The 57,671-nt window shown below is 63.4% G+C and carries 27 protein-coding genes and 2 pseudogenes (2 of these 29 cut by a window edge); 11 read left to right on the forward strand and 18 right to left on the reverse strand.

The window, feature by feature from the left end; translation table 11 throughout:
* Together MYCSP_RS22035 and MYCSP_RS22040 are read right to left on the reverse strand one after the other, a co-directional pair.
* Positions 1 to 348 carry the 5' portion of an iron-sulfur cluster assembly scaffold protein gene (locus tag MYCSP_RS22035; RefSeq protein ID WP_088415151.1) on the reverse strand. Its footprint begins 54 nt before the window's first position, so the window shows 348 of its 402 coding nt (coding positions 1-348); the start codon lies at positions 346 to 348; the stop codon falls past the left edge of the window.
* Positions 348 to 1,493 (reverse strand): LuxE/PaaK family acyltransferase, encoded by a 1,146-nt coding sequence (locus tag MYCSP_RS22040; protein ID WP_083019562.1) that lies wholly within the window; start codon positions 1,491 to 1,493, stop codon positions 348 to 350. Before MYCSP_RS22040 ends, MYCSP_RS22035 begins: the two co-directional genes overlap by 1 nt.
* 120 nt (positions 1,494 to 1,613) lie before the next feature.
* On the opposite strand from MYCSP_RS22040, the gene MYCSP_RS22045 reads away from it, so the two are divergent.
* On the forward strand, positions 1,614 to 3,179 hold the full coding sequence (locus tag MYCSP_RS22045) for an acyl-CoA carboxylase subunit beta (RefSeq protein ID WP_088415153.1): 1,566 nt from the start codon (positions 1,614 to 1,616) through the stop codon (positions 3,177 to 3,179).
* A 4-nt stretch (positions 3,180 to 3,183) separates the two neighbouring features.
* Here the strand turns inward: MYCSP_RS22045 and MYCSP_RS22050 are convergent, their stop codons facing one another.
* Entirely contained in the window at positions 3,184 to 3,855 is a 672-nt protein-coding gene (locus MYCSP_RS22050; RefSeq protein ID WP_407661718.1) for a hypothetical protein, read from the reverse strand.
* A 142-nt stretch (positions 3,856 to 3,997) separates the two neighbouring features.
* Between MYCSP_RS22050 and MYCSP_RS22055 the strand changes: the two genes are divergently transcribed.
* Both MYCSP_RS22055 and MYCSP_RS22060 read left to right on the forward strand, forming a co-directional pair.
* A complete protein-coding gene (locus tag MYCSP_RS22055; RefSeq protein ID WP_088415157.1) occupies positions 3,998 to 4,417 on the forward strand; it encodes a TIGR03618 family F420-dependent PPOX class oxidoreductase in 420 nt (139 codons plus the stop codon).
* Positions 4,418 to 4,429: 12 nt separating this feature from the next.
* Positions 4,430 to 5,242 (forward strand): alpha/beta fold hydrolase, encoded by an 813-nt coding sequence (locus tag MYCSP_RS22060; protein ID WP_088415159.1) that lies wholly within the window; start codon positions 4,430 to 4,432, stop codon positions 5,240 to 5,242.
* Here the strand turns inward: MYCSP_RS22060 and MYCSP_RS23190 are convergent.
* The 4 genes and pseudogenes from MYCSP_RS23190 to MYCSP_RS22075 form a co-directional block, all read right to left on the reverse strand.
* A pseudogene (locus MYCSP_RS23190) lies at positions 5,239 to 5,319 on the reverse strand (3-alpha-hydroxysteroid dehydrogenase); the annotation flags it as partial. The gene MYCSP_RS22060 and the pseudogene MYCSP_RS23190 overlap by 4 nt on opposite strands.
* Before the next feature lie 227 nt (positions 5,320 to 5,546).
* Positions 5,547 to 5,976: pseudogene (locus tag MYCSP_RS22065) on the reverse strand (hypothetical protein); the annotation flags it as partial.
* A 686-nt stretch (positions 5,977 to 6,662) separates the two neighbouring features.
* The gene (locus tag MYCSP_RS22070; RefSeq protein WP_070911677.1) at positions 6,663 to 6,968 is read right to left on the reverse strand and encodes a hypothetical protein; all 306 of its coding nucleotides are present in this window, start codon (positions 6,966 to 6,968) and stop codon (positions 6,663 to 6,665) included.
* Positions 6,969 to 7,019: 51 nt separating this feature from the next.
* On the reverse strand, positions 7,020 to 7,298 hold the full coding sequence (locus tag MYCSP_RS22075) for a hypothetical protein (RefSeq protein ID WP_070911676.1): 279 nt from the start codon (positions 7,296 to 7,298) through the stop codon (positions 7,020 to 7,022).
* Positions 7,299 to 7,551: 253 nt separating this feature from the next.
* On the opposite strand from MYCSP_RS22075, the gene MYCSP_RS22080 reads away from it, so the two are divergent.
* The 4 genes from MYCSP_RS22080 to MYCSP_RS22100 all read left to right on the forward strand — a co-directional run bounded on the left by MYCSP_RS22080 (position 7,552) and on the right by MYCSP_RS22100 (position 11,058).
* Positions 7,552 to 8,196, forward strand: coding sequence for a TetR/AcrR family transcriptional regulator (locus MYCSP_RS22080; protein WP_088415161.1), 645 nt, complete (start codon positions 7,552 to 7,554; stop codon positions 8,194 to 8,196).
* The gene (locus MYCSP_RS23240; RefSeq protein WP_162266279.1) at positions 8,196 to 9,428 is read left to right on the forward strand and encodes a glycosyltransferase; all 1,233 of its coding nucleotides are present in this window, start codon (positions 8,196 to 8,198) and stop codon (positions 9,426 to 9,428) included. The genes MYCSP_RS22080 and MYCSP_RS23240 overlap by 1 nt, the downstream gene beginning before the upstream one ends.
* Before the next feature lie 216 nt (positions 9,429 to 9,644).
* Positions 9,645 to 10,265, forward strand: a complete 621-nt coding sequence (locus MYCSP_RS22090) for a TetR/AcrR family transcriptional regulator (protein WP_083019578.1) — start codon at positions 9,645 to 9,647, stop codon at positions 10,263 to 10,265.
* 349 nt (positions 10,266 to 10,614) lie between these two features.
* Positions 10,615 to 11,058: a hypothetical protein gene (locus MYCSP_RS22100; protein ID WP_088415163.1), complete on the forward strand. Its 444-nt coding sequence runs from the start codon at positions 10,615 to 10,617 to the stop codon at positions 11,056 to 11,058.
* 17 nt (positions 11,059 to 11,075) lie between these two features.
* Here the strand turns inward: MYCSP_RS22100 and MYCSP_RS22105 are convergent, their stop codons facing one another.
* From MYCSP_RS22105 to MYCSP_RS22120, 4 genes are read right to left on the reverse strand one after another with little or no spacing between them, the layout of a single operon-like run.
* Positions 11,076 to 11,750, reverse strand: a complete 675-nt coding sequence (locus MYCSP_RS22105) for a methyltransferase family protein (RefSeq protein WP_162266280.1) — start codon at positions 11,748 to 11,750, stop codon at positions 11,076 to 11,078.
* 14 nt (positions 11,751 to 11,764) lie between these two features.
* Entirely contained in the window at positions 11,765 to 19,906 is an 8,142-nt protein-coding gene (locus MYCSP_RS22110; RefSeq protein WP_088415167.1) for a non-ribosomal peptide synthetase, read from the reverse strand.
* The gene (locus MYCSP_RS22115; protein WP_088415169.1) at positions 19,903 to 44,226 is read right to left on the reverse strand and encodes a non-ribosomal peptide synthetase; all 24,324 of its coding nucleotides are present in this window, start codon (positions 44,224 to 44,226) and stop codon (positions 19,903 to 19,905) included. The genes MYCSP_RS22110 and MYCSP_RS22115 overlap by 4 nt, the downstream gene beginning before the upstream one ends.
* Positions 44,227 to 44,243: 17 nt before the next feature.
* Positions 44,244 to 44,474: an MbtH family protein gene (locus MYCSP_RS22120; protein WP_083019220.1), complete on the reverse strand. Its 231-nt coding sequence runs from the start codon at positions 44,472 to 44,474 to the stop codon at positions 44,244 to 44,246.
* 537 nt (positions 44,475 to 45,011) lie between these two features.
* Between MYCSP_RS22120 and MYCSP_RS22125 the strand changes: the two genes are divergently transcribed.
* Positions 45,012 to 46,415, forward strand: a complete 1,404-nt coding sequence (locus tag MYCSP_RS22125) for a cytochrome P450 (protein WP_083019198.1) — start codon at positions 45,012 to 45,014, stop codon at positions 46,413 to 46,415.
* Between the two features lie 17 nt (positions 46,416 to 46,432).
* Here the strand turns inward: MYCSP_RS22125 and MYCSP_RS22130 are convergent, their stop codons facing one another.
* The 3 genes from MYCSP_RS22130 to MYCSP_RS22140 all read right to left on the reverse strand — a co-directional run bounded on the left by MYCSP_RS22130 (position 46,433) and on the right by MYCSP_RS22140 (position 50,117).
* Positions 46,433 to 47,698: a glycosyltransferase gene (locus MYCSP_RS22130; RefSeq protein WP_088415173.1), complete on the reverse strand. Its 1,266-nt coding sequence runs from the start codon at positions 47,696 to 47,698 to the stop codon at positions 46,433 to 46,435.
* A 14-nt stretch (positions 47,699 to 47,712) separates the two neighbouring features.
* Positions 47,713 to 48,993, reverse strand: coding sequence for a glycosyltransferase (locus tag MYCSP_RS22135; RefSeq protein ID WP_083019194.1), 1,281 nt, complete (start codon positions 48,991 to 48,993; stop codon positions 47,713 to 47,715).
* Between the two features lie 143 nt (positions 48,994 to 49,136).
* Entirely contained in the window at positions 49,137 to 50,117 is a 981-nt protein-coding gene (locus tag MYCSP_RS22140; RefSeq protein WP_083019193.1) for a class I SAM-dependent methyltransferase, read from the reverse strand.
* Between the two features lie 89 nt (positions 50,118 to 50,206).
* Here MYCSP_RS22140 and MYCSP_RS22145 point away from each other — a divergent pair, with 89 nt between their 5' ends.
* Together MYCSP_RS22145 and MYCSP_RS22150 are read left to right on the forward strand one after the other, a co-directional pair.
* Positions 50,207 to 50,998 (forward strand): GAP family protein, encoded by a 792-nt coding sequence (locus tag MYCSP_RS22145; RefSeq protein ID WP_083019191.1) that lies wholly within the window; start codon positions 50,207 to 50,209, stop codon positions 50,996 to 50,998.
* A gap of 135 nt (positions 50,999 to 51,133) precedes the next feature.
* Positions 51,134 to 51,919, forward strand: a complete 786-nt coding sequence (locus MYCSP_RS22150) for a GAP family protein (protein ID WP_083019218.1) — start codon at positions 51,134 to 51,136, stop codon at positions 51,917 to 51,919.
* Positions 51,920 to 51,939: 20 nt separating this feature from the next.
* Here MYCSP_RS22150 and MYCSP_RS22155 read toward each other — a convergent pair whose 3' ends face one another.
* On the reverse strand, positions 51,940 to 52,902 hold the full coding sequence (locus tag MYCSP_RS22155) for a sulfotransferase family protein (RefSeq protein ID WP_083019216.1): 963 nt from the start codon (positions 52,900 to 52,902) through the stop codon (positions 51,940 to 51,942).
* A 179-nt stretch (positions 52,903 to 53,081) separates the two neighbouring features.
* On the reverse strand, positions 53,082 to 53,852 hold the full coding sequence (locus MYCSP_RS22160; protein WP_088415708.1) for a methyltransferase domain-containing protein: 771 nt from the start codon (positions 53,850 to 53,852) through the stop codon (positions 53,082 to 53,084).
* A gap of 287 nt (positions 53,853 to 54,139) precedes the next feature.
* Here MYCSP_RS22160 and MYCSP_RS22165 point away from each other — a divergent pair, with 287 nt between their 5' ends.
* On the forward strand, positions 54,140 to 55,555 hold the full coding sequence (locus MYCSP_RS22165) for a hypothetical protein (protein ID WP_083019189.1): 1,416 nt from the start codon (positions 54,140 to 54,142) through the stop codon (positions 55,553 to 55,555).
* Between the two features lie 4 nt (positions 55,556 to 55,559).
* Here MYCSP_RS22165 and MYCSP_RS22170 read toward each other — a convergent pair whose 3' ends face one another.
* Together MYCSP_RS22170 and MYCSP_RS22175 are read right to left on the reverse strand one after the other, a co-directional pair.
* Positions 55,560 to 55,898, reverse strand: a complete 339-nt coding sequence (locus MYCSP_RS22170; protein ID WP_083019187.1) for a hemophore-related protein — start codon at positions 55,896 to 55,898, stop codon at positions 55,560 to 55,562.
* Positions 55,899 to 55,953: 55 nt separating this feature from the next.
* On the reverse strand, positions 55,954 to 57,671 hold the 3' portion of the coding sequence (locus MYCSP_RS22175; RefSeq protein WP_162266281.1) for an MMPL/RND family transporter. The gene runs 1,144 nt beyond the window's last position; only the last 1,718 of its 2,862 coding nucleotides appear in the window; its start codon lies off the right edge, out of view; it ends in the stop codon at positions 55,954 to 55,956.

The raw sequence follows: 57,671 nt of genomic DNA on the forward strand, positions 1-57,671 counted from the left end.
GGCTAGGCGTTGCGCGACGTCGGCGCCAAGTGCGGCGACATGTTGCTGTTCCGGCGAAAGGCCTCCCGACCACTCCGCGACCTGGGTCGCCTCGATCGTCGCGATCGTTTCCACCGGCATTCCGCCGAGCCGCTCGGTCAGGATGGACGCGACCGCCAGTGAGGCCGAACATCCGTAGGCCTCGAATCCGATCAGGCTCACAGCGTCGTCACGAATCTGCGCGCTCAACAGGATCTGATCACCACACACCGGATTTCCGATGAATGCGCAGACATCGGCCTGCTCGACGCGGCCCGAATTGCGCGGATTGGTGAAATGGTCCACCACCGTCGGGCTGAACCGGGGCACTAGGCGCCCACCCCGGAATCCACAAGCTCGCACTCGACGACGACTTCCCTTGAGTCGATGTATTTTTCGATGCTGACAGCGCAGCAGCCCAGCTCGGCGCCTTGACGGCGCCGCCGGAACTTCACAGTCTGACCCGTGCGGCCGCAGGGGCAGTCGGACTCGTCTACCTCACCGATATCGTCGGAAAGCAGAAAGCCTGGGTACGCGGTGTTCAGCGCATCCAGAATTGCTATCCCGCCGGTCTTTCCGGGCTCCAGCTCGACCGAAGCGTCGGTGACGTCACGAATAGAGATGTAGCACCACGGCGGCACATGCTTGCGCTGATGTTCGCACTCGATGGCAAGCATGTTCGACTCGATCATCCCGTACATGTCGCGGATGCGGGTCCGCTCGATCCCCAGCACACGCTGCGCCTTGTCGTTGAATTCGTCGCGGCTGATCGAGTTGCCGGTGTATTGCTTCCAGCCGCCGAGCATGATGATCAGCGAGTCCGGATCGAGGGTGAGCGGAATATCTTCCAACTCCAGGTATTTGAGGAACCGCGCGATGATGAAGGGCGGACCGATGAGGTGCCGGGTCATCCGCCCCTCCCAATTGCGCAGGTGGGTCAGAGCCTCCTCCGGGTCGAAGGAGTACTCCCGTACCACGTAGCGATGGTCGTCGAGCATCCCGGTGAGCAGGTTGAAGATCTTCACCATGCCCATCTCAGGCACCTCTGCGGTGGACGGGCACAGGAACAGCCCCGCACCCTGCGAGACGCCGAAGAAGTCGCGGTATCCGCCGAAGATTCCCACCGATGCCCGGGTCACCGTGCTCGAGTCGCGCCGCGCCACCGACGGCACGCCGCTGGTCCCGGTGGACCGGATCTCGATCTCGACATCCTCGAGCCCACAGGTCATGAGCACGTGCGCCCCGGCCTGCTTGAACATGCTGACCGGCAGCAGCGGAATGCGGTGCAGATCGGCCCCCACGCGGATATCGGCAGGCGTGAGGCCCGCCGCGTCGCACTGGGCACGGTAGAAGCCGTTGCGTTCGAAGTGCAACGCGAAGGATTCACGCATCACACCGGTGAGCGACTCACGCCAGTCCTCCCGCGTCGCTCGGAGGGCTTCCCCCGGCATCCCGAGCATGGTGACCAAATCCACTGCGCATCTCCTTTGACTGCCTAGCCCACACAGGGCATCGGTGGAGTGGTCGAATCATCGTGAGGAAAAGTTCCCGCAGATCTTCGAGTGTTCTGACGGCGGTATGGAAGAGTCCGCACCATGGCCGATGAACCGTTGCGTCCCGACCACGCGGAGCTACTAGCCAGGCGTGCGCTCACCGAGGACGCCGCGCGCCCCGACGCGGTTGCGCGCCGCCACGCAGCCGGCGGGCGCACTGCCCGCGAAAACATCGCCGATCTGGTCGACGCCGGATCCTTCGTGGAATACGGGCGATTCGCCATTGCCGCGCAACGCGGCCGCCGAGAGCTCGCCGACTTGATCGCCCGCACACCTGCGGACGGGCTCGTGGCGGGAACGGCGCGCATCAACAGCGACACGTTCGGCCCCGACCGCAGCGCGTGCGCCGTGCTGTCCTACGACTACACCGTCTTGGCCGGCACCCAAGGTGCGCTCGGGCACCATAAGAAGGACAGGCTCTTCGATCTGATCGAACGTATGAAGCTGCCCACGGTGTTCTTCGCCGAGGGTGGCGGTGGTCGGCCCGGCGATACCGATTACCCGGTGGTCTCGATGCTCGACGTGCGCGCGTTCAAATTGTGGGCGGCGCTGTCGGGGGTAGTACCGCGGATTTCGGTGGTCAAGGGCCGATGCTTCGCGGGCAATGCCGTGATCGCGGGCTGCTCGGATCTGATCGTGGCGACCAGGGATACGTCGATCGGCATGGGCGGTCCCGCCATGATCGCCGGCGGAGGGCTCGGCGAGGTGCACCCCGACGAAGTCGGACCCCTGGCGGTCCAGTCCCCCAACGGTGTCGTCGATGTGGTGGTGGACGATGAGGAGCAGGCCGTCGCCGTCGCCAAGCGGCTCATCGGGTATTTCCAGGGGGCAACGGATTCCGGCGAAGGTGCGGACCAAACCGCTTTGCGGACCATGATTCCCGAGCGTGCACGGCGCGCCTACCCCGTGGCACCGATCATCGAAACGCTGGCCGATGTCGGCTCGGTGACCTTCCTACGCGAGAAGTTCGCTCCTGAGATGGTGACGGCGCTCGCCCGCATCGAAGGCCGCGCCGTCGGCGTCCTCGCCAACAATTCGATGGTGATGGCGGGGGCGATCACCGCCGCCGCTTCGGATAAGGCCGCACGGTTCCTGCAACTCTGCGACGCATTCGGGCTGCCGGTGCTCTCGCTGGTCGATTGCCCGGGATACATGGTCGGTCCAGCCGCGGAAGCTGACGCACTGGTCCGGCGCGCCTCGCGCATGCTCGTCGCCGGAGCCGCGCTACGCGTGCCCCTGGTCTCGGTCATTCTGCGCCGCGGGTATGGGCTTGGCGCACAAGCCATGACGGGCGGAAGTCTGCAGGAGCCCCTGCTCACGGTTGCCTGGCCGGGTGCGCACCTGGGGCCGATGGGCCTGGAAGGGGCGGTACGTCTGGGGCTACGTAAGGAACTGGAGGCGATACCCGACGAGGAGGCCCGCGAGGAGGCCGTGCGCCAAGCCACCGCTGCGGCACAAGAGAACGCCAAGGCGCTCAACGCCGCTCAGATCTTTGAGATCGACGACGTGATCGACCCGGCAGAGACGCGCTCACTCGTCGCCTCGACGTTCGCCGCGGCCATGCGGGAACCGTTGCCGCCCAGACGATCTGTCGTCGATACCTGGTAGACGATCAGCTGGCAGTCTCCACGAACTCACGCTTTCCATAGCGCAGGGTGGCGTCCTGCCAACGGCCACCGGCGGCACCGACCAGGCGTTTCGCGACGTTCACGTCGGCGGCGTCCGCGATCAGGATCAACCACCCGTCTTCGGTGATCGAACCTCCGGCCAGGGCCTCGCGCGCGGCCTTGTCCGCGGCCAGTGCGTCGTGGAACCGAACCCTGTCGACACCCGGAACCTCCACTGCCACCGCGTTGATCCCGGCGTCTCCGGCGGGCAGGTACTCGAAGGTGAGCACCGATTCCTGATTGAACTGCTGGCCTACCTGCTCACCGATGCGGTGCAGATCGTCACGATCCACGCAGGCGAGTTCGAAGGCACGCGAACGCTCATAGGTCATGCGGTTGGTGTCCTGCGACCAATAGACACCGTCGACCGGCGTCGACCGCACGGGGAGGACAAAATTCTGAACGGTCATCGCGCTCACCTGCAGCGAGAAATCGTCAAGTGGGTCTCGCAGCCGCCCGTCCGCAGGATCGGCGATGATCGCGGTGTTGTTCGTGGCGAAGAGCTCTGCCTGAGGCTGGGCCGGGTCTCCCGGAACACAGGCCTGCGGATCGGCGTGGGCGTATCCCGCTGGCTGCCCAGACACGATGAATGCCAGCACAGCCAGGCCTGCCGCGATCTTGTGCGTCACGCCGTCATTATCCCGACACGCCGCCTTATGGCGGAAGTATGCGATACAAATCCGCCACGACAACGCGTGTCGGCACAGCGGGGCTATGGATTTGACCTCAAGTGCACATGAGATTCTAGGTTGAGGAACCATGACCTCGATCCACGATCCGGCCGTCCGAAAGTTCCTCGACTCCACGCCCGCCCTGATAGGGCAATTGGGATATCTCGGCGTCGACGGCCGGCCACTGATTCTGCCCGTCTGGTACCGGCTCGCCGAGGATCACCTACAGTTCGTCACGCACCTGAGTTCTCGTAAAGTCAAGGCCTTGCAACGTGATCCGCGCGCGGTCATCACGGTGGCGACTCAAACCGAGCCCTACCTATACGTCCAGCTCCAGGGTGAGGCCAAGGTGGAATCCGACGAATCCGAGGTTCGAGCGACACTGATCGACATCACCTCCCGGTACCTGGGAGCCGACCGCGCCGAGCTCTACGTGGACGAGCACCACAGCGCCCCCGGCGAAGCGATCGTGCACGTGCACCCCGTACGCGTTCACACGGGACTCTAGGGCGGACCGCTGATGTACACCATCACCATCGATGACACGCAGATCACCTTTGACGATCAAGGCCTGGACAACGGGCCCACGTTGCTGCTGCTCACCGGGTGGGGACACGACCACCGCGCATACGACGAACTCATGCCCTATCTGGTCCCCCACCATCGCGTGATCCGCATGGATTGGCGGGGCCATGGCGTCGATCGCACACCCGCTGCCGACTTCGGTCTTGCAGAACAGGTTTCCGATGTCATCGGGTTACTCGATGCCCTGAGCGTGGAGTCGTTTGTACCCGTCGCGCATGCCCATGCCGGGTGGACCGCACTGGAGCTCGCCGAGCGGCTGGGCGCAGAGCGGGTACCGGGTGTCATGATCGTGGACCTCATCATGTCGCAGGCCCCCGCCGAATTCCTCGACGGCATAAGGGCGTTCCGTGACCCGGCGAACTGGCGGTCGAGCCGCTTGGAGTTCCTCGACGCCTGGCTGGCCGGCAGCGGCAACGAGGCAGTCAACAGACACATCCGTTCGGAGATGGGCGGATTCGGATTCGATGTGTGGGCCCGCGCCGGTCGGGTTATCGAAGATGCGTATGCGACCTGGGGTTCACCCATGGCGCGGATGGAGAAATTGTCCGAACCGCGACGCGTGCACCATGTTTTCTGCAAGCCGGAGCGCACCGCCTACGACGATCTGCACGAGGAGTTCCGGGCGCGCAATCCCTGGTTCAGCTATGCACGACTGGACGGCACCACGCATTTCCCACAGCTGGAATTGCCGAAACGGTGCGCAGAGGAACTACTGGCGCTGCTGAGGACCGGCGATCGGGCCCACTGACCCATGATCGTCCGCAGAGTAGATCCGGCGGTCCAGCCACCGTCCACGGCAAGCTCGGCCCTGGTGACATAGCTGGCGGGCATCTCCCGCCCATCGGGACGAGTGAGCGACGACACGAGCGCAACCCAATTGTGGGATGGCGTCAAAGCTTGAGAGGCCGGTCAGATCTCTACAGAATCCGCTTCCGCGGGTGCTTCTTCGGCGGGTGCGGGCTCGGGCTGGGGTGCGAGCACCGTCGCGGGAATCACCTCGGGTCCCGCCGCATGCTCGGGCACGTCCAGCGGCGCGGGCTCTGCCGCTCCCTCGTTGTCCATGGGCAAGTACATGTGGCGCCCGAACTGAGGCTGGTAGGCGCCGCCGCCACCGATCTTCACGCCACCCCCCTCACCGCTGGAGACGGCAGTGCCGTCAGGCAGGGTGACAGCGGTGTGACCGCCGTTCCAGCCGATCACCAACGCACCGGGTGCGGTGCCGTACTTGAAACCACGTGCAAGAAGCGCGCGCTCCTGGTTCCCCGTGTTGAACCGAGAACCGAAGGCGGGGCGGTCGGTGGCGACGTTGGCCACCCAGGAAGCCAGGCCGGAGCAGTCGGTGCCCCGTGCGCTGTCTCCGCCCGAGATGTATGGCGTACCCGAGACCTGATGGATAAACGCCAGCAAAGCAGCGAGATCAGACATGGGACGCGACGCTAACAACCAGCTTGATGACCTGCCAAAATATGTGGCTTCCGTCATATTTGCTGGGAATTATGGCGAGAATTACTGTCCGCCAACGTGTTACTGATTACGGTAGTACATGTCTCGCCGTTCGTCCAACCCGACAAACCTGCAGGAAATGGTCGGTTTGTGGAATGTTCAGCGCCTTTGATTCGAAATTTGCTGTGCACTACCCACTTTGGTCACTTTTCTTGCACATCAGCGCAACTGTTGTATTAACGCAGGAAAATTTCTGTTACCTATCCCACCTTTTGGGCTATACGGGTCTCACTGGGTGGGATGGCTTGCGCGCTACCTCATTCGAGTTCACCGGCACCGCAGAAGGGCACGAAATAGACACCACGATCAGTTCCGCGGAGAGTGTCGAGAAACCTGACAGCTTGTACCGACTGGCGATCACCAGTCGGACTTCAGCCGTCCCGAATTCGGTTCCTGTCCGTATGTTTGCGCCGACAGATCTGTCGGATGCGCCGAAGTCGCTGTGGCCAGAATGATTTGGGCCAAGAAAGTTGAGCACACAGTAGGGTGAAGGATCGGCTGGCCCATCGCTTCATACGTGCGGGCGAATGCGTATCTTGCTGCGCGGCAATGAGTCCCGATATGACCACGCGCCAGGCATTCTCATCGGGCCAGTGGCGACACGGCGTGAGAGGTCATCGACGGACACTCATCTACCGGTGTCGCCACCGCCCGGCGGGGGGCAGCTAGCAGGCCAGCGTGACGTATGCGACCTTTTGTCCAGCGGTCGGGACCGTCGTGGGCTGGTTGCGCATGTTGCGCCCCGGCTGCACGTTCTGGACTCCGGACTGCTGTGACACTCCCTGAACCGTGCATTGCGACGGATGCTCCGAGCCCACCTTGGTGACGATCACCCGGTATCCGTTGGACTTCAGGTCATTGATGACCGCGTCCGGATCTGAGGTGGGGCCGGCGAGGGCGGCGGCCGCTGTTGCCAGGGAAAGTCCCGTGGCAGCGACCACCGCGGCCGCTGCTGTGACGATCTTCTTCATGACTGATGCTCCTTCTGCGTCTACGAAGATGAAGCCGGTTATGCGTAATAACTAGGCGTTGTTCTTGTTGGTGCCATAGGGGACGTGCGGGTTGGTGCCCAGCGGAACCAACGGGTTGGCGCCCTCGTAGGTCGGCTGGTGGACACCCTGCTCATAGATGACATCGCCCGGGGCCACGCAAGGACGCAGCTCAGTGGCGTTGACACTGGTCTCGCCGGCGTAACAGACCGGAGGAGGGGTGGGACCCGCCAAGGCAACGGGCGCGCCCATCAGAGCGACCGCGACGGTGACGCCCGCGCCGCCCACTATTGCAACGAGTGACTTTTTCATGTGGTGTTTCCTTTCCGCTCGGTCATCTTGCTAATGGCCTAGGAAGTGAACATCACTTGCCAGAGACATCAACGTTGATGCATTCACCCAGTTCAACGGCTTCAAGGTTCACCCGGTTCCCAATTTATGAGACATTCGACTGATTCTCAGCTAAATCTCAGAGTACCCCATGGGGGTTGGGGTCTGGAAAAAATGATATATAGCCGTTAACCAACCGTTAACCAGGCTTAATGGGCCCTCAACACTAGATCAACTGATCTATACTTCGATCATGCGATCTAAATCTGACCGGGAACGCACCTTTACCGAGGTCGCTCGCCGCGAGCAGATCATCACGTGTGCCATCGAGGTCATTGCCGAGGTGGGCTATCCGCAGACCTCCGTCCGCAAGGTCGCCGAGCGCGCCGGCATCGCGATGAGCGTGGTGCTCTACCACTTCGGCACCAAGGACGGGCTCATCGAAGCGGTGATCGCCTCGATGTACAGATCCGGCATCGAGGCTGTCGCTCCTGCCCTTGAGCAGGCTCGAACGCAGACCGACAAGCTTGCGGTCTACATCCGTTCCAGCATCAAATACTTCGATACCCACCGGATACAGCTGGCCGCCTTGGCGCAGCTTGGTACCAGCTACAAGCCGCGTGCCGAAAAACCCTTGCGCGAGTTGGGATTAACACCCGAACTGGCCGAACAACTGACCAGGATCGACCCGACAGCAATTCTTCGCGCCGGGCGCAAGACGGGTGAATTCTCTTCTTTTCCCATCGATTCCACCGCAATAGCATTGCGCGGGGCGGTCAACGCGGTGGTAGAGAAGATCCTGCAGGATCCCGATTTTGACGCCAACCGGTATGCGGAAGACGTGGTGAAGATCTTCCAGCGAGTAGTACGGGGTGGGTGATGGCACGTGTGGTCATCGCCGCCGTCGGCAGCCACGGCGACGTCGCGCCGTTGACAGGTGTCGGTGTGCGCCTGCTTCAAGCCGGACACCACGTGACATTCGCCGCGTATGACCGCTTCGCGTCTCTATTTTCGAACTGCGGATTGGACTTTCGTGGCATATCGGAGCCGGGCGCGCCATCCGACGACGCGGATGTCAACGTCACGAGGGGCCTTGCCGAATTTCTTGCCCCGCGCGGCATGCGGTCGCTGGGCAACGCACTGCTGACGGCGATACACGACCTACCCGCTGACATACTGCTGCTGTCACCGTTCTCCGAACTGGCCGGGCATCCACTGGCTGAGGCCAAAGGCATTCCCTCCATAGGTATTCGGATGCAGCCGTTCTCCGCAACCCGCGATTTTCCACCGGCAGCACTCGGGCCTTGGTCGGCGGGGTCGACGTGTAACCGTCTGGCATCCGACGCCGGCGCGTGGCTGGTCGATCACCTCTACGGCGGGGTGGTGGCAGGCCTTCGGCGCGATCTCGACCTACCGAAGATGTCGGGCGGCAAGCTACGCAGAATCCGATCCGATGCGCAATGGACTGTCTTGCATGGCTTCTCACCTCATATCGTGCCCCGACCTACCGATTGGCGCCCTGGTCTGGAAGTAGCCGGGTACTGGTGGCCGGCGATTGACCCGCAGTGGCGTCCTGACGTGGAACTCGGCAATTTTCTCGCGGCCGGCGCACCCCCTGTGTTCGTCGGTTTCGGAAGCACGATGACCTCGGCCGTACAGGCGCGGCGCATATCGGAGCTCGTGCGAGATGCATTACGCCTGGCCGGTGTGCGGGGCGTTGTGCAATCCGGCTGGGCGGGAATCGACGTCGGGGGCGACGGAATCCTGATGGTGGACGAGGTTCCGCACAGCTGGCTGTTCCCTCGGCTGGCCGCCGTCGTACATCATTGTGGTGCGGGGACAACCGCTGCGGGGTTACGTGCCGGAGTACCCACTGTCGCCGCACCCGGCCTGGGCGATCAGCCTTTCTGGGCTCGACGATTGAGGGACCTCGGACTCAGCGCCGACACCATCGGGCAACGGACCATGACGGCCGAGCAGCTGGCCAATGCCATCCGCATCGCCGTCACCGATCAGGAACTCAGAAATCGAAACCGTCGGTTCGCCGACATCCTGGCCGCCGAAGACGGAGCCGCTCACGTTGTGTCGACTGTCGACCGATTGCTTGTTTGAGCCTGCTCCCAGGCAGGAGGCCAAGGAAGTCCGCGACACCCCTCGTGAGTCAGTCCACCGCATCTGCGCTGTGTGAACTCGGTCGCGGTCTCCTGGGCCGTACCCGCCAACAGAATTACGGCAACAGTGTTGCCGTAATTGCCCCGCGCTGTCAAGACGGACATACTGGCGGGCGTGACGGACGAGCGACGAACGCGTGGCCGCCCGCCCCTGCCCATGGATTCGATCGTCGAGGCGGCGTTACGGATCGTGGACGAGGAAGGGGGCGAGGCGCTGTCCATGCGCGCCCTGGCACGCCGGCTCGATACCGGTACGGCAACCATCTACCGGCGGTTCGAGAACCGCACCGAACTCGTCGCACACGTCGTGGATCGGGTATTCGGCGAGATCGACTTCGATGACGAGGAGCTCGCCGCCATGGACTGGCAACGCGCGTGCGCGCTGTCTGCCCGCGCGTTGTTCGATGCCATGCGGCGCCACCCGAATGTCGCGATACTGCTGGCCGATCAGCTGCCCGTGGGGCCGAAGGTTTTCACGCTGCGCGAACGCACGCTCAAGCTGTTCGTCAATGCAGGATTCACCCCGGCGGACGCCGCCCGCATATACACAACCGTGGGCCGATACGTCTTGGGTTTCGCGACACAGCTGGGTGTGGAACACAAAAGCCGCGGCACCGATCCCGCGCTGCTCATGCGGCTTGTGCAAGGCCTCGACATGGCCGACTTCCCCATGACGCTCGCCATCGGGCAGTCTCTGGCCGTGTCGATCGAGGATGACTTCGAGTTTGGCCTAGGGCTCCTGATCGTGGGCCTGGAACGGCTGCACGACAGCGTGTAGCCGTTCCACACGTGCTTCTTGAAGAAGGGGATCACCCCGGCCAATGCCAGCGCCACCGGCTCCGGCTTGTCATAGAGGTCGTAGTGCGACCAGCCCTGCGCGACGACGAGTTGCTTATCCTTGGACGCTGCCCGGCGGATGATCTCCAGTCCGTCTCGATACGAGCCGAAGGCACCCGGGTCTCAACCTGTATGTCATGACCGCCGAGCCGAATTCCACCACAGCCGAGCGGCTCACACTTCTCGGAAGTTGGGCCGTCACCGACCGACAAGCCGAGTCGGCGGAGAGCGCTCCCACCGACCTTTCCCCTTCCTGAGGTACGGCGGGAGCACCGCAGTAGGGTCGAGTGATGATCAGCACCGGCCCCGCACTCAGCACCGCCACGGCGGTAACACTGCTCGCGGCCGGACTCATCTTCCTTCTCGCACTGGTACTCGGTATCTGGAAATACCGCCAGATGCTCACCAGCCCAGATCATCTCGCACACCCCTACGTCGATATCGCCCATCGCGCCGCACTGCTCTACTCGTTCGCCACCTTGCTCACCGCGGTATTCGTCGAGTTGAGCGCGTGGCCCGCCTGGGTGAACATCACCGCCGCGATGGTCCTGGTGTTCTTCTTCGTGGCCGCTATCGCCAGCTACATCCTCCACGGGGCACTGCGCGACACCACCAATCAGCTCGAAAATCCCGGCGCGGGAATCTACCTGTCCATGGCCCTGTTGATCGGCGGCGAGATCGGCGGATTCGCAGTGCTACTCACCGGATTCATACGTGCCCAATGGTTCTCGTAATCGCGCCGACCAATCCATCACCAGACGTATGGCATCAGGCGATAACGGGCCCGCTGCGTGTACTCGCGGTAGCCGTCCAACCGCTCGATGAGTAGCTCTTCCTCGTCACGGATGCGCACGACGAGCATGAGCAGGCCCGGCGCCGCGCAGACCAGCCCCCAGTACGAGCCGAGTGCCAGCGGAAATCCCACGATGGTAATCACGTTGCCCGTGTACATCGGATGCCGCACGAGCTCATACAGTCCGGTGGTGACCAGCGGCTGGTCGGCTTCCACCTGAACAGTGGATGCCGCAAAGCTGTTCTGAATGACCACCAAACTCGTCACCCCCAGCCCAAGGGCAACCAGCACATCACCGACCACACAGATCGCCGCGGGCACCGGGGACCAGCCGAAGCGATGGTCAAGGGCACTGACCATCACCATGGCCACCAACGACAAGTACCAGCCACCGATGAGTACCTTTTGCAATGTCCTGGTTTCTGCCGCAGGGCCCGCGCGCTTACGGCGCTGATGCGCTGCCGGATCCGCCCTCTGCAGGTAGATACTCGGGATCCAGGTCGACAACGCGAACACCACCAGAAACGCCCATGCCTGCCAGTAGGTGAATGTTCCGGCAAGCAGGAACAGCACCAATCCCAACACCGCGAGCTCGACAATCCCGAATGCCACCACTCTGGCAACGGCTTTCACGCGTCCTCCTGTCGTCACCGTGCGTGGGTGTTTTCCAACTGCTGGGCCAGGCTTCTGACCGACGGGGCATCGAACAGCGCGAGCATCGTCAGATTGGCATCCAGGGCGGTGTTGATCGCTGCGACCACACGCATCGACCCAAGCGAGTCGCCGCCCAAGTCGAAGAACGAATCGTCGACCCCAACACGGTCCACCCCCAACACGTGGGCGAAGATGCTGGACAGGATCTGTTCGTTCAAGGTGGACGGAGGGCAGTATGTCCCGCTGGTCTCCCTAGCTTCGACAGACGGCGCCACAGCTCGCTCAGTCCAGCCACGCCACCGTTCTCCCCAGGTTGTGTTCAACAGACCCAGAGCCGACAGCCGGCGACTCGGGTGCGCGGTCATCGCCACCAGAACCTGTGTGAACCGCCCGATCAGCTCTTCGATGCTCTCGGCATCGAAGACATCCGTGTCGTACTGGACGCGAAGCTCCAACTCGCGACCCGGCCCGGCCTGCACTGCGATGGGATAGTGGTAGTAATCGCGACTGCTGAACCCGGTAATCGCCAACCCGTTGATATCCGAGGCCGTCCCGGTGTCGGTCGGGTAGTTCTCGTACACGAAGACCGTGTCGAACAGCCTGTCCTGGCCGGTGATGCGGTGGATGTCGCTGAGCGCCAGGTGTTGATGCTCGAGGGTGTCGTTGTGCGTATTTTGCAACTGCCGCAACAGGTCCGCGGTGGTGGTGGTCGGTGTGAGAGTCGCGCGCACCGGGATGGTGTTGATCAGCAGGCCCACCATCGATTCCGCGCCGAGCACCTCGGCCGGTCGCCCCGAGACCGTGGTACCGAATGCGATATCGGACTGGCCGGTCAGTGAGCTCAGCAGCAGCGCCCAGGCCCCCTGCAGCACGATGCTGACCGTGGTCTGATGCGAGCGCGCCAATTTCGTAAGGGCCCGAGTAGTTTTCGATGGCACCCGGAAGGAGTCGACACTGCGCCTGCCAAACTGCAATTTCTGGGGTGGGCCAACGAGCACTGGGGTATCGAAACCTGCGAGCGCCTCACGCCATGCCGCGTGGGCGGTGCTGTGGTCGCGTTCGGCCAGCCAGGTGACAAAGCTTCGATACGACGCCGCCGCAGGCAGCCGCATACCGTGATACCCGGCAAAAATCTCCTGCATCAGAATCGGCATCGACCAGCCGTCGAGCACGATGTGATGGTTCGTGAGCACAAACCGGTATCGGTCTTCTCCGACGCGGATGAGCACGGCCCGGAATGCCGGCTGCTCCGCGAGATCGCAGACGGCGGCGCGCTCGGCGACACAGATCTGCTCGATCTGCTCGTCTACGCCGAAACCTGGTCCATCGTCGGTCAGCTCGACGTATCGCCAGGGCGCGGCGGGATCAGCCGGGATGATCTGCAACGGTTGTTCGAACTGGTCGCAGAAGCGGGCCGCCAGGTGCGGGTGCCGGGCAACCACCGCCTGCACGGCATCGCCGAGTTTGGCCGGATCGAGCGGGCCGCTCAACGCGATATCGAACTGCACCGCGTACACATCGTCCCCGGAGCAATTCGCGAGGCCCGCATGAAACAGCAGTCCCTGCTGCAAGGGGGTCAGCGGCAGCACATCAGCGATCGGGAATTGGCGCTGCAACCCGTCGATCTGCTGCTGGCCGAGCCTGGCAGGAAGGATATCCGAGGGAGTCAATCCCCCTCCGCCCCTTCGCACATGGGCGCAGATTCCGGCCAGGGCATCGAACCACAATCGATTGATCCGAGTGACCGCCATGCGATCTAGCGCCGTCGGCGCCCATGTCCAGGTGGCATTCAAGTGTGGGCCGGTGTCGGTATCGATGGTGACCGCGTTGAGCTCGACGGTGTGCGGCAAGGCGATGGGCATCGCACCGGCCGCGCTGCTCAGCGACACTCCTTCTTGACTGAAACGCCATACATCTCCGGACGCGTAGGCCGCCGGAGCGCCGAGTCGTCCGAGGTAGTTGAATCCGATGGCGGGGTCGGTTTCGGGAAGATCCACCTCGGGATTCAGATAACGCAACAACCCATAGGTCAGGCCATCAGGCAGAGCCCGCAGCTGCTCCTTGGCATCCTTGATCACCGCACCCAAGGCCGCATCCCCGGCCACCACCTGCGTCCAACGCAACCCACCCACAGCCAACGACACCGGATACTTCGTGGTGAACCACCCCACCGTGCGCGACAAATCCACACCGCCATCGCCGGCCCCACCCAGCTGCGCCAACTCCTCCTGACGACCATGGCCTTCCACATCAATCGCAATCGGGGCCGCGCCAGTTCCCAGGTGTTGTGCCCACGCCAAAGCAAAGGCAATCAAAAGAATCTCGTGTACGCCTGCGTGGAACGCCGCGGGCACCTCACCGAGCAGCATGTGCGTGGTCTCGGCATCCAGAAACTCCGTCAAGTACCCCGCCGTGGCGAACGTATCCTCGTCAGGCTTGGGCGCCGCCAAAGCCGACGGGATCGCACCCACCTGCCGCCAGGCCTCAGCCTGACTGGTCACGTCCGGAAGAAGAGCATATTCGGCCAACCGATCGGCCCACCGCCGAAACGATGTGCCCGGTGGCGGTAGCAGCACCTGCTGCCCACCGCGCAGCTGCGTCGAGGCGATGGTCAAGTCTTCCAGGAGGATTCGCCAGGAGACGCCGTCGACGGCCAGGTGGTGCACAATCAGCACCAGCTGACTCGTCGATGCCACCCACAGCGCACTGAGCATCACCCCGGCCGCCGGATCCAACCGCGACCGCGCCGCCACCACAGCCTCATCACCCAGCACATCCACCGTCTGCACACACCCAGCGGCATCCACCGACCCCGGCTCAGGAACCGTCAACAACCAGCCACCAACACCGTCATCCTCAGCACGCAACCGCAACATCGCATGCCGATCAAGCAACGCCTGCAACAAGATGACCACCGCAGCCTCAGTCACCCCACCAGGAGCCTGCAACACCACCGTCTGATTGAACTCACCAATCGGCCCCTCAATCCCCCTGAGCCACCGCATAATCGGCGTCGCAACCACCGAACCAACACCCTCATCAGCCACAGCGTCGGTGCTATCGGCCATCCTGACCACCCGCGCCAACCGGGCCACCGTCTGCTGCACGAAAATGTCGCGGGGGCGCCCGACCAGACCCGCGCCGTGGGCGCGCCAGACAACCTGGATGGCCGAGATGCTGTCGCCGCCCAGGTCGAAGAACGAGTCGTCGACACCAACACGTTCTAGGCCCAACACCTGCGCATAGATGCCTGCCAGGATCTCCTCAATGAGTGTCCCCGGAGCGCGGTAATGATCGATATCGGCGTATTCCGGTGCGGGTAGGGCCTTCTTGTCGAGTTTTCCGTTGACCGTCAGCGGCAACACCGTCAGCGAAACCACTGCGGCAGGCACCATGTAGCTCGGAAGACGCTCGGCCAATTGTGTACGGATCTTGTTCGGATCGGCGCCACCGGTGATGTACCCGACCAATCGCTTGTCGCCGGGTCGATCCTCTCGGGCGATCACCGCCGCCTGCTCGACCCCGTCCAGAGCCATCAACGCCGACTGGATCTCACCGAGCTCGATGCGATGGCCCCGGATCTTGACCTGCTCATCGGCACGACCGGCATACTGCAGTTGTCCGTTGGCACCCCAGCACGCCATGTCACCGGTGCGGTACATCCGGGTGCCCGGTTCCCCGAACACACAGGCCACGAATCGGGAGGCGGTCAGACCGGTCCGGCCCACATAGCCATAACCCAAACCCGCACCGGCCACATACAACTCGCCGACCACACCGGCTGGGACCGGACGCAACCACCCATCGAGCACGAAGAAGCCCAGGTGAGCCAGTGGTACCCCAATCGGGCTGACGGTACCCTCCAGGTCGGCGGCAACGACCTCACGGAACGAGGCATGCACCGTCGTCTCGGTGATCCCATACATATTGATCAAGCGCGGCATCAGCGGATGCCGCTCCAGCCACGGCTTCAAGCGCTGGGGCTCCAACGCCTCGCCGCCGAACACCACCACCTCCAGACCCAGCTGTCCGAGCGGCTCAACAGCCAGCGCGTCCACGGTCTGCAGCGCATAGAACGCCGACGGCGTCTGACTCAGCACACTGACCTGCTCATCGATCAGTAGTTCATGAAATTCTTCCGGCGACCGCACCACCGACTCGGACACAATCACCAGCCGCCCACCATGCAGCAGCGCGCCGAAGATCTCCCACACCGAGAAATCGAACGCCAACGAATGGCTTTGCGCCCACACCTGCCCTGCCGACAACTCCAGATCGCCGTCTACCGCGTGCAGGAGTCGGGTGACGTTCCCATGCGGAACAGCAACACCTTTCGGCACACCGGTAGTACCGGAGGTGTAAATTACATACGCGACGTCATCGGCGCGCAGTTCGGCCATCGGGGCACTCGCCGGTTGGACGGTCACCTCCGGATCATGGACATCGACAACAGCCACCCCACACTTGTCCAATCGTCCCGCCAGCTCGGCGGTGGTCACCGCGACAACCGGCTCGGCGTCGGACAGCACGAACTCCAGCCGCGCATCGGGCACCGAGGGATCGATCGGCACATACGCCGCACCGGTCTTCAGCACACCCATGATGGCCACGACAGCCTCGATCGACCGGGAGAAAAGCAACGCCACCCGCTCCCCCGGACCCGCTCCGCACCCGATAAGCAAGTGTGCCAGCCGATTCGACGCCTCATCCAACTCCAGATACGAGAGATGGGCGCCCTCGAAACAGACTGCGACCGCTCCGGGCACACGAGACACCTGTTGCGCGAACAAAGCCGGAATCGACACCGAAGCTATGGGTTTCGCCAACGCCGCCCGGTTACTCCACTCATCCAGCTGCGCGAGCTCTGCGGCGTCCAAGACCTCGATCGCCGACAACGTCCGGGCCGGGTCCGTGGCCATGGTCTCGAGTACACGTTGTAATCGATCGACCAGGGTCTCGACACTGCTGCGGTCGAACACATCGGTGCGGTACTCGACCGTCCCCGAAATACCTTTGGCCTCAACGGCTTCGGTCCATGATTCCGCCAATGAGAACGAGAGGTCCATACGTGCCGAGTGCGTGTCCAGCGGGAGCTGAGTCAGACGAAGATCCGCCAAAGCCAATCCACCGTCGGTATCGCCGACCTGCCCGGGCATATTCTGCCAAGCCAGCATCACCTGCACGAGAGGATGATGGGTCAGCGACCGCGCCGGGTTGAGTCGCTCGACGATCACTTCGAACGGCACGTCCTGGTTCTCAAAAGCCCCCAGGCTTCGGGCTCGTACCTGAGCCAGTACCTGGGCGACGGTGGGGTCGCCGGCAAGATCGACCCGCAGCACCAGGGTATTGACGAAGAAGCCGATCAGTTCATCCAACGCCGGATCTCGACGCCCTGCGATCGGGAATCCCACCGCCACATCAGAACTCGCACTGAGCTTGGAGAACAACACTGCCAGGGCTGCCTGGACGACCATGAAGCTGGTCGCATTGTGCTCCCGCGCCAGCCGATTGACCTGCTGCTGCAGCTCCGCCGGCCACTCCACATTCACCCGTGTGCCTCTTTGATCGGCCACCAACGGATAGGGACGGTCGGTCGGCAACGCCAACCTCTCCGGCATCCCGGCCAACACGTCTTCCCAGAATGCCAGCTGCCGAGATATGCGGCTGTCGCTGTCATCCAGGTCGCCTAGCTGTGCGCGCTGCCATAGCGTGTAATCCGCGTACTGGACAGCCAGCGGCTTCCGGTCAGGGACTTGTCCCGCGCATCGACTCGCGTAGGCCACCCCCAGATCGGACACCAACGGGCCGATCGACCAGCCATCGGCAGCGATATGGTGCACCACCGCTACCAACACATGATCGTCCTCCGCGATACGTAATAGCTTTGCATTCAGCGGTATCTCGGTCGAAAGGTCGAAGCTGCGCTGAGCTGCTTCGGCGATCGATTCCTCCAACCGGCCTTCCGGCGATCCGGAGACGTCGACAACGTCCCACCCGAATTCGGCCTGCCCGGTGGGAACGATCAGCTGCTGCGGCACCCCGTCGATCGCTGGGAATAACGTGCGCAGACTCTCGTGGCGATCCAGCACGTCTACAAACGCCGCCCTCAGCGCGTCGACATCGAGGCGCCCTTCGAGTCGCAAGGCCACCGCCAGGTTGTAAACCGGTGAGGGGCCGTGCAACTGATCGATGAACCACAGCCGGCTTTGCGCAAACGACAGCGGCATCACGTCGGGCCGCCCGCGGGCGATCAGCGGCTCCAGCCGAGCCTCGTCTCCACCGAGTCGGCGCATCAACTGGGCAACCGTGGGTGCGTCGAACACGGCGCGTTCTTCCAAACCCGCATCCATTGATCGGTTCAGCGCCGCGACCAGACGCATGGCCAGCAGGGAGTCGCCTCCCAGGTCGAAGAACGAGTCGTCGACACCGACGCGATCCAGACCCAGAACTTGGGCGTAGATTCCGGCCAGGATTTCCTCGGTGGGATTGGCCGGTGCACGGTAACGATCGACGGATTGATACTCCGGAGTCGGTAGTGCCTTCTTGTCGAGCTTGCCGTTGACGGTCAGCGGAAAGTTGGGCAACAGCACCACCGCGACAGGCACCATGTAAGACGGCAGCCTGTCCGCCAACGCAGCTCGCAATCGCGCGGGATCAGCGGTGCCCGTGACGTAGCCGACCAGCCGCCTATCACCGGGACGGTCTTCACGGGCGATAACCGCCGCCTGCGTGACACCGTCCAAACCCTGTAGCACCGACTGGATCTCGCCAAGCTCGATGCGATGACCACGAATCTTGACCTGCTCGTCGGCGCGCCCAAGGTACCTCAGCTGGCCGTCTGGCCCCCAACTGACCAAGTCGCCGGTGCGATACATCCGGGTACCCGGTTCCCCGAACGGGCAGGCCACAAATCGCGTGGCACTCAGAGGCGCTCGCCCCATATAGCCATAGCCCAAACCTGCTCCGGCGACATATAACTCGCCCGTCACATCGACCGACACCGGCTGCAACCACTCGTCCAGCACCGAAAACGCCAGGTGTTCTAACGGCGACCCGATCGGGCTACCTCCACCGCCGACATCGGCCGCGACGATCTCACGGAGCGAGGCGTGCACTGTCGTCTCGGTGATTCCGTACATGTTGATCAACCGCGGCGATTGCGGATGATCGGAAAGCCAACTCTCCAATAGCGCCGGATCCAGTGCCTCCCCACCGAACACCACTGCCTCAAGCCCGAGCTGGCGGCCACGCGATTGGGTCGCATCCACGGCTTGCAACGCATGAAAGGCCGACGGCGTCTGGCTCAGCACCCCGACCTGCTCGTCGACGAGTAGTGCATGGAACCGATCGGGTGAGCGAACCACCACATCCGAAACCACCACCAGTCGCCCGCCATGCAACAGTGCGCCGAATATCTCCCACACCGAAAAATCGAACGCCAACGAATGACTGTGTGACCACACTTGCCCCGGCGTGCACACCAGTGCCGAGTCAATAGCCGACAACAAACGTGTGACGTTGTGATGCGCAATGGCAACACCTTTCGGCACACCGGTGGTGCCCGAGGTGTAGATCAGGTACGCAATGTCATCGCCTCGCGGCGCCGTCGGAAGCGGCAGGCAGTCGGCGGCCCCGCTGTCTACCGAGACATCGTCGACATTCACGACCGCCAACCCATGACCGGTCAGCCGACTGGCGTGATCGGGGGTGGTCACGGCAACGGCCGGAGTGGCGTCGGTAAGAACGAATTCCAGCCGTGCATCGGGCACCGAGGGATCGATCGGCACGTACGCCGCACCGGTCTTCAGCACTGCCATGATCGTGACGACAGCCTCGATCGATCGGGACAACAGTATTGCCACCCGTTGTCCAGGCCCCACACCGTGCGTAACCAGCAAGTGCGCCAGACGATTCGATGCCTCATCCAGACCGCGATACGAGATATGGCTACTGCCTGCACTTGCCGCCACCGCTCCCGGATGACGTGACACCTGCTCGGCGAACAGCTCCGGAATCGACACCGAGGTCGCGGGCCTGCTCAAAGCCGCCCGGTTACCCCACTCATCCCATTCTGCGCGTTCGTCGACATCACCCAGATCCATAGACAACAAGCGCCTGGTTGCGTCGGCTTTCACTGTGACCGCACCTCCCCCGTCATGGCCTCCAGCACCCGCCGGAACCTCTCGACGACCTTTCTCACTCGATCCGCACCGAACAGGCCGGTGTCGAATTCGACGCGCAGAACCAGCTCACTCCCGGGCATGGCTTGCAGCGTCAGCGGATAGTGGTTGTACTCGCGACCGTTGACCTCGGTGATGGCAAGTCCATCGGCCATCGAGGACGCCACTGCTTCCACCGGATAGTTCTGATAGACGAACAAGGTGTCGAACAGCTGGTCGTGACCGGCCGCATGCTGAATCTCGCTGAGTGCCAAATGCTGATGCTCAAGAGTGTCGCTGTGCTGGCGCTGCAGGTTCTCGAGCAGGTCGGCGATGGTGCTCTCCGGGGTCACGGCGACTCGCACCGGCACGGTGTTGATCAACAGACCGACCATCGAATCCGCGCCCGCAACCTCCGCCGATCTACCGGAGACAGCGATACCGAAAGCGACGTCGTGTCGTCCCGTCAACCACATCAGTACCTGAGCCCATGCAGCCTGCAACACGGTATTGACGGTGGTGTGCTGCGCGCGTGCCAGTTCATGAACAGCGCTGAAGGTTTCGGCGGACACCTGGAATGTTTCGGTAGTTCGTCGTCCCGGAGGCCGCCCCTTGGGGGCAACCAGCGCCGGGGTGCCGAATCCCGCCAGGACTTCGCGCCAAACCTTGCGTGCGCCATCGATATCGCGATCGGCCAGCCATGTCACGAACCTGCGGTAAGACCCCGCGGCAGGAAGTCGATGTCCGTAGTAGCTGCCGAATATCTCCTGCAACAGAATCGGCAGCGACCAGCCGTCGAGCACGATGTGGTGATAGGTCATGACGAACCGATGTTCATTCTCGGCGGTGCGGATCAACGCAGCACGGAACGCAGGTTCCCGCGCCAGATCGCAGACCAAAGCGCGCTCAGTGGCGCACAGCTCGCGCAGTCTCGGATCGACATCGTCTGCTTCCGAGAATGTTTCGAGGAACTGCCAGGGCACTTCGGGGCTGGCAGGGATGATTTGCACCGGCTCGTCAAATCGTTTGTCGAACCGTGCCGCAAGGTTGGGATGGCGGTCGACCACGGTGACCACGGCCTCACGCAACCGATGAACGTCCAGCGGGCCGGTGACCGTGACCTCCAATTGCATGGCGTACACGTCGTCACCGTTTCCACGACTTGCATTGGTCTGGAACAACAGCCCGCGTTGTAACGGCGTCAGCGGCAACACATCGCCGATCAGGTGATCCCGGCTGAGCTCGTCGATATCCCGCTGCGCGAGCCGGGCCGGAAGGATGTCGGACGGGGTCAGTCCGCCGCCGCCGCCGCGCACATGCGCGCAGATCCCGGTGAGGGCGTCGAACCACAGCTGGCCGAGTCTGCCGACCTGCACTTCGTCCAGCACAGACGGCGCCCAGGTCCACGCGGCGTGAAGGCTTGGCCCCTCGGCTGTTTCGGCAGTGCTCGCGTTGAGTTCGACGGTGTGGCCCAGCGGCATGGGTATGGCCGCGGCGGCTGCCGCCACAGCGGCCCCGTCGTGGCTGACCTGCCACAGTTCCGCGAAGGCCTCCGCTTGAGCGGCGCCGATGGCCCCCAGCCTGCCAAGGTAGTTGAATCCAATGGTCGGGTCGGCGCCGCACAGGTCGATATCGGCGTTGAGATACCGGAGCAGTCCGTAGGTGATGCCCTCGGGCAGCGCGCGCAGTTGTTCCTTGGCGTCCTTGACGATCCGGCCGAGTGCCGGATCACCGGCCACCACCTGATCCCAGGACAATCTGTTGCCGGCTGGTCCCGCATGATCCGAGACTTTAAGCGACACCGGGTATTTCGTCGTGAACCAGCCCACCGTACGCGACAGGTCGATACCCGCGGGCAACCCTTCCAAATCCTCGATGCGACCGTGACCCTCGACGTCGATACCGACCGGCAATGTGACGCCCAGGAGCTCGGTCAACGCCAACGCGTAGGCGATCAACAGAACATCCTGGACCCCGGCGTGGAAGGCGGCCGGGACTTCACCCAGCAGCGCACGGGTCGTCTCGACATCCAGTGACATCGTGAGGTGGCCGGCGCTGGCATATGTGTCCAGCTCCGGCCGTGCCGCTGGCAACGTGGGCGGGGTCGCCACCACCCGCCGCCAGCGATCGGCCTCACTCACGACGGTTGCGGTATGAGCGTGGTTACCGAGCAGCGCCGCCCAGCGGGCGAATGATGTTCCGGTCGTCGGCAATTCCACCGGTTTCCCTTGGCGATGCTGCGCCCAGGCGATGTTGAGATCCTCCAGCAGGATCCGCCACGACACCGCGTCCACCGACAGATGGTGAATGGCCAACACCAGATGATTGGTCGATGTCACCCACAGCGCACTGACCATCTGACCGATCGCCGGATTCAGCCGCGCTCGTGCCGCCACCAGCTCCTCATCGGACAGCGTCTCGATCGATGTCAAATAGGCTGCTGCCGAGCCCTTCTCGGCAGCAGTCAGCGCGCAATCTTGCGACCGCAGCCGCAACATCGCGTGGCGGTCGAGCAGCGCACTCAAGACCATCTCCACATCGGACTCGGTAACATCCGGTGGGGCCTGGATGACCACCGTCTGGTTGAACTGCTCGATCGGGCCCCCCGTGTTTTCGACCTCATACAGCCACCGCATGATTGGGGTCGCCGCTACCGGTCCGACGCCCTCGTCCGCCGGACCTGCGTCATCACCGGCCATCCCGACGACCCGCGCAAGTCGGGCCACACTCTGTTCCACGAAGATGTCCCGTGGCCGACATGTCACACCACACGCCCGTGCCCGGGCAACCACCTGCATCGACAGGATGCTGTCCCCGCCAAGGTCAAAGAACGATTCGTCGACTCCGACCCGGTCAAGCCCGAGAACTTGGGCGTAGATGCCGGCCAGCGTTTCCTCGATGGCATCGGCTGGAGCACGGTAGCGATCTGTGTCCTGATACTCGGGCGCAGGCAAGGCTCGGCTGTCCAGCTTGCCGTTCACCGTCAACGGCAATGCTTCCAGGACAACAACGGCACTCGGGACCATGTATCCGGGCACACGTTCGGCCAAGACATTTCGCGCGCCGGCCGGATCCACCACCCCGGCCACCGATTCCGTGACATACCCGACCAGGCGCGTGATACCCGGGTGGTCCTCCCGCGCCACCACCACGGCCTGTGCGACACCATCCAGTACCGCCAACGCCGCTTGCACCTCGCCGAGCTCGATGCGATAGCCCCGGATCTTGACCTGATCGTCGGCCCGCCCGCGATAGTCGAGCTGTCCGTCGGCACGCCAGCGCACCAGGTCACCGGTGCGGTACATACGCGTACCGGGCTCCCCGAAAGGACATGGCACGAAGCACGACGCCGTCAGAGCAGGACGCCCCAAATATCCGCAGGCCACACCCTCACCGGCAACGTACAGCTCGCCAACGACGCCAACCGGTACCGGCCGCATCCACTCGTCGAGAACGAATAGCGCGGAGGTCGGCACGGGCGCACCGATGGGCGCCGCACCCGAGCCGGGCGTCAGCGGCGCACTCATCGATGCGTACACCGTGATTTCGGTTGGCCCGTAGGCGTTGATGACCGTCCGACCGGGCGCCCAACGATCCACCACCTCGCCCGGGCAAGCCTCGCCGCCGAGAAGCAATGACACCGACTCCAGACCATGAGGCGACAACGCCCCTGCCGCCGAGGGAGTTTGGGTGAGCACGTTCACCCGCTCATCGACCAGCAGAGCGTGAAAGTCCTCGGGCGACGTCACGATCGACTCGGGTACCACCACCAGGCGGGCGCCTCTCAGCAGCGCGGCCCAGATCTCCCACACGGAGAAGTCGAAGGCGTAGGAATGGCACTGCGTCCACACCTGATCGACCGGCAGGTGATCGGGAGTCGACCGCGCCAAGTGCGCCAGATTGTGGTGAGTGACGGCCACACCCTTGGGCACACCCGTGGTGCCCGACGTGTAGATGAGATAGGCGATGTTCTCCGGGGCCGGATCCGGGACCACCCGGCACCGTTGACGGCCCGCCATGCAGTCATCCGCCCCGTCCGCGTCATCGATATCGATGATCACCAACCCGCGGCCGGCGAAGCGGTCGGCGAGGCCACCGGTTGTCACCGCGGCAATCGGTGCCGCGTCGGACAACATGAAATCGATACGAGCCGAAGGCATCACCGGGTCGATCGCCAGATATGCCGCCCCGGTCTTCAGCACCGCCAGCATCGCGATGATCGCTCCCGCGGATCGCTCCAGTAGCAGGGCTACGCATTCGCCGGGGCCCACTCCCGCGCTTATCAGCTTGTATGCCAGCTTGTTCGACGCATCGTCCAGTTCCTTGTACGTCACCGAACGCGCGCCAGATGTGATCGCCACCGCGTCGGGTGCGCGCAGCAGCTGTTCGGCGAAGAGGGCGGGCACCGACACCGGGATGTCCGCCGTCCGCTGTAGTGCCGCGCGATTGCCCACCGCGTCGAGGAGCGCGTGTTCATCGGCATCGGACAGATCGATCGATGAAAGACGTGTGCCCGCATCGGCGGTCATCGCCACTAGCACCCGCTCAAGCCGGTCGATCAGCACTTCGATGCTGGATCGGTCGAATACGTCGGTACGGAACTCCACTGTGCCGCCGATCCCTGCCGGATCGCCCGCCTGCGTATGACGTTCAGCCAGCGAGAAACTCAGGTCCATGCGCGCGGTCTGGGTGTCCGCAGCCAGCGGAGCGACCTCCAGATCACCGAGGGCCAGCCCGGAGCCGGAGGTGCTGTCCTGTCCGGGGACGTTCTGCCAACCCAGCGCGACTTGGATCAGGGGGTGGTGCGTCAGGGAGCGGGTGGGGTTGAGGCGCTCCACCAGAACCTCGAACGGCACATCCTGATTCTCGTAAGCCGCCAGGCTGCGTCCCCGCACCTGGGCGAGCAACTCGGAGACCGTCGGATCGCCGACCAGATCCAGGCGCAGCACCAAGGTGTTGACAAAGAAGCCGATCAACTCATCAAGAGCGGGATCGCGGCGCCCCGCGATCGGGAATCCCACAGCCACATCCGTATTGCCGCCGAGCTTGCCCAACAGCACGCCGAGGGCGGCCTGCAGCACCATGAAGCTGGTCGCATTGTGTTCCCGGGCCAATCGGGCAATCTGCTCCTGAAGTGCAGCAGGCCACTCCAGGGATACGGTGGCGCCGCGCTGGTCCGCGGTCGGCGGATAGGGCCGGTCGGTCGGCAACTCCACCCGTTCGGGCATCCCCGCCAACGCTTCCTGCCAATACGCCACCTGCTTCGCGATGCGGCTGTCGCCGTCCTCAAGATCTCCGAATTCGGCGCGCTGCCACAGGGTGTAGTCGATGTACTGCACCGCCAGCGGTGTCCACCCCGGGGCCTGGCCCGCGCAACGGCTGGAATAGGCCACGCCAAGGTCGGTCATCAACGGGGTGATCGACCAGGCATCGGCCGCGATGTGGTGCACCACTGCCGCCAGCACGTGCTCGTCACCGGTTATCCGGAAGAGTTTGGCCCACAAGGGTATTTCACTGGACAGGTCGAACACGTGCCGCGCTGCCGTACCGATGGCCTCGTGCAACTGTCCCGCCGTCCAACCAGTGGCGTCGACAACTTCCCAGCCAAAGCCAGCCCTCTCGAATGGCACCACCAACTGATACGGCACCCCATCCGTGACCTGGAACAGGGTGCGCAGACTTTCGTGACGGGCTACGACATCTGCCAGTGCCGCACCCAACGCATCGACATCCAGGGCACCGCTGATGCGCAGGGCCGTAGCCATGTTGTAAACCGGCGACGGGCCCTGCAATTGGTCGAGGAACCACAATCGCGATTGAGCGAACGACAGCGGAACCTGTACGGGGCGCTCGACGGCGGCCAACGAACCGAGCCGGTCGGATTCCGCACCGATGCGAGGTGCCAACTGGGCCACCGTCGGTGCCTCAAACACGGTACGCACCGACACGGCGGAGTTCAGGTCGGCATTGATCGCAGCGATCAGCCGCATCGCGGACAAGGAATCCCCACCCAGATCGAAGAAGGAGTCATCCACTCCGACACGTTCCACGCCCAGCACTCGCGCGTAGATTCCTGCCAGGATCTCCTCCGTGAGAGTTCCCGGGGCGCGATAGCGATCGATGTCGCGGTACTCCGGCGCCGGCAAGACGCGTGTGTTGAGCTTGCCGTTGACGGTGATCGGCAATGCCTCCACTACCACCACTGCGGCGGGAACCATATAGCTCGGCAACTGTTCGGCCAGCTGCGTGCGCAACTTGGCCGGATTCGCCGTCCCGGTCACGTAACCCACCAGACGTCTATCGCCGGGCCGGTCTTCGCGCGCAATCACGGCCGCCTGCTCAACCCCGTCCAGCCCGGCCAACACCGTCTGGACTTCACCGAGCTCGATGCGATATCCACGGATCTTCACCTGCTCATCGGAGCGGCCCAGGTACCGCAGCTGACCATCGGTGTCCCAGCGCACCAGATCACCCGTGCGGTACATCCGCTGCCCGGCCGTTCCTGCGCCGACAAACGGACAGGCCACGAAGCGCGCAGCTGTCAGACCGGTCCGGCCCACGTACCCGACGCCCACGCCACCGCCTGCAATATAGAGTTCCCCGACAACACCGGGTGGCACCGGACGCAACAACCCATCCAGCACGAACATCGCCGCGCCCGGGACCGGTGCGCCGATCGACGGCGGCCCCGATCCTGCCGCCAAAGGCGCTGTCCTGGAGGCACAAATTGTGGTCTCGGTCGGCCCGTACGCATTGACCATCAGCCGTCCGGGCGCCCAACGGTCCGCCACTTCCGCGGAACAGGGCTCACCGGCGACCAACAGTGACACCGATGCCAAGGACTCCGGCGCCAACGTGGCCACCGCAGAAGGCGTCTGGCTCAATGCGCCGACCTTTTCCGCGACGAGCAGTGCGGTGAGATCCTCCGGTGAGCGCGCCACCGACTCCGGCACCACCACCAACCGTCCACCGTGCAGTAGCGCTCCCCAGATTTCTTCTACCGAGGCGTCGAATGCGTACGAATGCCACTGCGCCCACGCCTGTCCCGCCAAGAACGTGTCCCGGGTACCCATCAACTGGGTCACGTTGCTGTGTGTGATCGCCACACCCTTGGGGACGCCGGTGGTGCCCGATGTGTAAATGACGTAGGCGATATCGTTCGGACACGGCGGTGGCAACGCAGACACGGCGGGAGACACCATCCCCGCGATATCGCCCACCTCGACGACCAACAGGTCATACCCGGTCATGCGATCGGTCAGACCCGCCGTCGTGATCGCAACGGCCGATGCGGCGTCGGCGATCATGAATTCGATTCGCGCATCGGGTAGCGCGGCGTCGATCGGCAGATACGCCGCCCCGGTCTTGAGCACCGCCAGCATGGCCACGATGGCCTCCGGCGAGCGTTCCGCCAAAAGCGCGACGCAGGAACCCCTACCCACGCCGTGTGCCACAAGGTTGTGCGCCAGGCGATCCGCTGCCTGGTCAAGTTCCCGATACGTCGTCTGGCGGCCGCCGAAACTGATCGCGACCGCATCGGGAACCCTGGCGACCTGATCGGCGAACAATGCGGGAATTGATCCGTGGGAGGCCGTAGGCCGCATGAGAGATGCCCGGTTACCCCATACGCCAATGCGGGCATGTTCGGCCGCGTCGAGTAGATCGATGGACGAGATCCTTTGGGCGGGATCCTCTGTCATCGCCGCCACCACCCGCCGCCATCGCGTGAGGAGCGTCTCGACAGTACGTGCGTCGAACACGTCGGTCCGGAATTCCACCGCACCACCGATCCCGGCGGGCTCGCCCGCCACCGTCCAGCGTTCCCCCAGCGAGAAGGTCAGATCCATGCGGGCGGTCTGCGTGTCCACCGGCAGAGGCGTCACCCGCAGATCACCCAGACGCAGACCGTCGACGGGACCGCCGGGGTTTCCGGGTAGGTTCTGCCAGGCCAATGCCACCTGCACAAGCGGGTGGTGGGTCAGGTTACGCGTTGGATTGAGCCGTTCCACCAAGACCTCGAAGGGCACGTCCTGATGCTCGTAGGCGGCCAGACTGCGCTGGCGAACCTGAGCCAGCAGCTCAGCCACCGTGGGATCACCGGCCAGGTCGATACGCAGCACCAAGTTGTTGACGAAGAAGCCGACCAAATCGTCCAATGCGGGGTCGCGGCGCCCTGCAATCGGAAAGCCCACGGCCACATCGGATGTGCCGCTGAGATTGGCCAAGAGCACGGCTAGCGCGGCCTGCAGCACCATGAAGCTGGTCGCACCATGTTCACCGGCCACCGTGCGCACCTGCTGTTGCAATTCGGCCGACCACTGAACTTCTACGGTGGAGCCGCACTGATCGGCAACCGGCGGGTAAGGCCGATCGGTGGGCAGTGTCACACGCTCGGGCAGACCGGCAAGCGCATCCTCCCAGTAGGCCAGCTGTGCCGCGATCGGGCTTTTGCTGTCATCCAGGTCGCCCAGCTGTGCACGTTGCCACAGCGTGTAATCGACGTACTGCACCGGTAGTGGCTCCCAGTCCGGTACCCGGCCCGTACACCGGCTGGCGTACGCGACGCTCAGGTCGCGCACCAGGGGGGTCAGCGACCAACCGTCCGCCGCGATGTGGTGCACCACGGCCACCAGCACATGTTCTTCCTCGCCTACACGGAAAAGTCTTGCGCGCATTGGTATCTCGGACGCCAAATCGAAACTGTGACAAACGGTGGCGGCCACTGCCTCATCCAATCGGCTTGCCGGCCAGCCCGTGGCATCGATGACCGTCCAACCGAAGTCCACCGGGCCGACCGAAACCACCTGTCGTGGGGACCCGCCGACGGCCTCGAAGCGCGTGCGCAGGCTTTCATGACGATCGACCACGTCGCCCAGAGCCGCGCCCAGTGACTCGGCATCGAGCGGTCCGTGCAGCCGCAAACCCACGGGCATGTTGTAAACCGGCGAGGGTCCTTGCAATTGGTCGACGAACCACAACCTGTTCTGGGCGAAGGACAGCGGGATCACGGTGGGGCGATCTCCCGCCACCAGCGGATCCAGGCGCCCCGTTCCCTCACCGATACGCGGAGCCAACTGTGCGACAGTGGGTGCCTCGAACACGGTGCGTGCGGAGAGATCGGCATTCAGAGCCGCGTTGACGGCCGCGACCAGGCGCATGGTCGATACGGAGTCACCGCCCAGATCGAAGAACGAGTCGTCGACGCCCACCCGTGCGACATCCAGCACGCGCGCGTAGATTCCGACGAGAATCTCCTCCACCGCGCCAACCGGTGCACGGTAGTGATCGACATCCTGATAGTCCGGGGCCGGTAGCGCACGAACGTCGAGCTTGCCGTTGACCGTCATCGGCAACGCGGCCAAGGTCATCACCGCGGCGGGAACCATATAGCTCGGCAGCCGTTCGGCCAAGGCCGCCCGCGCCGCGATCGGATCGGTGCTTCCGGTGATGTATCCGACCAGACGCTTCTCGCCAGGACGGTCCTCGCGGGCGATCACCGCCGCGTTCCCCACCCCGTCCACAGCGGCCAGCGCTGATTGGATTTCACCGAGCTCAATACGATATCCGCGTATCTTGACCTGCTCGTCGGCACGGCCAAGGTAGTCGAGCTGTCCGTCCGCACGCCAGCGCACCAGGTCGCCGGTGCGATACATCCGCGTACCCGGAGCGCCGAACGGGCAGGCCACGAACCGAGACGCGGTCAGACCCGCGCGACGCCAGTACCCGACGCCCACACCCGCACCGGCCAGGTACAACTCGCCGACCACACCCGCGGGCACCGGACGCAACCATTCGTCCAGCACAAAGAACGCAGCCCATGCCGTCGGCACGCCGATCGGTGGCGCCCCCAATCCGGCCGCCAAGGGCGCGCTGGCACACAACCACATCGTGGTCTCGGTAGGGCCGTAGACGTTGACCATCATCCGCCCAGGAGCCCAGCGGTCCACCAAGTCGGGCGGGCAGGCCTCCGCTCCGATCACCAGCGCCGTCGTTTCCAGGCCGTCCACTGGCAGCATCAAGACCGCCGACGGGGTCTGCGTCAACACCGAGACCTGTTCGCGCACCAGCAGATCGTGGAACTCCTGCGGTGAGCGGGCAACGGTGTCGGGCACCACGACCAGTCGTCCGCCGTGCAACAGGGCTCCCCAGATCTCCCACACCGAGAAGTCGAACGCGTACGAGTGGAATTGGGTCCACACCTGGCCCGGTTCCAACGGCACCCCGATATGTAGCGAGTCGAAAAGCTGGGTGACGTTGCGCTGGGTGACCGCCACTCCCTTCGGCAAGCCGGTGGTTCCCGAGGTATAGATGATGTGCGCCAAGTCATCTGGTGCTGGCGGCGCCAAATGCGTGCGGGGCTGGGCGGCGATGTTGGAGTCCGCGGCATCGATGATCGTCAGGTCATGCCCACAGAACCGGTCCACCAATGCGGTGGTGGTGATTGCGGCCATCGGTGCGGCATCGGCCAGCATGAACTCGACACGGGTCGCCGGTAACGCCGGATCGATCGGCAGATACGCCGCACCAGTCTTGAGCACAGCCAGGATCGCGACGACAGCCTCTGCCGAGCGGGGGAACATCAGGGCCACCCGGGCACCCGGACCCACGCCGCATCCGACGAGCAGGTGCGCCAACCTGTTGGCTTCCTCGTCCAACCCCTGATACGTCAACGACCTTTCTCCACACACCAGCGCTACGGACTCCGGGGCGCATGCCACCTGCGCGGCGAACAGTTCGGGTATCGACCGTGTCGCCGGCAACCGGGTCAACACACCCCGATTCCCCCACCGCTGCAGACGGTCGCGCTCGGTCTCGTCGAGCATCTCCACCGTCGATAGCGGCCGCCGGGGATCAGCGGTCATCGCCATCAGCACGGCCTCGATCCGCTTCACCAAAGTCTCGATGCCACAGGCGTCGAATACCGCGGTGTCGTACTCGATGCGCAGACGCAACTCGTCACCGGGGATGGCTTGCATCGTCAGCGGGTAATCGGTGGATTCGTGACTGATGATCTCGCTGACGGTGAACCCGTCGATACCCGACAGCGCCTCGGTGTCCACCGGATAGTTCTCGAACACGAACAAGGTGTCGAAGAGCCGATCCTGGTCCATCATCCGATGGATATCGCTCAACGAAACATGTTGATGTTCAAGAGTCTTGGCCTGGGCATCCTTCAGTTGGCCGAGCAGATCCACCGTGGTGGTCGCCGCCGTGATGTCCGCACGCACGGGGACCGTATTGATCAGCAGACCGACCATGGACTCCGCGCCCACCACGTCGGCAGGGCGCCCGGACACCACCGCGCCGAAGACGACGTCCTGCTGGCCGGTCAGCGAGGTCAGCAGGAGCGCCCACGCGCCCTGTAGGACGGTGTTGACGGTGGTGCGTTGCGCGCGCGCCAAATCGCCCAACGCTCGTGTGGTCTGTGCCGAAATCCGATGCGCACGTGTACCTCTGCGTCCCAGTTCAGATTTCTGCGGCGGGCCGAGCAGGGTAGGGCTGGTGAGGCCGGCCAACACCTCCCCCCACGCCGCGTGTGCGGCCGCAAGATCGCGCTCTGCGAGCCACGTGACGAAGCTCCGATACGGCGTTGCGGCCGGAAGCCACTGCCCCCGATAGCTGGCGAAGATCTCCTGCAGCAGAATCGGCAGCGACCAACCATCGAGGACGATGTGGTGGTTGGTGAGCACAAAGCGATAGCGGTCCGGCGCGGTACGGATCAATGCGACCCGGAACGCCGGCGGACTGGCCAGATCGCGTACCGCGGCACGTTCGGCACCACACAGCCATTGGATCTGATCCTCTGATTCGCCGCCGTCCAGTTCGATGTACTGCCACCCCGCGGCCGGGTCGGCGGGAATGACCTGTACCGGTTGCTCGAAATGACCGTAGAATCGGGCCGCGAGATGAGGATGACGATCGGCCACCGTCTGAACCGCATCGCGGAGGCGATCCGGCTCGAGCGCGCCATCGATCGTGATGTCGAGCTGCACCACGTACAGGTCCTCGTCGGCACCATCATCGGCACCGCTGTGGAAGATAAGGCCTTGCTGTAATGCGGTAAGCGGCAACACATCCGCAATCTGGTACTGCCGCTGCAGCTCGTCGATCTGTGACTGGCTCAGGCGCGCGGGCGCAATATCCGAGGGAGTCAATCCGCCCCCGCCGTGTCGCACATGCGCACAGATCCCCGTCAGCGCGTCGAACCACAACTGGCTCAGTCGACCGGCCTGCTCGTGATCGAGTACCGAAGCGGCCCAGGTCCAGTTGGCTTGTAGCTGAAGGCCTGAATCGGTCTCGACGGCGCCGGTGTTGAGCGTCACGGTGTGGGTCAACGGCATCGCAATCACCGATGCCGTTGCGATGGCCTCCAGACCATCCCCAGGGATCCGCCACAGGTCCCCGGGTGATTCGGCCGCCATGCCACCCAATCGGCCAAGATAGTTGAACGCCACTGTCGGGTCGGCCATCTCGAGATCAACCTCGGAGTTCAGGTACTTCAACAGGCCGTAGGTCAAGCCTTCCGGTTGTGCCCGAAGCTGTTCCTTGGCGTTCTTGATCACCGGGCCCAATGCGCCGTCACCGGCGATCACCTGCGACCAGGGCATTCCCTCCAGAGTCAGCGACACCGGATACTTGGTGGTGAACCATCCCACCGTGCGGGAGAGGTCGACCTCGGCGGCAAGATCCTCGTGTCTGCCATGTCCCTCGACATCGATACCGATCGGGGTTCCACGGCGGCCCGAGAACTCGGCCATCGCCAACCCCAGTGCGATCAGCAAAATGTCTTGTGGTCCAGCATGAAATGCCGCCGAGGCCTCGCCGAGCAACATCGCCGTGGTTTCCGCGTCCAGTGACACCGACAGCCGCCCCGCGGAATGGTAGGTGTCCACGTCCGGCCGTGCCGAGGGCAGGACGGCGTCGGCCTCAGTCACCTCTCGCCACCGCTGGGCCTGCCCCACAACCTCCGGTCGGTACGCGTGCTCGGCCAGGAGCGCTGCCCACCGCTGCAGCGACGTTCCCACCGCAGGCAGGGCTATGGCCTGACCGCGGCGATGCTGTGCCCAAGCAAAATTGATGTCTTCCAAAAGGATTCGCCAGGAGACCCCATCGATCGCCAGGTGGTGAACAATCAGCGCCAGCCGATTCGTCGATGTCTCCCACAGCGCGCTCAGCATGGCCCCGTGCGCCGGGTCCAGCCGAGACCGAGCCGCCGTCAACGTCTCCTCGGTGAGAACGTCTACCGTCTGCAGACACTCGGCAGCGTTGACCTCACCCGATTCGGGGACCGTCAACAACCACCCCCCGGCGCCGTCATCCTCCGCGCGCAGCCGAAGCACCACATGCCGATCCAGCAGGGCCTGCACCATGACGATGGCGTCGCGCACGACGGCACCCGTAGGGGCCTGAACCAGCACCGCCTGGTTGAACTCACCGATAGGTCCGTCAATACCCCTGAGCCACTCCATGATCGGTGTGGCCTGCACGGGCCCTAGACCTTCGTCGGCCGGGCCTCTGCGCGCCTCGGCCACGTCGACGACCCGGGCCAGCCGAGCAACACTCTGCTCAACGAAGATGTCACGGGGACGGCACACCAGGCCCGCAACCCTGGCCCTGGCCACCACCTGCATGGACAGAATGCTGTCGCCCCCCAGGTCGAAGAACGAATCGTCGACGCCAACCCGGTCCAGGCCCAGAACCTGGGCATAGATATCGGCCAGGACCTCTTCCACGGCATCCGCCGGAGCGCGATAGCGGCCATCGTCCCGGTAGTCCGGGGCAGGAAGTGCGCGTGTGTCGAGCTTTCCGTTCACGGTCAACGGCAACGCGTTCAATCGCACCACCGCAGCCGGCACCATGTATGCGGGCAGACGCTCCGACATGGCGGCACGCAGCTCACCGCAATCGGCTGCCCCGGTGACGTACCCGACCAAACGCCTGTCACCCGGGCGGTCCTCGCGAGCGATCACCACCGCCTGCCCGACTCCGTCCAGACCGGCCAGAGCCCCCTGCACTTCGGCAAGTTCGATGCGATGGCCGCGGATCTTGACCTGCTCATCGGCGCGGCCCAAATATTGAAGCTGTCCGTCGGGTCCCCAGCACGCCAGATCCCCGGTGCGATACATCCGGTCGCCCGGGTTCCCGAACGGACAGGCAACAAACCGCGCTGACGTCAAAGAGGTACGGCCCACGTAGCCGTAACCGACACCAGCACCGGCGACATACAACTCGCCGATCACACCGGCGGGAACCGGGCGCAACCACTCGTCGAGCACGAACAGCGCCGCCCCGGAGACCGGCGCACCGATAGGCACACCCTGTCCCGCGGTGAGAGGCGCACTGATCGCCACGCACATCGTCGTTTCGGTGGGACCGTAGGCGTTGATCATCACCCGTCCGGGAGCCCATTGGTCGACCACCTCAGTCGGGCAGGCCTCACCGACCACCACCAACGCGGCCGACTCCAGGCCTTCTTGTGGCAACACTCTTACCGCGGAAGGTGTTTGGGTGATCACGCTGACGCGTTCACGCGCAAGCAGGGCATGGAACTCATCGGGAGCACTCGTCACCTCCTCCGGGACAACTACGACACGCCCGCCACACAGCAAGGCGCCGAAGATCTCCCAGACCGAGACGTCGAAGGCCAGGGAATGGCTCTGTGACCACACCCCGGGACGTGGTAGCCCGGCATCGAGGGATGCCAACAGTTGGGTCACGTTGTGATGGCTCAGTGCAACGCCTTTGGGGGCTCCTGTGGTACCCGAGGTGTAGATCAGATAGGCGATATCGTCCGCGCCTGGCATCGGCAACACGGTATCCGGACGCGGTTCGGTCCAGGGCGCCTCGATGTCGCCGACATCGACGACTGCCACCCCACACCCGACCAGTCGGTCCCCGAGCTCCGCGGTGGTGACGACGGCAACCGGTCCGGCATCGGCGAGTGTGAAGTTCAATCGCGTCTCGGGCACCGCTGGGTCGATCGGTAGATACGCCGCCCCGGTCTTGAGTACCGCCAGGATCGCGACGATTGCCTCGGCGGATCGGTTGAACAACAGTGCGACGCATTGTCCGGGACCCGATCCCTGCTCTACCAATAAGTACGCCAACCGATTCGCGGCGTGGTCCAGCTCTCTATAAGTCCAGACACGCTCACCGCAAGTCACCGCGATCGCATCGGGAACGCGGGCAACCTGCTCGGCGAAAAGCGCCGGGACCGAGACGCGCCGGGCCGGCGGTTGGCGCAACATCCCGTGGTTACCCAGCATGGCCAGGCGGGCTAGTTCACCGTCGTCGAGCAGATCCACCGCGGACAGCCGCACCTCCGGATCCGCAGTCATCGCCGTCAACACACGTTGCAACCGAGCGATCAGCATGTCGATGGTGCCGGCGTCGAACACGTCGGTGCGGTATTCCACGGTGCCGCCGATTCCCGCCGGCGCGCCGTTTTGAGCGCGACGTTCTGCCAGTGAGAAGTTCACATCCATTCGGGCCGTCTGGGTCTTCACCGGCATCTGGGTGACGCGCAGGTCGCCCAGACGCACCCCGGCAGCCGCATCATTGACGTCGTGTCCGGCGAAGTTCTGCCATGCCAGCGCCACCTGAACCAGCGGGTGGTGGACCAGGGACCGAGTCGGGTTCACGCGCTCGACAAGCACCTCGAAAGGCACGTCTTGGTTGTCGAAGGCCGCGAGGCTACGTGCGCGCACCTGGGTCATGACCTCGGCGACGGTCGGGTCCCCGGACAGATCGATTCGTAGCACCAGGGTGTTGACGAAGAACCCGACCAGGTCGTCAAGGCCAGGATCGCGTCGACCCGCAATCGGGAAGCCCACCGCCACATCGGAACTCGTACTGAGCTTGGACAGCAGAATCGCCAGCGCCGCCTGCACCACCATGAAGCTGGTCGCGTGGTACTCACCCGCAAAACGGGCCACCTGTTGCTGCAGTTCCACCGGCCAGTCCACCGCGATCGTTGCACCGTGCTGGTCTGCCGTCAGCGGGTAGGGCCGATCGGTGGGCAGCGCGATGCGCTCGGGCATGTCGGCCAACGCCTCCTCCCAGAAGGCCAGCTGCCGCGCAATCCTGCTCTCGTCGTCGCGCAGGTCACCGAACTGCGCACGCTGCCACAGCGCGTAGTCGGCATACTGCACCTTCAGGTCGGCCCAGCCCGGAGCACGCCCCGCGCACCGGCTGGCGTAAGCCACACCCAAATCGGTCACCAGCGGGGTGATGGACCAACCGTCAGCGGCGATGTGATGCACCACCGCCACCAACGCGTGCTCGACCTCGGACACACGGAACAGTGCCGCTCTCAAAGGTATCTCGCTGGACAGGTCGAATGCCTTACGCGAGAAGATGTCCATCGCCTGTTGTAGTTGTCGCACCGTCCATTCGGTGGCGTCGATGACATCCCAGCCCATTTCGACACTGCCCGGATCGAGCACCACTTGGTGGGGGATTCCCTCAGGAGCGGCGAACACGGTGCGCAGGCTCTCGTGGCGAGCCACCACATCACCGAATGCCGCGGCCAACGCCGCGGCATCGAGTGCTCCATCGATCCGGAATGCCGCCGTCATGTTGTAGATCGGTGACGGCCCCTGCAATTGGTCCAGGAACCACAACCGCGATTGCGCGAACGACAGCGGAACCATGTCCGGCCGTTCGGCAGCCGCCAACGGCTCCAGCCGAGCATCTTCCCCACCGGCACGGTCGGCCAGCTGTGCGACCGTCGGTGCGTCGAACAGAGAACGCACCGTAATGCCGGTGTTCAGGGAGGTGTTGATCGCGGCGATCAGGCGCATCGCGGACAGCGAGTCCCCACCTAGATCGAAGAACGAGTCATCGACTCCGACACGTTCACGCCCGAGGACGCGCGCATAGACATCGGCCAGGATCTGCTCTACCGGATTACCCGGAGCCCGGTAATGACCGGCATCGACGTAGTCCGGTGCGGGCAGCGCACGTCTGTCGAGCTTGCCGTTGACGGTAAGCGGCACCGCGTCGATCACCATCACCGTGGCAGGCACCATATAGCCGGGAAGCCGCTCGGCCAGCTGTGTACGAATCCAGCCGGGATCTACTGTGCCAGTGACGTAGCCGACCAGACGTGGTGTGCCGGGCCCGTCCTCGCGGGCGATCACGACGGCTTGAGTTACTCCGTCGAGTGCGGCCAGCGCCGCCTGGATCTCGCCCAGTTCAACGCGGTACCCACGGATCTTGACTTGTTCGTCGGCCCGTCCCAGATACTGCAGTTGCCCATCGGCATCCCACCGCACCAGATCACCCGTGCGATACATGCGCGCGCCGGGACCACCGAACGGGCACGCCACAAACCTCGAGGACGTCAGCCCGCCTCTACGCCAATAGCCGATACCCACACCACGGCCGGCCACATACAACTCACCGACAACGCCCGGCTGTACCGGCCGCAGCCAGCCATCCAGGACGAACAACGCCGATCCCGGTGACGGAACTCCAATCGACACCGGCGACCCTGCGGCCAGCGGTGTACTCATCGTCGCGTATACCGTGGCCTCGGTAGGACCGTAGGCGTTGATCATCATGCGCCCACGCGCCCAGCGGTCCACCAGCTCGGGCGGACAGGCTTCCCCCGCCACCACCAACGCCATTGATTCCAATCCCTCCGGCGCGATCATTCCTGCTGCCGAGGGTGTTTGGCTCAACACACTGACGCGCCGCGCCATGAGCAATTCATGGAATTCATCGGGCGACGCCGCGATGGTCTCGGGTACTACCAGCAGCTCCGCTCCATGCAGCAGCGCACCGAAGATCTCCCACACCGAGACATCGAAGCTGTACGAGTGCCACTGCGTCCACACCTGCCCGGGTCCAGAAGGCACACTCTTGCCCAGCACACCAAACAACCCGGGAACGTTGCGATGCGCAATGGCAACGCCTTTCGGCACACCTGTGGTTCCCGAGGTGTAAATGATGTAAGCGATGTCATCAGGCGCCGGGCCCGGCAGGGTCGCGCTGGGCTGTGCCTCGATGGTCGGGGCATTGATATCGACGACGGTGAGACCGGGCCGGTCCAGGCGCGATCGGCGATCGGCCGTGGTAACCGCAAGGATCGGATTCGCATCGGCCACCATGAACTCGATGCGGGCCGCCGGCAGCGCCGGGTCCACCGGTAGGTACGCCGCACCGGTTTTCAGCACCGCCAGAATGGCCACTATGGCCTCTGCCGACCTGGAAAACAGCAACGCCACAACCTCGCCCGGGCCTGCTCCCGCCGCGGACAACACGTGCGCGAACCGGGTAGCGGCCTCATCGAGTTCCCGATAGGTCATCGACGATCCGTCGACGGTCACCGCCGGAGCATCGGGCGTGCGTATCACCTGCTCGGCGAACAAGACCGGAATCGACCTCGCCACATCGGGTTCGGCCAGACTCGTTCGATTGCTCCACGCGTCCAGATGTGAACGTGCGGCCTCGTCCAGCAGGTCGATCGACGCCACCGGATTCTCCGGCGTGGCGATCATCGCCGACAGCACTGCCGTCATTCGTTCGAAGAGCGCCGCGACAGCTCCAGGGCCGAAGACCTCGGAGTCGTACTCGACGCGCAGGCCCAATTCGGGGCCCGGCAGGGCCTGCACCGCCAGTGGATAATGGTTGGATTCACGGAAATCGAACTCCGTGACGGTCAGACCGTCGACTTCCAACCGTGTGGTTGCATCGATCGGATAGTTCTCGAACACCATGAGGGTGTCGAACAGCCTGTCCTGGCCGGTGATGCGGTGGATGTCGCTGAGCGCCAGGTGCTGATGCTCGAGGGTGTCGTTGTGCGTATTTTGCAACTGCCGCAACAGGTCCGCGGTGGTGGTGGTCGGTGTGAGAGTCGCGCGCACCGGGATGGTGTTGATCAGCAGGCCCACCATCGATTCCGCGCCGAGCACCTCGGCCGGTCGCCCCGAGACCGTGGTACCGAATGCGATATCGGACTGGCCGGTCAGCGAGCTCAGCAGCAGCGCCCAGGCCCCCTGCAGCACGATGCTGACCGTGGTCTGATGCGAGCGCGCCAGATCGCCAAGCGCCGCGGTGATCTCACTGGGCAGCTGGAATAGCTCAATTCCCCTGCACCCCGGCTTTTCTCGACCGATCGGAGCCACCAGGGTCGGGGTGTCCAAACCCGCCAACGCCGCGCGCCACACGCCATGAGCCGCATCGACATCTCGTTCGGCCAGCCAGCCGACAAAGCTTCGATACGACGGGGCCACGGGCAGCCGCTGCCCTGTCAGGCCGGCGAAGATCTCCTGCAGCAAGATCGGCATCGACCAGCCGTCGAGCACGATGTGATGGGTCGTCAGCACAAACCGATACCGCTGGTCCGCAACACGAATGAGCATGGCCCGAATCGCGGATTGATTCGCCAGGTCACACACGGCGGCGCGTTCGTCGGCATGGAACTGCTCGATCTGCTTGTCGACATCCGGGCTGTCCACGTCCACTTCGATGTACTGCCACGGCACCGCGGGATCGGCGAGGATGACCTGTACCGGTACTTGGAACTGCTCGCAGAAACGGGCCGCCAAGTGAGGGTGCCGGGCAACTACCGCCTGCACGGCGGCGCACAGTCGGTCCGGGTCCAGCGCTCCGCCCAACGCGATGCTCAGTTGCATCGCGTAGACGTCATCGGCACCCTGGGGCGCGCCCGCGTGATAGAGGAGTCCCTGCTGCAGAGGGGTCAGCGGCAGGATACCGGCAATGCGGTGCTGCTGGCTCAGCTCATCGATCTGCCCCTGACTGAGTATCGCTGGGGCCACATCCGAGGGAGTCAATCCGCCTCCGCCCCTTCGCACATGGGCGCAGATTCCGGCCAGGGCATCGAACCACAGCTGGTTCAATCGGCTGACCTGATCCCGATCGAGCACCGATGACGCCCACGTCCAGTCGGCCTCCAGCCGTATGCCGGCATCGGTATCGAGGGCGGCGGCATTGAGCTCCAGGGTGTGTCCGAGAGGAGTAGGAACCATGCGGGCCGTGTGGGTCGCCGATGAGTCCTCGGGGTGCATCCGCCAGACATCACCGAAGATCCCACCGAGTCGTCCGAGGTAGTTGAATCCGATGGCGGGGTCGGTTTCGGGAAGATCCACCTCGGGATTCAGATAACGCAACAACCCATAGGTCAGGCCATCAGGCAGAGCCCGCAGCTGCTCCTTGGCATCCTTGATCACCGCACCCAAGGCCGCATCCCCGGCCACCACCTGCGTCCAACGCAACCCACCCACAGCCAACGACACCGGATACTTCGTGGTGAACCACCCCACCGTGCGCGACAAATCCACACCGCCATCGCCGGCCCCACCCAGCCGCGCCAACTCCTCCTGACGACCATGGCCTTCCACATCAATCGCAATCGGGGCCGCGCCAGTTCCCAGGTGTTGTGCCCACGCCAAAGCAAAGGCAATCAAAAGAATCTCGTGTACGCCTGCGTGGAACGCCGCGGGCACCTCACCGAGCAGCATCTGCGTGGTCTCGGTATCCAGCGACACCGACAGTCGCCCAGCGGTCTCATAGGTATCGAGCTCAACGTGCGCTGTCGGCAACACCGCCGGGGTCGCCGACACCTGCCGCCACCGCTGGGCCTGCTCCACGATGCGAGCGGTTCGAGCCGCGTGAGACAGCAGTTCGGCCCACCTCTGGAACGACGTACCCGCCGGTGCGAGAGCGACTGGTTGCCCGTCGCGGTGTTGTGCCCAAGAAACATTGATGTCTTCCAGGAGGATTCGCCAGGAGACGCCGTCGACGGCCAGGTGGTGCACAACCAGCACCAGCTGACTCGTCGATGCCACCCACAGCGCACTGAGCATCACCCCGGCCGCCGGATCCAACCGCGACCGCGCCGCCACCACAGCCTCATCACCCAGCACATCCACCGTCTGCACACACCCAGCGGCATCCACCGACCCCGGCTCAGGAACCGTCAACAACCAGCCACCAACACCGTCATCCTCAGCACGCAACCGCAACATCGCATGCCGATCAAGCAACGCCTGCAACAAGATGACCACCGCAGCCTCAGTCACCCCACCAGGAGCCTGCAACACCACCGTCTGATTGAACTCACCAATCGGCCCCTCAATCCCCCTGAGCCACCGCATAATCGGCGTCGCAACCACCGAACCAACACCCTCATCAGCCGGCTCATCTACGCCACGGGACGCCGCGACCACGTGTGCCAGTCTCGCCACTGTCTGCTGCACGAAGATGTCGCGGGGGCGGCACACCAATCCCGCCATACGCATTGCCGAAGAGACCTGCATCGCAAGGATGCTGTCCCCGCCCAGCTCGAAGAACGAGTCGTCGACACCAACACGTTCTAGGCCCAACACCTGCGCATAGATGCCTGCCAGGATCTCCTCGATGCCGCTCGACGGGGCGCGGTAATGATCCAGGCTCTGGTATTCCGGCGCCGGCAGCGCCTTCCTGTCGAGTTTTCCATTGACGGTCAACGGCATCGCCGCCAGGACCACAATCGCCGCCGGCACCATGTACGACGGCAGAGCACCGGCGAGAACGGCGCGCAGCTCCACCGGGTCGGCCGCCCCGGTGACATAGCCGACCAATCGCTTGTCGCCGGCACGATCCTCTCGGGCGATCACCGCCGCCTGCTCGACCCCGTCCAGAGCCATCAACGCCGACTGGATCTCACCGAGCTCGATGCGATGGCCCCGGATCTTGACCTGCTCATCTCCGCGGCCCACATACCGCAGCTGACCGTCGGGCCCCCAGCACACGAGGTCGCCCGTGCGATACATCCGCGTTCCACGTCCGCCGAAGGGACAGGCCACAAATCTCGTCGAGGTCAGCGGTGCTCGGCCCACATAGCCATAACCCAAACCCGCACCGGCCACATACAACTCGCCGACCACACCGGCAGACACCGGGCGTAACCAGTCATCGAGCACGAAGAAGCCCAGATCTGCCAACGGCACCCCGATCGGACTGGCGGAGCTATCCAGATCGGCGGCGACGATCTCACGGAACGAGGCATGCACCGTCGTCTCGGTAATCCCATACATATTGATCAAACGTGGAGATCCCGGATGATCGGTCAACCATGGCCGGAGTCGCGCCGGCTCCAAGGCCTCCCCGCCGAACACCACCACCTCCAGACCCAGCTGTCCGAGCGGCTCAACAGCCAGCGCGTCCACGGTCTGCAGCGCATAGAACGCCGACGGCGTCTGACTCAGCACACTGACGCGTTCGCGCCTGAGTAGAGCGTGGAGCTCTTCGGGGGCTCGCGTGACGGCCTCGGGAACCACGACCAGACGTCCACCGTGGAGCAGGGCGCCGAAGATCTCCCATACCGAATAGTCAAATGCCAGTGAGTGACACTGCGACCACGCCTGACCCGCCGAAAGCTCCACATCGGCGTCGATTGCCTCCAGCAGATGCGTGACGTTATGGTGCGCAATGGCCACGCCTTTCGGTGCACCGGTGGTGCCCGAGGTGTAAATCATGTAAGCGACGTCATCGGGGTCTGGCGTCGTCGGCAAGGCCGAACTCGGGCTGCCGTACACGGCACGATCGGCAATGTCGATCACCGTCAATCCACATCCAGACAGTCGATCTGCCAGCTCGTCGGTGGTCACCGCGACAACCGGCTCGGCGTCGGACAGCACGAACTCCAGCCGCGCATCGGGCACCGAGGGATCGATCGGCACATACGCCGCACCGGTCTTCAGCACACCCATGATGGCCACGACAGCCTCGATCGACCGGGAGAAAAGCAACGCCACCCGCTCCCCCGGACCCGCTCCGCATCCGATAAGCAAGTGTGCCAGCCGATTCGACGCCTCATCCAGCCCGCGATACGTGATCGCACTGTCACCGAAACTGACCGCGACGGCATCTGGTGCCGAGACCGCCCATTCACCGAAAGCCTCCGGAATCGAACGTGCCCGGGGCATGGGCCGAATCAATGCATCCTGATTACTCCAGGCGTCCAACTGTGGGCATTCGGCCTCATCGCGAACGGGAACCGCCCCCAGCGGTCGGCCCGGATCCGCGGTCATCGCCGACAACAGCCGCTCGAACCGGTCCGCCAGCGCCCTGGCGTCGCAGTCGACGAACAACTCCCCGACACCCGATGTGCTCAGGAAGAGCTCCTCGCCGTTCTTGATGAAGACCACACCAAACTGATCCACGAGGCCCGTGTGCGTCACGGTCCCCGAACCCGCAGCGCCGGCGAAATCCGCCAGGCGGGTCGTGGGGATGAAGTTGATGGCTGCACGATGCGACACCCGTCCGCCGCGCTGGAAGCCGATCACGCTCTCAATGGCACGCAATGGAAAGCGCTGGTGCCGCAGTGCTTCCCGTATTCGCATATCAACATGTCCACAAAAGTCGGCCACCGTGGTAGCCGAAGACATTGCAAACCTCAACGGCACAACACCGGAACTCATGCCGGGAACCAACAGTGCCTCGGGGCGTACCCGCCGGCTCACCGGGAAATCGAGCACAACGTCCCGTCCGCCAACCTCACCGTGCACCAGTAGCGCGCATGCCGCGGTGATCACCGCGGCACGGCGCACCCCCAGAGCCTGGGAGAGCTCGCGAGTCCTGGCGACAATGCAAGGATCCAACTGGATTGGCGCGGAAGGCTCGTATGTGCCCACCCGGCCTGTGGCGATGGGCCCCGAGCTGTGTCGCGATTCAGACTCTACGGGACCATAATTGGCCCAGTAGGACTCGTCCTCGGTGTAGTCATCGGACACCTCATACTCAGCCTCGCAGTCGATGAGGTCTCGCAACGATCCGAAGATGGGCGGCGGCACCGGCGCATCCGTGGCAAGTGCCGAGTAGACGGCCGCAATCCGATGACACAGAAGTCCCATGCCTATTCCGTCTGTCGCGATGTGGTGACAGCACACGAAAAAGTAGAAATCGTCGGGCCGCACCTGCATCAACGCAAACTTGAACAATGGGCCGTCCAGGGGCATGGGCGCCCGTTGGATCGAAGCCGCTATCCGATAGGCATCACCCATCGGATCCGAGGAACCCGACAAGTCATGGCGTGCGAGTTCGACATCCGGGTGATCGACCACCGTCTGGAAAATTTGGCCGTCGAGTTCAGAAAAAGCAGCTCGCAGCGGTTCGGCTTCGTGCACCACCTGACGCACCGCCCGCTCGAGTACGCCGTGCTCGATGGCGCCGTCGATTCGGCCCAGCATGCCCAGATGCCACTTGGCGTCCGAACCACCAGCTTCCTCGGCGAGCCAGATGTCCAGCTGGCCCCGCGTAAGCGGAAGCGCCCCATGATCACATTCCATTGGTCCCCACCCGCTGCCTATTGGCCAACAGTCCGACCCTGTGCCACCCTCTCGCGCAGACTCTTTGGCCGAATGTCGACCCAATGCTGCTCAATGTTTTCGAGGCACGCGGCGCGGTCTGCTGCGCCGAAAGCCACTCGCCAACCGGCCGGAACATCGACAAACGCAGGCCACAAGCTGTGCTGCTCTTCATCGTTGACCAAAACGAAAAAGCTGCCATTGTCGTCGTCAAATGGATTGATGCTCAACAGTTCTCCCGAAACCATCCACACAAGATAGGTGGAACCTGTTCTAAAACTAACCGAGAAAACGTCGCCGGTGCGCGTTTTTAGAGAAATCGCTAATACTTGCTACCGGTCAGTCACAACGTCGCGGCGACAGCTGGGATTGCCCGGAGCGACCGCCTCGATGAGGCGAAATTGGCTGCTAGTCGTAACCAAACCAGGCGTGAACAGCTCTACGCTGTGGTCGCGACACAGGCGGGTCCGGTTGTCTCATAGTTTGCTGTAAGGTTCGTGGCACGCATCCTTCTGCAGTCGACGAGGTACCGGACGTGACCAGATTCCGCCGGTGGCGACAACGCACCATGCGACCAACCGGGGAAGCATCGGCCATACGCCCAACCACCGAAAGTGCCTGCGCGCACGGTTGAACAGCCGTACGGTTGACGGGCACCGTAACGCCTCGGGACGAGTTATCTTTCGCGACAGGCAAACTCGTCTCCGCCGCCGCCGGGGCCATCTATATGTGAGCTGTAACATCATCTAGCCTTAGGATCACGCATAGTGAGCAAAACAGCGAAACTCGCACTGCCTCCCGGACCTCCACTCCCTTTGGCGGTGCAGTCCGTATTGATGGCAAGCTACGGCCTACGCTTTCTGGCCGGCTGCCAGCGCCGCTACGGCAACGTGTTCACGCTACGTATTCCCCTGTCGGGCAAGGTTGTCTACCTTGCAGACCCCGCCGATATCAAGACCGTGTATGCCGGCGATCCGAAAGTCTTCCATTCCGGAGAGGCACACTGGTTCTTTCGTGGCCTGCTCGGCGACAGCTCGCTATTCGTGCTCGACGAGGAAGAGCACCATGACCAGCGCCGCCTACTCATGCCCGCCTTTCATCGCGATGCCGTCGCACACCAGGCCGCCCAGATGGCGGCGATCGCGGCCGCAAACATAGCCGAATGGCCGGTAGGCGAAAACTTTTCCGTTGCTCCCAGGACGACTGACATCACGCTCGAGGTAATCCTGCGAACTGTCATCGGTGCTTCCGATCCGACGCGGCTGGCCGCGCTCCGCAAGGTGGTGCCACGCCTGCTCTACATGAAGCCGTGGGAAACGCCGGCGATCACCAATCCCGGCCTGCGACGCTATCTGCCGTGGCAGGGCGTCGGTCGGCGCATGGCAGAGACCGACGCCCTGCTCTACGCCGAGATCGCGGAACGGCGCGCCGATCCAAACCTGGCAGAGCGCACCGACGTACTGGCCATGCTGGTCCGCGCCACGGATGACAACGGCCGCACAATGTCCGACCAAGAACTACGTGATCACCTCTTGACCTCTATCGCGGCCGGGCACGAAACCACCGCCACCGCGCTGTCCTGGGTATTGGAGCGCCTGACCCGTCACCCGGCAGCACTTGTCAAAGCCGTGCAGGCCGCCGACGCCAGTGCGGAGGGAGATCCGTCCGGCGATGAATACCTCGATGCGGTCATGAAGGAGACCCTGCGTATCCGACCGGTCATCTTCAGCTCGGGCAGGGTCCTCAAGGCACCCGTCGAGGTGGGTGGGTACCGATTGCCTGCCGGGATCATGGTCGATCCGGCGATCGGGCTCGTGCATGCCAGCGCCGCTGTGTATCGGGATCCGGACCGATTCGATCCAGACCGTATGCTCGGCACCACACTGAGCCCGACGACATGGCTGCCATTCGGCGGCGGCAATCGCCGTTGTCTCGGTGCCACTTTCGCCATGGTCGAGATTCGGGTCGTGTTGCGCGAGATCCTTCGGCGCGTCGAGCTGGACACCACCACAGCGCCCGATGAAAAGCAGCAGGCCAAGCACGTCACCTTCGTTCCACATCGCGGCGGCGTCATCCGAGTTCGGACGGTCAGAGATTGTCCACCCGCGATCGCACCGACATGCCCGGCAGGTGCCCAAGGCGCCGCCCGTGCGCCCGACACACGGCGTTAGCGGACGTTTCGGGCTGATCAACCGCGACGGCGGCTGGCCAAGTGTTCTACGAGATCAACTGTGGTCGAGATGCTTTCGGCGGGTTTGGTCATGCGGGTTGCCACCTCGCGGGCCCTGGCGACACATTGCGGATCGAGAATGGTGCGCAGATCGGCGACCAGAGACTTCTGCGTGGTCGCCGAAAAACGCCGGGCAGTACCCACTTTGAGTCGCTTCACCCGCGCGCCCCACAAGGTCTGATCCAGGTCCGTAGAAAGGACCAACGTAGGCACCCCCGCACGCATGCTCGCCGCGGTGGTACCAGCTCCGCCATGGTGCACCACGGCGCGGCAGACCGGGAAGGCAGCCGAATAGTTCATCTCATTCACCACTTTGAGATGCCCACTATCAGGCATACGGCCGAAGTCAGATCCGGCCGAGCACACCAAGGCTCGCTCACCCAGCTGGTCACAGGCACCACTGATCATGGCGAGGGTCTCCGCAGCGGATTCGACCGGCAAGCTTCCAAATCCGAAGAAGACGGGGGGAGTACCCGCGGCTATCCAGGACGCCACCTCGTCATCGGAATCCGTTGGCAAATCCAATGTCAACGCACCCACAAACGGCCGCCGAGGTGCGAACCGGGCCCATTCGGTCGCCAAACCGGGGAAGCAGACCGCGTCGTAGGCCTGGATCTCCAGCGCACCACGTTCGGTAATCCGCCACGGCGAAGGCCGGGCGGCCTTCGCCAGCGCAAGTTCACCGCGCTGCACCCGCTCGACCTTCTTCGCGTTCTGCCAGGCCAGCCACTCCCCTGCCGTCATCGCCGCACGGCCCAGCGGGGCAGGCAGAAACGGTAGGAACCGACCATTGGCACGTAGCGGGAAGAAATGCAGCGTGGCCAGCGGAATGTCATAGTACTCCGCGACATTGCCCGCAGCATCCTCGAAGTTGACTCCCGTGAAGAGCAAGTCGGCCCCGTCGGCCAGCGACGTCAACGTGGCGACGATGTCCTTCCAACATTGCACAAAGGGCTCCACCACTTCGCGCCGCATCTCGATCAGATCCCGGACCTTCCAGAAATTCCGGAAGAAGTGCGTCCAGAAATCACGATGCGCATCCAGCACATGCTGCAGATCCGGGCCGTAGGGCACGGCTACCGGCCCGGCGGCCTCGACAAACCCCAGCAGGTCAGGTGGGACGGCCATACACACATCGTGGCCGCGTCGCAGTAGCTCCCGGCCCACGGCCACGCACGGCTCGATATCGCCGCGGGTCCCATAACTTGCCAAAACAAACTTCATCGCAAATCCTGCGATCAGCCGGCCTGTTTGAGGCGAGCGAAGTTCTCCAACAAATCCGCAGCGGTCACCGGGCTTTCGGCGGGTTTGGTCATGCGGGTTGCCACCTCGCGGGCCCTGGCGACACATTGCGGATCGAGAATGGTGCGCAGATCGGCGACCAGAGACTTCTGCGTGGTCGCCGAAAAACGCCGGGCAGTACCCACTTTGAGTCGCTTCACCCGCGCGCCCCACAAGGTCTGATCCAGGTCCGTAGAAAGGACCAACGTAGGCACCCCCGCACGCATGCTCGCCGCGGTGGTACCAGCTCCGCCATGGTGCACCACGGCGCGGCAGACCGGGAAGGCAGCCGAGTAGTTCATCACGGCAACCACTTTGACATTCTCGTAATGTGGGACATGGTTGAAATCACTTCCGCCTGCGCACACCAAGGCTCGCTCACCCAGCTGGTCACAGGCACCACTGATCATGGCGAGGGTCTCCGCAGCGGATTCGACCGGCATGCTGCCGAAGCCGAAGCAAATCGGTGGCTTTCCGGCGGCTATCCAGGACGCCACCTCGTCATCGGAATCCGTTGGCAAATCCAATGTCAATGCCCCCACAAACGGCCGCCGTCCCTCGTATTCCGCCCATTCGGCTGCCAGCCCGGGCATGCAGGCCTCGTCGTAGGCCTGGATCTCCAGCGCACCGCGTTCGGTAATCCGCCATGGCGAAGGCCGGGTGGCTTTGGGAAGTCCCAGTTCTCGGCGTTGAGGATCCTCAAGCCTTTTGAATAGCGGCCAACCGAGCCACTCCGAAAATCTCATGATGGAGCGGCCCAACCGCGCCGGCATCCCCGGCACCAGCTGACCGTTGGCGCGAATGGGAAACACATGAAGGGTGGCGAACGGGAGGTTGTAGAACTCGGCGACGTTGCCCGCCGACTCCTCCCCGAGAACCCCGGTGAAAAGTAGATCGGCGTCCTGAGCTTGGGACCTGAGCGTCGAGCTGACGTCCTCCCAACACTGCGTGAGAAACCGCCAGTCTTCGCGCAGCAGCTCTTTGAGATCGCGGATCCTCCAGAAGTTTCTCCAGAAGTTCCGTAGGAATCGTGCCCAGAAGTCGCGATTCACGTCCTGCCACACCCGAACATCCGGTCCACAGGCGACGGCAGCCAGACCGGCCGCCTCGGCGAAACCGACCAAGTCCGGTGGTACAACCATGCGCACGTCATGTCCGCGACGCCGTAATTCGCGGCCGACCGCGACACCGGGCTCGACATCACCACGTGTTCCATAGAATGACAGTACGAATTTCATCGCGGATCAGCCCTTCACTTCCCGTGTTCCTGCGGAATGAAAGCGGGAGCCTTGCCACGGCTCGACCGCCCGGCAGCATATCCCGGTCGTAGAGCTATTGACTTGAAATCCAAGAGATTTGGGGAATGCGTTCAGATTTCATATCACTTGGCACGCAAGACAAAACCAGTCTGGTCACCACGGTTCTGCTGATTCAGACGTTTCGCGCGCTTCTCCCACTCCCAGATCTGCCTGGGTCGAAACATCGTAAGGATCTTCGGGTCGGTGACCGAGACATCACCCCGATAGGCCTCGCTTCCGCTGAACTGACCGAACGTCGAGTCGTCGAATGTCCGCTCCACGCGCAGTCCGGCTCGGTCAGCGGCCAGCGCCATGCCCTGACGCGACGGGATGACCATGTGCCGTGGTGCATCTGCCTGCACCCAGTCGGCGCCATAGATGGACCATGCCTCGGACGAGGTCGTGGGCACCCGCGCCAGACACCTACCCCCTGCTGCGAGTCGGCGTGCCGCCATCTTGAGCGTGGACACCGGATCGGGCATGTGTTCGAGTGAATGGTTGAACATGATGAGATCGAATTCGCCTGCCACATCGCCCAAATACCGCTTCTGCAGGGGAATGCCCGCGCGCGACTCACCATCACTCATGATGAATGGGTCGGCACCGATCAAGCTACTGAATCCGACCCTTGCGAGCCGATCCAACAATGCACCGCTTCCGCAGCCGACATCCAAGATCCGCGCACCACGTTCAATTCCGAGCTCCGCGAGCATCCCGACTGCGTCACCGCCGAGCAGCACACGAAAGACGCCCTCGGGCAGCGGGGCCGACATCACGGATCCGAATATCCTTCCTCCGCTTCGCAATCTAAACCGGTCACGCTGGGTGACCAGCCATTGGAGCAGCCTCGGCTGAGCGGCCCCGTTATGGGAGTAGTACGTCGCGGGGTAGTGCCGCATGAGTGAATCGCCTTCAAGCGGACTCACCATCTGCAACGTCTCGCATGCGACGCAGCTGAAATATTCGAACACCTCGCGGGTTCCGAACATCATCTCGCGGATCTCGAGCGTGGGATGTGGCCCAGTCGAATCGCAGAGTCGGCATTCACTGGTAACCGCCGTCATTCAGATCTCCACATGCTTGTGACAGGCCGCCACAGAACAACTTTCAAAGGAACCACAGAGGACGAACCTACCGCGTAGTGTCTCCGAACGTGTGGGGATCAGTACTAGCGCTCGTGGTACTGGTGGCCCTCAACCCCATACGCCTCGGCATCACACTCCTCGTGATCTCCCGACCACGGCCCGCGCAGAACCTGCTCGTCTATTGGGCAGGGTGCCTTATAGGTTGCATCCCCGCGGTCGCGCTTCCGCTGACGCTGTTACATATCACGCCGGTGTTCAGGTCATTCGCCGAAGGTGTGGCGGGCAGCCCCACCATTCGGCACATTCAGCTCGGTATGGGCTTGCTCGCGCTGTCGGTTGCCGCGCTGATAACCGTACGTCCCCTGCTGCGGCGCCGTCAGCCACAGGCGGTGTCGAGTGCCAACACCTCGGGTGCAGAACTCAATCCCCAGGCAACAAACCCGATCTCACGGCTATTGGGCAACGCCGACAATGACCCCTCGGGCAGTGATGGCTCCTCCATTCGACGTCTGCTGCGCCGGGCGACCGGCGCCTGGGAAAACGGAACGCTGTGGGTCGCGTTCTTGATCGGCCTGCTGCTGGGAGGAATCGAACCCGACGCGGGCCTATTCCTGATCGCCATTCTGGTGACCTCGGGGGCCGCGCTGGGGACACAGATCATCGTCGCCGTGGTCTTCGCCATCGGAGTACTGGCGATTGTCGAACTCACCCTGGTGAGCTATCTGGTCGCGCCCGCCAAGACCCAGACTGTGGTGCAGCTACTGCACGACTGGGCATTGGCTCACCGCCGGAAAATTCTGATAGCCATGTGCATAGTGGCCGGGGTATCACTTCTGCTCCACGGCCTGGGTGGCATCTGAGAACTCTCCGTCAAGTTCCTGAGTGAAAACCATTCGGGCACAATGATTCGCCAGAATCAAAGGTTGATACTGCTGCCCGAATCCGGTCTTCAATTCGCCCAAGAAAGCAGTCCTGTCTCGGTAGTGTTCGGGGCCGTGTGGGGTCTACTTTTCGTGATGGCGACCATGTTCGCGGTCAATCCGGTGCTACTGGCCATCATCGTCTTGATGATCTCGCGGCCTCAACCCGTGCAGAACCTGGCGGCATACTGGCTCGGCAGCATGATCGTGAGTCTCGCGGGCCTGCTGATACCGCTGACGGTCCTACACCTAGCGCCGTCATTCCGTTCCTTCGTCGAGGGGATGGCCGCGCCGGGCAGCAGCACCACCACAAGGTTGGTCAACCTGGGGATGGGTGTTCTGATGCTGTCGATAGCGGCGCTGATGGTGGCGCGCTCGATCCGCAATCGAACCGGCCTGCCGGTACCGGTCGGCAACACCTCTACCCAGCCCCGGGACAACGCGGCGCCCAGCCCCGTCACATCGCCGTTCGGTGTGCCGAGCGTGGCGGTGGCGCAGGGCGAATCGCTACCCCGGCGAATAGTGCGGCGCCTCCAAAATGCCTGGGAAGATGGAGCTTTGTGGGTCGCGTTCGTGTTCGGCCTCTGCGGGCTACCGCCGCCCATGTTGGTAATCTTCGTACTCACACCCATCGTTGCCTCGGGTAACCCGATCGGCACGCAGGTGGTCGCCGTCATCGTGTTTGTCTTCGGAATGTTCACCGTGGTCGAGTTGACCCTCGTCAGTTATCTGCTCGCGCCAGCGAAAACCCTTGCCGTACTACGGCCCTTGCATGACTGGGCGCTGGCGCACCGCAGGCGGATGCTGATCACCATCTTCTCAATCGCCGGAATCATTCAGGTGGTCAACGGCATCGCCTGACCGTGTAGTGCGGGCGCGATTCAGGCCCACGTTCCTCGGCGCCCGTTGGCGGTCGCCATGACCTCGTAGATAAGTTTCATCATCGAGGGGCGGGTGCGCCGGCTGAGCTTCTGGAATCTGTGGAAATCTTCGATCATCGCCCGAAACCCACGCTCGCTGATTCGGTAGTCCGCCAGCACGTCGTCAAGTGCCGATGGATCCCAGGGCTCATCGCAGGCGGCTGCGCAAAGCGTCTCGTAAACCACGGAAATCCACTCGGTACCAAAGGGCTCCGTGACCGGTCCGCAGTATTTCTGGCGCCGAAGATCGGTTTCGAGGAACTCGTCGATCGCTACCTCGTCGCGGTTGTCCAGCGCCAGACCCAACGCCACCGAGATTCGCTTCATTTCCCGGCGCCAGTCCTCCAATAGGTTGGTGTATCCGACGAATACCCGAGGTACCTGTCGGGTACGCGCCTCGGCCAACAGATTGAACTTGAGCCACAACGCACTCGAAAACTCGGGGGAGGCGGCCGCCTGGGCCGCGACCGAGGCGATGACCTCGGTCGGGTGACGCACTGCTATCACCGTCGCCACATCGAATCCGGTGAGCCGCGCGGCCTCAAACCACATGTCGGACAGTAGATTTATCCTTGGATCCTTGACGACCAGCAACGGCGCGGTTGGTAACGTGGCCAGGTAGGCTCGAATCTCGGCGATGCAGGCAGTCTTCTCCGCGGCGTCGAACGCACCTTCCTCCTGCAGGCGCAATGTCGTATCGAACCGCGAGCTACCGTTGCGGTGCAGGATTCTCTCGTTGAGGATGATCGCCTTGCGCGGTTCCCAATAGCCACGCGGATTGGCCGGGTTGGCACCGGCGAGTGCCGGAGGAAGTGCGCCGCCACACAGCGAGAGAGCACGGGTGATCGCCGATGTGCCAGAGCGGGCCATTCCTAGGACAAACAGAAGGACTGGACGGCTCGGGGAGGCGCCGTGCTGCACCATGAAATCCTCCAGCGATATGCCGCCCGGTCCTGATGGGGATCCGATCAGAAGGAGTCCCAAGGCGTAATTGACTGTCGCACATTGAATCATGGGTCCGCGAAGGATGTGACGACATCGAGATGCTTTTCCAATGTGGTAACGGCGGTGGTATCAAGGAACTTTTCGCATTCTCAATCGGTTTACCTAGCGCGACTGGCAACGACCACCGTCGGCCCGAGCCCCCGGCGGCTGCGGAATTCGAGGGTAATAGCCGGATCCGCATGATGTGCCAGCGAACGCAGCGCCGACGGACTGTAGGCACGGAGGGAACTGATGAATCCATCGTGCTGCAGCGGCGAGATGCCCACGAGCGGCAGCGTCACCGCCAACAGCGCAATATGCAGGGGCACCGGCGGGCGGGGCAGGTCGACGATCAACAACTTGCGCGCCGCGCGTGTTCCCGCCGCAAATACTCGAGCAGCAGCTTCGGGCGGTAAGTGGTGCAACGACAGCGCAAACACCGCCAGGTCGTAATAACCTCCCGGGGAATCGATCTCGGTGGCATCCATCTTTCGCACAGTTGCGCGCGGGTGGCTGCCGATTTCACCGGCGGCAGCAGCGGCCACAAAGCTGGGATCGATATCCGTGACCGTCACCTCGGCAGTGGCGTGCATGTCCAGCAGTTTGTGCGACAACCCACCGAGCCCTGCACCGAGTTCAAGGATCTTCGGAGAACCCACGTCGGCCACCTCCCGAAGCACCATCCGGGCACATTTCTCATGGATGCCGATCCATCGCCGCCGGCCGGCGCGATCAAGCGAGGACATGACCTTACGTTTCAGATCGTCGACATCGTCGCGGTCCAGGTATTCGAGCCGGTCGGTCTGCAAACGCCGGTCCAGCCAGGACGCATCCGGTCCGCCCCTGGGCATGCTCGAAATATCGCGGGTCTTGTTCTCCACGTTGAACATCATGAATCACCGTGACGTTGTCCGGCGTACCTGTTGCGAAATCAAAAGCCGTGCGGCGCAGAAAAAGTGCAATACCCATGCAGATAATCCGCCACACTGCCGCCATGAAACAATTTCGCCACGACATCCCCGCCAAGCAGCTAGGCTCCGGACCTATTCGGCCGGTTGAGCCCCGTCGAGCGGCCGGCAGAGACACGTTGACAACTGGGGCACGCGCATCTCCAAAACTATTGCCGCCCAAAGCGAGCAACTGTCATCGCGCGGCCGGGAACGAAGGAGTTTGATCGGTGCCTGGGCAGATGCGTCGTCTTCGCGATTCCCTGAGCCGACGTCGAGCTTCCAAAGGTGTTACGCAGAAGGATAATCGGCTCGCATTGGCAGACGAGGCACTGCTCGCGGAACACCACGCCGCCGGCATGAACGTGGTTATCCAGGTTACGTGGCTGTACAGCGCGGCCGTCGACTTCGACGCGTTACAGAGCTTTCGGCGCAACCTGGGCCAGGGTCTGTTAGGGCGGCGCATCGAGCGTCCGGCGCTGCCCATCGCCCGGCATCGCTGGGTGGTAGATCGGGGGCAGCTGGACATCGACATCGCACCGAACACCCGTCCACGTGCCGAATTCAGCGATTGGGTCGACGAGCGTTCTCAGTTGCGCATCGACCCGGAATCGGGCCCGGGGTGGCACCTGGGGGTTCTTCCTCTCGAAGACGGCACCACCGCGATCAGTCTGGTGCTCTCCCACAACCTGATCGACGGTCTCGGGCTCGCCCTTGTGATAGTCGAGGCGGTACTCGGCAAGACCCGCGACCTTGGTTACCCACCGCCGTCTTCCCGCAAGCGACTACGTGCCCTGGCACAGGACACCAGACAGACTGCGCGGGACGTGCCGGAGGTCACCAGAGCGCTGATTTCGGCGGTGAAGCTGGGCAGAAAGCAGGCCCGCGAGAAGGCCGCATCGGGAAGATCACCGGCCCCAGCACCAGCCACGCGTGTCGCGGTCGTACCCGATGACGTTGTGCTTGTACCGGCCATCACGATCTACGTGAGTCTGAAGGATTGGGATGCCTGCGCCGAAACCCTTGGTGGAGCCAGTCATACACTCGCTGCCGCCTTCGCGGCTCGGTTCGGCGAGCGCATCGGGCGTCGACGCTCCGACGATGGTGCGGTCACCCTGCAGATTCCCATCAGTGACCGGGCCCAGGACGACACACGTGCGATGGCTCTTTCCTACGCTCGCGTCAGCATCGACCCGACGTCGCTCACCACTGATCTGCGGGAGGTGCGGGCTGCCATCAAGCAGACGCTGAGGACCTTGAAGGAAACACCCGACGAGTCCAAGCAACTCCTCTGGCTGCCATCGTTCGCGCCGGAACGTTCCCTGAAACGGATGGTTGCCAGGATGCCGGCCGACCCCGATCAGTCGGTGTTCTGTTCTTATCTAGGCGATCTCAACTCGATGATCGGCTACCCCGCAGGTTCAATCGCCGACTTCCAGAATGCGCGAGCAACCGGGCAGCGCGAAAGACGGCAGTTGCTTGAACGCACCGGTGGCAGAATGTTCATTCTGTCTGGGCGCCTCAACGGCAAGATCTTCATCAGTGTCGGCGCTTACCAACCGGGTGCGACAAACACCAAGCAGGCACTGTGCGATCTGGCTGAACTCACGTTGGCGGATTTCGGCCTCACCGGCGAGATTCACTGACAGATCAGAAGTTGTGGCAGGTCCTGTAGGCCTGTTCCATCACGCCGAGATACGGCTGGAATGCCGGAGCGTTAGCCACATCTTGAGCAGTCTGCGCCCGCTTTTCCGGCCCGGCCGCGAGGAATTCGCGCAGACCGCGTTGCAGTATGGGCGACTGAGAAAATGCCTTACCGAACTGCGGATCTTGCGCATTCAGCGCCGCCACCACTTGTGGATAGCTGCACGTCGTGTTGATGGCCAAGTCCAGGTCCGGGTCCGCGGAAGCGATCCCCGTGCCGACGGTCAATGACACCGCCAGCCCTCCCAGTCCAACGGATAATGCGGTTAGCGACAAGCGAAACATGTGTACTTCCTTTCTTCCTAATACTTTTGGTGCAGAATCGGCCCTAACGGACGAGTCAGGCATCTTGCAACACCCGCTCCCCGCGGTCGGCGAACTGTCGTGACCTTCTGATGGGACGCTGAAGCACTCGTTGGGGCCACCAGAACCACCGCCCCAGCAGCGCCGCGATCGACGGGGTCATGAACGCGCGCACCACCAGGGTGTCGAACAACAATCCGATACCGATGGTCGAACCGACTTGTCCGATAACGCGCAGATCACTGACCACCATGGACATCATGGTGAAGGCGAACACCAGACCCGCCGAGGTGACCACCTTGCCGGTACCACCCATGGCCCGAATGATGCCCGTATTGATCCCGGCGCCTATCTCCTCCTTCATCCGTGACACCAACAGCAGGTTGTAGTCCGAACCCACCGCCAACAAGATGATCACCGACATCGCAAGCACGAGCCAGTGCAGTTCTATGCCGAGGATGTTCTGCCAGATCAGCACCGACAACCCGAATGCGGCGCCCAGCGAAAGTGCCACTGTCCCAACGATTACCAGAGAAGCGACAAAACTACGCGTCATCACCAGCATGATGCCGAAGATCAGACACAGCGCCGCCACGCCTGCGATCAACAGATCGTAGGCGGAGCCGTCGCGTAGGTCCTTGAACGTCGCCGCGGTGCCCGCGAGATGAATCTTGGCGTTCTCCAGGGGCGTCACCTTGAGCGCCTCCTCCGCCGCCGACCGCACGGCATCCACCCGGGAGAGACTCTCCGGTGTCCCGGGGTCACCGCGGTACGTGAGAATCAGCCGGACGGCCTTCCCGTCCGGCGAAAAGAACAGGGACATGGCACGTTTGAAGTCCTCGTTCTCGAACACCTCCGGCGGCAGATAGAACGAATCGTCATTCTGGGCGCCGTCGTAGATCTTTCCCATCTCGCTGGCATTGGCGGCCGTCTGGTCGATGAGCGAGAAGATCCCCGACATGGTGCTGTGCATCGTCAGCATCATGGCCCGCATCGACTTCATCGTCGAGATCATCGGCGGGAACAAGTTGATCAGCTCCCGCTGATACAGGTTCATCTCCTCCACGCGCTCGAGGATCCGATGAGTCCGCTCGCTGAGCAGGTCGGTGCCGTCGAGTGCCTGGAAAACGGATCTGATGGCGAAGCAGATCGGGATGGTCTCGCAGTGCTTCTCCCAGTACAGATAGTTCCGCAGCGGCTTGAAGAAGTCGTCGAAATTGGCGATGTAATCGCGCAGTCTGTCCACGGTCGCCGTCAGCTCCCGGTTCATGACGACGGTCTCGTTGGTGATGTCCGAGATGTTGCGCATCAGCTCATAGGTGTGCTGCATCTGGTTGATCATCTTTGTCGTGTCTTCTGCCTGTTTCAGCATGTCGTCCACACGTTCTTTCCCGAACGGCAGAATCTGCAACATGCCGGCGCTCTGCAGGCTGATCTGAAACGGTATGGATGTCCGCTCGATCGGACTGCCCTCCGGGCGAGTGATGCTCTGCACCATGGAGATACCCGGCACAGCGAAAAGACCCTTTGCCAACTTGTGTAGCACCACGAAGTCCGCGGGATTGCGCATATCGTGGTCTGCTTCGAGAACCATGACGTCCGGCGTCATGCGCGACTCGGGGAAGTGCCGCTGCGCGGCCGCATAGCCGATGTTAGCCGGAATATCCTGGGGCACATACAGTCTGTCGTCGTAGCTGGTCCGGTAGCCCGGTAATGTCAGCAGTCCGATCAGCCCGACCGCGCACGCCCCGGCCA

The sequence above is a fragment of the Mycobacteroides saopaulense genome (assembly GCF_001456355.1).
Classification (GTDB): domain Bacteria; phylum Actinomycetota; class Actinomycetes; order Mycobacteriales; family Mycobacteriaceae; genus Mycobacterium; species Mycobacterium saopaulense.

Coding starts and splice junctions, on each gene's coding strand:
- MYCSP_RS22045 (WP_088415153.1), top strand. CDS start 1,614: ATGGCCGATGAACCGTTGCGTCCCGACCACGCGGAGCTACTAGCCAGG.
- MYCSP_RS22140 (WP_083019193.1), bottom strand. CDS start 50,117: ATGACGGCGGTTACCAGTGAATGCCGACTCTGCGATTCGACTGGGCCA.
- MYCSP_RS22115 (WP_088415169.1), bottom strand. CDS start 44,226: ATGGAATGTGATCATGGGGCGCTTCCGCTTACGCGGGGCCAGCTGGAC.
- MYCSP_RS22135 (WP_083019194.1), bottom strand. CDS start 48,993: ATGAAATTCGTACTGTCATTCTATGGAACACGTGGTGATGTCGAGCCC.
- MYCSP_RS22170 (WP_083019187.1), bottom strand. CDS start 55,898: ATGTTTCGCTTGTCGCTAACCGCATTATCCGTTGGACTGGGAGGGCTG.
- MYCSP_RS22070 (WP_070911677.1), bottom strand. CDS start 6,968: ATGAAGAAGATCGTCACAGCAGCGGCCGCGGTGGTCGCTGCCACGGGA.
- MYCSP_RS23240 (WP_162266279.1), top strand. CDS start 8,196: ATGGCACGTGTGGTCATCGCCGCCGTCGGCAGCCACGGCGACGTCGCG.
- MYCSP_RS22060 (WP_088415159.1), top strand. CDS start 4,430: ATGTACACCATCACCATCGATGACACGCAGATCACCTTTGACGATCAA.
- MYCSP_RS22055 (WP_088415157.1), top strand. CDS start 3,998: ATGACCTCGATCCACGATCCGGCCGTCCGAAAGTTCCTCGACTCCACG.
- MYCSP_RS22160 (WP_088415708.1), bottom strand. CDS start 53,852: ATGTTCAACGTGGAGAACAAGACCCGCGATATTTCGAGCATGCCCAGG.
- MYCSP_RS22075 (WP_070911676.1), bottom strand. CDS start 7,298: ATGAAAAAGTCACTCGTTGCAATAGTGGGCGGCGCGGGCGTCACCGTC.
- MYCSP_RS22155 (WP_083019216.1), bottom strand. CDS start 52,902: ATGGTGCAGCACGGCGCCTCCCCGAGCCGTCCAGTCCTTCTGTTTGTC.
- MYCSP_RS22130 (WP_088415173.1), bottom strand. CDS start 47,698: ATGAAGTTTGTTTTGGCAAGTTATGGGACCCGCGGCGATATCGAGCCG.
- MYCSP_RS22090 (WP_083019578.1), top strand. CDS start 9,645: ATGGATTCGATCGTCGAGGCGGCGTTACGGATCGTGGACGAGGAAGGG.
- MYCSP_RS22100 (WP_088415163.1), top strand. CDS start 10,615: ATGATCAGCACCGGCCCCGCACTCAGCACCGCCACGGCGGTAACACTG.